This is a genomic window from Shewanella sp. MF05913 (assembly GCF_059758095.1).
On record NZ_JCAYNT010000015.1, the window covers coordinates 57672 to 115342 of the forward strand.

Annotated in this window: 53 protein-coding genes (2 of these 53 cut by a window edge); 30 read left to right on the forward strand and 23 right to left on the reverse strand. The window is 42.5% G+C overall.

What is annotated here, in order from left to right; translation table 11 throughout:
* On the reverse strand, positions 1–29 hold the start of the coding sequence (locus AC19MV_RS16265) for a polysaccharide lyase 6 family protein (RefSeq protein WP_498308826.1). It extends 2260 nt beyond the left edge of the window; 29 of the gene's 2289 nt are visible here — the first part of the coding sequence; it begins with the start codon at positions 27–29; the stop codon falls past the left edge of the window.
* Positions 30–600: 571 nt separating this feature from the next.
* On the opposite strand from AC19MV_RS16265, the gene AC19MV_RS16270 reads away from it, so the two are divergent.
* Positions 601–1341, forward strand: a complete 741-nt coding sequence (locus tag AC19MV_RS16270; RefSeq protein ID WP_432399441.1) for a FadR/GntR family transcriptional regulator — start codon at positions 601–603, stop codon at positions 1339–1341.
* A gap of 469 nt (positions 1342–1810) precedes the next feature.
* On the opposite strand, the gene AC19MV_RS16275 is transcribed toward AC19MV_RS16270, so the two are convergent.
* A complete protein-coding gene (locus tag AC19MV_RS16275; protein ID WP_498308827.1) occupies positions 1811–2956 on the reverse strand; it encodes a methyltransferase in 1146 nt (381 codons plus the stop codon).
* A 196-nt stretch (positions 2957–3152) separates the two neighbouring features.
* Between AC19MV_RS16275 and AC19MV_RS16280 the strand changes: the two genes are divergently transcribed.
* Positions 3153–3563 carry a hypothetical protein gene (locus AC19MV_RS16280; protein ID WP_498308897.1) on the forward strand — a complete coding sequence of 137 codons (411 nt, stop codon included), beginning with the start codon at positions 3153–3155 and terminating at the stop codon, positions 3561–3563.
* Between the two features lie 12 nt (positions 3564–3575).
* Here the strand turns inward: AC19MV_RS16280 and AC19MV_RS16285 are convergent, their stop codons facing one another.
* Entirely contained in the window at positions 3576–4046 is a 471-nt protein-coding gene (locus AC19MV_RS16285; RefSeq protein ID WP_498308829.1) for a type II secretion system protein, read from the reverse strand.
* Positions 4047–4247: 201 nt separating this feature from the next.
* Here AC19MV_RS16285 and AC19MV_RS16290 point away from each other — a divergent pair, with 201 nt between their 5' ends.
* The gene (locus AC19MV_RS16290; RefSeq protein WP_498308899.1) at positions 4248–6008 is read left to right on the forward strand and encodes an ABC transporter transmembrane domain-containing protein; all 1761 of its coding nucleotides are present in this window, start codon (positions 4248–4250) and stop codon (positions 6006–6008) included.
* A 75-nt stretch (positions 6009–6083) separates the two neighbouring features.
* On the opposite strand, the gene AC19MV_RS16295 is transcribed toward AC19MV_RS16290, so the two are convergent.
* Positions 6084–7682: an AMP-binding protein gene (locus AC19MV_RS16295; protein ID WP_498308831.1), complete on the reverse strand. Its 1599-nt coding sequence runs from the start codon at positions 7680–7682 to the stop codon at positions 6084–6086.
* 466 nt (positions 7683–8148) lie between these two features.
* Between AC19MV_RS16295 and AC19MV_RS16300 the strand changes: the two genes are divergently transcribed.
* Positions 8149–10716 carry a TonB-dependent receptor plug domain-containing protein gene (locus AC19MV_RS16300; RefSeq protein ID WP_498308833.1) on the forward strand — a complete coding sequence of 856 codons (2568 nt, stop codon included), beginning with the start codon at positions 8149–8151 and terminating at the stop codon, positions 10714–10716.
* 94 nt (positions 10717–10810) lie between these two features.
* Here AC19MV_RS16300 and AC19MV_RS16305 read toward each other — a convergent pair whose 3' ends face one another.
* On the reverse strand, positions 10811–11332 hold the full coding sequence (locus AC19MV_RS16305) for a thioredoxin family protein (RefSeq protein WP_498308835.1): 522 nt from the start codon (positions 11330–11332) through the stop codon (positions 10811–10813).
* A gap of 109 nt (positions 11333–11441) precedes the next feature.
* Between AC19MV_RS16305 and AC19MV_RS16310 the strand changes: the two genes are divergently transcribed.
* Entirely contained in the window at positions 11442–12059 is a 618-nt protein-coding gene (locus AC19MV_RS16310) for a LysE family translocator (protein WP_498296933.1), read from the forward strand.
* Positions 12060–12101: 42 nt separating this feature from the next.
* Here AC19MV_RS16310 and AC19MV_RS16315 read toward each other — a convergent pair whose 3' ends face one another.
* A complete protein-coding gene (locus tag AC19MV_RS16315) occupies positions 12102–12419 on the reverse strand; it encodes a DUF3144 domain-containing protein (protein ID WP_498308837.1) in 318 nt (105 codons plus the stop codon).
* Between the two features lie 256 nt (positions 12420–12675).
* On the opposite strand from AC19MV_RS16315, the gene ung reads away from it, so the two are divergent.
* Positions 12676–13335 (forward strand): uracil-DNA glycosylase, encoded by a 660-nt coding sequence (ung, locus tag AC19MV_RS16320; protein ID WP_498297251.1) that lies wholly within the window; start codon positions 12676–12678, stop codon positions 13333–13335.
* A gap of 128 nt (positions 13336–13463) precedes the next feature.
* Here the strand turns inward: ung and ispB are convergent, their stop codons facing one another.
* Positions 13464–14435: an octaprenyl diphosphate synthase gene (ispB, locus tag AC19MV_RS16325; RefSeq protein ID WP_498308839.1), complete on the reverse strand. Its 972-nt coding sequence runs from the start codon at positions 14433–14435 to the stop codon at positions 13464–13466.
* Positions 14436–14886: 451 nt separating this feature from the next.
* Here ispB and rplU point away from each other — a divergent pair, with 451 nt between their 5' ends.
* The 7 genes from rplU to AC19MV_RS16360 all read left to right on the forward strand — a co-directional run bounded on the left by rplU (position 14887) and on the right by AC19MV_RS16360 (position 19250).
* Positions 14887–15198 (forward strand): 50S ribosomal protein L21, encoded by a 312-nt coding sequence (gene rplU, locus AC19MV_RS16330; protein WP_432399430.1) that lies wholly within the window; start codon positions 14887–14889, stop codon positions 15196–15198.
* Positions 15199–15214: 16 nt separating this feature from the next.
* Positions 15215–15469, forward strand: a complete 255-nt coding sequence (gene rpmA / locus AC19MV_RS16335) for a 50S ribosomal protein L27 (RefSeq protein ID WP_160054094.1) — start codon at positions 15215–15217, stop codon at positions 15467–15469.
* A gap of 201 nt (positions 15470–15670) precedes the next feature.
* On the forward strand, positions 15671–16837 hold the full coding sequence (gene cgtA, locus AC19MV_RS16340) for an Obg family GTPase CgtA (protein WP_432399429.1): 1167 nt from the start codon (positions 15671–15673) through the stop codon (positions 16835–16837).
* Positions 16838–16857: 20 nt separating this feature from the next.
* The gene (locus AC19MV_RS16345) at positions 16858–17616 is read left to right on the forward strand and encodes a threonine/serine exporter family protein (protein ID WP_432399428.1); all 759 of its coding nucleotides are present in this window, start codon (positions 16858–16860) and stop codon (positions 17614–17616) included.
* The gene (locus AC19MV_RS16350) at positions 17616–18086 is read left to right on the forward strand and encodes a threonine/serine exporter family protein (protein WP_432399427.1); all 471 of its coding nucleotides are present in this window, start codon (positions 17616–17618) and stop codon (positions 18084–18086) included. The genes AC19MV_RS16345 and AC19MV_RS16350 overlap by 1 nt, the downstream gene beginning before the upstream one ends.
* A 179-nt stretch (positions 18087–18265) precedes the next feature.
* The gene (gene folA, locus AC19MV_RS16355) at positions 18266–18748 is read left to right on the forward strand and encodes a type 3 dihydrofolate reductase (RefSeq protein ID WP_498308840.1); all 483 of its coding nucleotides are present in this window, start codon (positions 18266–18268) and stop codon (positions 18746–18748) included.
* 97 nt (positions 18749–18845) lie between these two features.
* Positions 18846–19250: a DUF3718 domain-containing protein gene (locus AC19MV_RS16360; RefSeq protein ID WP_498308842.1), complete on the forward strand. Its 405-nt coding sequence runs from the start codon at positions 18846–18848 to the stop codon at positions 19248–19250.
* 367 nt (positions 19251–19617) lie between these two features.
* On the opposite strand, the gene AC19MV_RS16365 is transcribed toward AC19MV_RS16360, so the two are convergent.
* From AC19MV_RS16365 to lptD, 7 genes are all read right to left on the reverse strand, one after another.
* Positions 19618–21639 (reverse strand): methyl-accepting chemotaxis protein, encoded by a 2022-nt coding sequence (locus tag AC19MV_RS16365; RefSeq protein WP_498308844.1) that lies wholly within the window; start codon positions 21637–21639, stop codon positions 19618–19620.
* 285 nt (positions 21640–21924) lie between these two features.
* A complete protein-coding gene (locus tag AC19MV_RS16370; protein WP_432399423.1) occupies positions 21925–22743 on the reverse strand; it encodes a symmetrical bis(5'-nucleosyl)-tetraphosphatase in 819 nt (272 codons plus the stop codon).
* A gap of 3 nt (positions 22744–22746) precedes the next feature.
* The gene (apaG, locus tag AC19MV_RS16375) at positions 22747–23127 is read right to left on the reverse strand and encodes a Co2+/Mg2+ efflux facilitator ApaG/CorD (protein WP_432399422.1); all 381 of its coding nucleotides are present in this window, start codon (positions 23125–23127) and stop codon (positions 22747–22749) included.
* Positions 23128–23182: 55 nt separating this feature from the next.
* Entirely contained in the window at positions 23183–23989 is an 807-nt protein-coding gene (gene rsmA, locus AC19MV_RS16380; protein ID WP_432399421.1) for a 16S rRNA (adenine(1518)-N(6)/adenine(1519)-N(6))-dimethyltransferase RsmA, read from the reverse strand.
* Positions 23990–23998: 9 nt separating this feature from the next.
* Positions 23999–24982: a 4-hydroxythreonine-4-phosphate dehydrogenase PdxA gene (gene pdxA, locus AC19MV_RS16385; protein WP_498308846.1), complete on the reverse strand. Its 984-nt coding sequence runs from the start codon at positions 24980–24982 to the stop codon at positions 23999–24001.
* 9 nt (positions 24983–24991) lie between these two features.
* Positions 24992–26296: a peptidylprolyl isomerase SurA gene (gene surA, locus AC19MV_RS16390; protein ID WP_498296947.1), complete on the reverse strand. Its 1305-nt coding sequence runs from the start codon at positions 26294–26296 to the stop codon at positions 24992–24994.
* A gap of 143 nt (positions 26297–26439) precedes the next feature.
* Complete coding sequence (gene lptD / locus AC19MV_RS16395; RefSeq protein WP_432399417.1) at positions 26440–28740, reverse strand: LPS assembly protein LptD; 2301 nt, start codon at positions 28738–28740, stop codon at positions 26440–26442.
* 143 nt (positions 28741–28883) lie between these two features.
* On the opposite strand from lptD, the gene AC19MV_RS16400 reads away from it, so the two are divergent.
* From AC19MV_RS16400 to AC19MV_RS16415, 4 genes are all read left to right on the forward strand, one after another.
* Positions 28884–29924, forward strand: coding sequence for an aminoglycoside phosphotransferase family protein (locus AC19MV_RS16400; RefSeq protein WP_498308848.1), 1041 nt, complete (start codon positions 28884–28886; stop codon positions 29922–29924).
* Positions 29921–30601 (forward strand): N-acetylmuramate alpha-1-phosphate uridylyltransferase MurU, encoded by a 681-nt coding sequence (murU, locus tag AC19MV_RS16405; protein WP_498308850.1) that lies wholly within the window; start codon positions 29921–29923, stop codon positions 30599–30601. The genes AC19MV_RS16400 and murU overlap by 4 nt, the downstream gene beginning before the upstream one ends.
* Before the next feature lie 67 nt (positions 30602–30668).
* Complete coding sequence (gene djlA / locus AC19MV_RS16410; protein WP_432399414.1) at positions 30669–31442, forward strand: co-chaperone DjlA; 774 nt, start codon at positions 30669–30671, stop codon at positions 31440–31442.
* Between the two features lie 28 nt (positions 31443–31470).
* Positions 31471–32424, forward strand: a complete 954-nt coding sequence (locus tag AC19MV_RS16415) for a D-2-hydroxyacid dehydrogenase (RefSeq protein WP_498308852.1) — start codon at positions 31471–31473, stop codon at positions 32422–32424.
* Between the two features lie 178 nt (positions 32425–32602).
* Here AC19MV_RS16415 and purT read toward each other — a convergent pair whose 3' ends face one another.
* The 3 genes from purT to AC19MV_RS16430 form a co-directional block, all read right to left on the reverse strand.
* On the reverse strand, positions 32603–33793 hold the full coding sequence (gene purT / locus AC19MV_RS16420; protein WP_498308853.1) for a formate-dependent phosphoribosylglycinamide formyltransferase: 1191 nt from the start codon (positions 33791–33793) through the stop codon (positions 32603–32605).
* A gap of 238 nt (positions 33794–34031) precedes the next feature.
* The gene (locus AC19MV_RS16425) at positions 34032–34679 is read right to left on the reverse strand and encodes a peroxiredoxin-like family protein (protein ID WP_498308855.1); all 648 of its coding nucleotides are present in this window, start codon (positions 34677–34679) and stop codon (positions 34032–34034) included.
* Between the two features lie 177 nt (positions 34680–34856).
* Positions 34857–36158 (reverse strand): DEAD/DEAH box helicase, encoded by a 1302-nt coding sequence (locus AC19MV_RS16430; protein ID WP_432399410.1) that lies wholly within the window; start codon positions 36156–36158, stop codon positions 34857–34859.
* Positions 36159–37009: 851 nt separating this feature from the next.
* Here AC19MV_RS16430 and focA point away from each other — a divergent pair.
* Positions 37010–38635, forward strand: a complete 1626-nt coding sequence (gene focA / locus AC19MV_RS16435) for a formate transporter FocA (RefSeq protein ID WP_498308857.1) — start codon at positions 37010–37012, stop codon at positions 38633–38635.
* Positions 38636–38961: 326 nt separating this feature from the next.
* A complete protein-coding gene (locus tag AC19MV_RS16440; protein WP_498308858.1) occupies positions 38962–39885 on the forward strand; it encodes a hypothetical protein in 924 nt (307 codons plus the stop codon).
* 140 nt (positions 39886–40025) lie between these two features.
* Here the strand turns inward: AC19MV_RS16440 and AC19MV_RS16445 are convergent, their stop codons facing one another.
* Entirely contained in the window at positions 40026–41813 is a 1788-nt protein-coding gene (locus AC19MV_RS16445) for an aminopeptidase P family protein (RefSeq protein WP_498308860.1), read from the reverse strand.
* A gap of 231 nt (positions 41814–42044) precedes the next feature.
* Here AC19MV_RS16445 and AC19MV_RS16450 point away from each other — a divergent pair, with 231 nt between their 5' ends.
* Entirely contained in the window at positions 42045–43259 is a 1215-nt protein-coding gene (locus AC19MV_RS16450; protein ID WP_498308862.1) for a M24 family metallopeptidase, read from the forward strand.
* Positions 43260–43358: 99 nt separating this feature from the next.
* On the opposite strand, the gene bamJ is transcribed toward AC19MV_RS16450, so the two are convergent.
* The 5 genes from bamJ to AC19MV_RS16475 form a co-directional block, all read right to left on the reverse strand.
* Entirely contained in the window at positions 43359–43829 is a 471-nt protein-coding gene (gene bamJ / locus AC19MV_RS16455) for a BamJ family beta-barrel-assembly machinery protein (protein WP_498308864.1), read from the reverse strand.
* 121 nt (positions 43830–43950) lie between these two features.
* Positions 43951–44301, reverse strand: a complete 351-nt coding sequence (locus tag AC19MV_RS16460; RefSeq protein ID WP_432399404.1) for a DUF1294 domain-containing protein — start codon at positions 44299–44301, stop codon at positions 43951–43953.
* Between the two features lie 72 nt (positions 44302–44373).
* A complete protein-coding gene (locus AC19MV_RS16465) occupies positions 44374–45522 on the reverse strand; it encodes a DUF418 domain-containing protein (RefSeq protein WP_498308865.1) in 1149 nt (382 codons plus the stop codon).
* A 161-nt stretch (positions 45523–45683) separates the two neighbouring features.
* On the reverse strand, positions 45684–46568 hold the full coding sequence (locus tag AC19MV_RS16470; protein WP_432399402.1) for a prohibitin family protein: 885 nt from the start codon (positions 46566–46568) through the stop codon (positions 45684–45686).
* A 63-nt stretch (positions 46569–46631) separates the two neighbouring features.
* Entirely contained in the window at positions 46632–47108 is a 477-nt protein-coding gene (locus AC19MV_RS16475) for a hotdog fold domain-containing protein (RefSeq protein ID WP_188954569.1), read from the reverse strand.
* A 154-nt stretch (positions 47109–47262) separates the two neighbouring features.
* On the opposite strand from AC19MV_RS16475, the gene AC19MV_RS16480 reads away from it, so the two are divergent.
* The 10 genes from AC19MV_RS16480 to AC19MV_RS16525 all read left to right on the forward strand — a co-directional run.
* On the forward strand, positions 47263–48198 hold the full coding sequence (locus tag AC19MV_RS16480; RefSeq protein ID WP_498308867.1) for a polyprenyl-phosphate transporter: 936 nt from the start codon (positions 47263–47265) through the stop codon (positions 48196–48198).
* A gap of 202 nt (positions 48199–48400) precedes the next feature.
* On the forward strand, positions 48401–49363 hold the full coding sequence (locus tag AC19MV_RS16485; RefSeq protein WP_498297057.1) for a YbgA family protein: 963 nt from the start codon (positions 48401–48403) through the stop codon (positions 49361–49363).
* An 11-nt stretch (positions 49364–49374) separates the two neighbouring features.
* Positions 49375–50808 (forward strand): deoxyribodipyrimidine photo-lyase, encoded by a 1434-nt coding sequence (gene phrB, locus AC19MV_RS16490; protein WP_498308869.1) that lies wholly within the window; start codon positions 49375–49377, stop codon positions 50806–50808.
* A 224-nt stretch (positions 50809–51032) separates the two neighbouring features.
* On the forward strand, positions 51033–52244 hold the full coding sequence (locus tag AC19MV_RS16495; RefSeq protein ID WP_498297061.1) for an NnrS family protein: 1212 nt from the start codon (positions 51033–51035) through the stop codon (positions 52242–52244).
* A 42-nt stretch (positions 52245–52286) separates the two neighbouring features.
* Positions 52287–53696, forward strand: coding sequence for an ammonia-forming cytochrome c nitrite reductase subunit c552 (locus tag AC19MV_RS16500; RefSeq protein WP_432399398.1), 1410 nt, complete (start codon positions 52287–52289; stop codon positions 53694–53696).
* A 326-nt stretch (positions 53697–54022) separates the two neighbouring features.
* Positions 54023–54421, forward strand: a complete 399-nt coding sequence (locus AC19MV_RS16505; RefSeq protein WP_432399507.1) for a nuclear transport factor 2 family protein — start codon at positions 54023–54025, stop codon at positions 54419–54421.
* Entirely contained in the window at positions 54421–55176 is a 756-nt protein-coding gene (locus tag AC19MV_RS16510) for an SDR family NAD(P)-dependent oxidoreductase (RefSeq protein ID WP_498308871.1), read from the forward strand. The genes AC19MV_RS16505 and AC19MV_RS16510 overlap by 1 nt, the downstream gene beginning before the upstream one ends.
* A gap of 55 nt (positions 55177–55231) precedes the next feature.
* Positions 55232–56500, forward strand: a complete 1269-nt coding sequence (locus tag AC19MV_RS16515; RefSeq protein WP_498308873.1) for an NAD(P)/FAD-dependent oxidoreductase — start codon at positions 55232–55234, stop codon at positions 56498–56500.
* Positions 56497–57321: a DUF1365 domain-containing protein gene (locus AC19MV_RS16520; protein ID WP_498308875.1), complete on the forward strand. Its 825-nt coding sequence runs from the start codon at positions 56497–56499 to the stop codon at positions 57319–57321. Before AC19MV_RS16515 ends, AC19MV_RS16520 begins: the two co-directional genes overlap by 4 nt.
* A gap of 98 nt (positions 57322–57419) precedes the next feature.
* Positions 57420–57671 carry the start of a class I SAM-dependent methyltransferase gene (locus AC19MV_RS16525; protein ID WP_498308877.1) on the forward strand. 984 nt of this gene lie beyond the right edge of the window, so the window shows 252 of its 1236 coding nt (coding positions 1–252); the start codon lies at positions 57420–57422; its stop codon lies off the right edge, out of view.

A 57671-nucleotide genomic window follows, 5' to 3' on the forward strand; every position in this document is an offset into this window, starting at 1 on the left:
AATGGTGTGTGGGAGTTGAATGGGTTCATGTTGTCTCTCTAGTCGAGCCTAATTAATTTTCTACCAATGAATCTATGTAAATAGGTAGAGCTGATAACCTTCACTATGAAAAACACGTTTAGCGTTTGAGTGTCACAATTTGTCATTGTGTTAGCGTGTCTGCATCAAAGGGGGTTTAAGGAATGATTTAAGGCTTAAAGGTGATGAAATGAGGTACACAACATGATTGCATTAGGTTGTTTGTTCGCTTTGAGTCTGTTTGCAATACTATTTATTTTGTTAAATTTCACGTTAATCTCCCCAGATTTGTGCATTCGTTCTGTCAGCGGAACATGCCGCTATTAAGGCATGTTGAACATAACTTTGCGCCTGAATAGAAACTAACCAACAATTAACATCGTGTCAACCAATTTGCTTTACCAATTGACGTGTTTTTATTGCTAATTGTTATTACCAATGCTTTTAAAGCCCGGACAATGTGCTATTATTTTTATTATGTGAGTGGCATGTCATGTTATTAGTTGTTTGCTGTCACGGTTTTAACCGATAATATGTCAGTATTAAACCACTAAATTGGTTTTACTTTTCGAAGGAAGGTATATGAAAAACCGTCGTTTATTTTGGCGAATAGTCGATACGATTGAAGCCTCCATCGCCTGTGGCGAGTATCCGGTAGGCAGTCGTTTACCCCCAGAGCGAGAGCTTGCAGAGAAGTTTGAAGTCAGCAGGCCGACCATTCGTGAAGCGATTATTGCGTTAGAAGTACGTGAAAAAGTGGAAGTGAAAACCGGCTCTGGTGTTTATGTTGTCAATAATCAAAAGCAAAGTGTTAGTGTAAACAGTGTAAACGCTTTTGAGTTGACTCAAGCTCGTGCGCTTGTAGAAGGTGAAATCGCCGCATTAGCCGCTAAGACCATCACAGCAGAAGAGCTTGAAAAGCTCCACGGTACCTTAGTGATGATGAAAGACATGCAAAATGTCGAAGAAGCAGATGAACTGTTTCATCAAATTATCGCTTACTCCACTCGCAATGGTGCGCTAATTAATTTGTTTGAAAATATGTGGTCATTGCGTTCATCAAGTAACGAAATCATTGAAGATTATAATATTGTCTGCAGTACCGACAATAATAAAACCTTGGCCGAGCATACGGCGATTTATGAAGCGTTATCTGCCCATGATGCTGCTGAAGCGCGACTCGCAATGCATAAGCATTTTAATAGATTAATCAATGTGTTATTTGATAAGTTAGAACAACAAGCTTTGGAAGAAGTGCGCCGTAAAAATAGTGCGAACCGGGATTTATACTCGATTGAGAATTTAGTTAAAATCAAAGGCTAAATGGCTTTCCAACATTACATTGATGATCAAACGCGCTAGCATTTTTGTTAGCGCGTTTTTTTATGTTCCATCATAAAAAAAGACCCCAAAGATAACTAAGGGGCCGACTAGTGGTATGAGACAGAGGAGCTCAACCTTAAAATAAGCGACATCCATGTCGAGTGTTGTCATATGTTGATGGGGTAAACCTAAACGTAAACCTGAATTTGGGCCACTATCGACTACAAAATTCGACTATAAAATTTGGTTTAAGTTAAGTTGGTAATACGATTTTAGTCTTTGGTTATGACTTGTGTCAACCAATTTAGTTTATTGGTAAGTCCAATTTTGTGGGTGGTCACAATTACAATTGGGGAGTGTAAATGGACGTAATGCAGTAATGCAGTAATGCAATAATGAAAATGAATTGTTGGCGGTAAATCATCCGATACCCAAGCGCTCGTGCTTAGGTATCGGTTATCTTGTCGGATTATTTTTTAGCTTGTAATATGACGAATTTCCCGTTGGCGGCAATTGTTGTGCAGTTATTAAAAATACGTTTTATTTTAACGTGGTAGGCTAAGTGCCGGTTGCCGACAACATGTAAAATACCGCCTGTTTTTAAGCGCTTGTACGCATCAACAAACATTTGCCATGCAATATGATCGGTAATGGCTTCACCCTGATGAAAAGGGGGATTACACAGTACCAGATCTGGGCTGATCTCATCGGGTAAATTAGTTAAGCAATCATCCCAATAAAAATGTCCGTGTGGCGCGTTATCAGAAGACTCTAATGCATTGTGCTGCCAATTATGCTTTGCCGATGCGATGGCCATATCAGAGTCGTCAACAAAGTGAATTTGCGCTTGTGGGTAACATTGTTTTGCATGAAGCCCCAAAATGCCATTACCACACCCTAAATCAACAACATGTGTAAAGTCTCCCTTAGGCATGTTATCGAGCATTATTCTCGCGCCTATATCTAATTTATTTGCTGCAAACACATTTGCTAAGTTGCTGATAGTCAGTCCTAACTCGTTCACCTTCCAATTAACTGGTGCTGCGATAGTACGGGCATTACCATCACTGATACAGCTAATCACTCGGGTGTTTTTCCAGGCTAAGCTGGCACTTGATTGACCTAAATTTTTGTCAATAAGGCTGAGTAAGGCTGCATTTATCGACTTGGCTTTAGCTGAAATTAATACCGCTGTTCCCGCAGGGAGGATGGTTGATAATCGGGCAAGCTGTTGGCCAAAATAATGGAGGTTTTTAGGTAACTTCATTAATACCAGTTGAGTATTGCGCGGCAGAGCCTCACGGCTATTAATGATTTGCAAAGACTCAGGCGTTAAATGATTGTGCTGTAAATTATACTGGCAACCGAGCAAACTGGTTTTTGCATCGGTTTCGAGGGTGATTGGCCACTGATTGTTAACGGTGGTTAACGCACAGGTTAATGTGCCAAAACTGTCATTCAGTATGGCTGTTGGCACTACAGGCTGCTGACTATCGATTAAGTGTTTAATCAAATGTTCATCAGCGGCGTCCCATGCTTGTAAGTTTGAGGCTTGTTGAGTGGGGTAACGATAGAGCTCAAGTTCAATGCCTGCGCAAGCAAATTGGGTGGTCATGGGTGTATTACCTAAATAAAAAATTGTGATGAATTGCCAAGGAGGCGTTTATTGCGATCAATGCGGCTCAATAAACACTTGGTCATTATCTCAGATATCGCCTAGTAGCGCGAGAAATTGCGATGTCGACAAAGATTGCTATTCGCTAAGCGGTTGAGTAAATTGTCATTATCGTAAAGTATTTCAAGGGATAATGATGAAAGGTGCTGGTGGAACAAGCGGCGGTATAGGTCAATTTTTTATTGGCTTAGCCATGATGTGTGGCGGTTTTTACATGTTACTCAATGCCATCAAAGTGACCAGTTCATTTGGCTTTGGCAGTCATTTGTATCAATTGGGTGGTTTTGGATTAACGAGTGGCATGGTCATGATCCCATTTATGTTTGGGGTCGGGTTAATGTTTTATAACGGTAAAAACCCTCTGGGTTGGCTGCTTACCTTTGGGTCGTTAGTCGCTCTTATATTTGGCGTGATCAGCGCGATTAACTTTCGGTTTTCGTACATGAGCGCATTCGATTTAATTGTCATTTTAGTATTGAGTATTGGTGGCTTAGGGTTATTTTTGCGTTCATTAAAAAACATTGAAGCTCGTTATCCTGACGCTTAACGATAGTTGCGGTTAGCAACCGCTTGTTTCAACATTAATGATTGGCCGTGCAGTGGTTGATGTCGCTTGCCTATAGCGTAAATAACATTGGGCAACGCCAGCATCTTCTGCAATATCCCCATGCCAATAAATCCAAGCGCCAGAGTAAACACTTGCGCGTTTTTTCCAGTCGTCTGTAGGGATATTCATCAATAAATCTATACCCACAGCAGTGCCGTTGGGGTAACCATAAGCTAACACCACGTCTACACCATCAATATTGAGCGTGGTTGATGCAAGCCTTTCAACTCCCGCGATAGCGGCTTTAGAGTAGGTTAATGTCGCGGCAGATTGCATTGCTGCTTCCATTCCCACCATGGTGGAGACAATGGCTTCTTTACGTAAACTGATGAATTTACTGCTCGCAACGATGGCAAGTATTGCCAAAATGACAATCACAACAACGAGTTCGATTAAGGTGAACCCTTTAGGTTTGTTTAACATGTTTTGCATAGCCTATTTATTATTATTTGTTTTTTGTACCTATAGATTTTGGTTTGCCTAGTTTATTGGGTGTATAAGGCATCTACAATCTCACATTTTGTTGTTACTATCGTTTTATCTTAGTTTTATTTGCTGGTTATTACTGTGACGAACTCACCGACACCGCCATCTGATGTTACTGCTACTTCAGACTCGGCCTCAATTGTGACTACACCATACCGCGTCTTACCCTGGATTTTGCATTTTTTATCTCCTTATAAATTAAAGGTCTTTGCTGCCATCATCTTTTTGTTCATCGGTTCGCTTGCGTGGTTATCACTTGGGCAGGGCGTAAAAATGATGGTTGATGAAGGGTTTATTGCCGACAATGCCGCCAGATTAAATGAGATCATGTTGATTATTGTTGGGATTACCGCAATTAGTGGTACGGCGGTTTTTTGTCGATTTTATTTAATGACATGGCTGGGCGAGCGGGTAAGCGCAGACATCCGCTTGCAGGTTTATCAGCATTTGTTGTCGTTATCGCCAGGCTTTTTTGCTACTCAACGCACCGGTGAAGTCATTTCTCGATTTACTGCTGACAGTACGTTAATTCAAAGTGTGGTTGGGTCGAGCTTATCAATGGCATTGAGATCCGGCGTAACAGTCTTAGGCGGTATTGTTATGATGGGTTTTACCAGTGTAAAGCTGACTTTGCTGGTGTTGTTAGCGGTACCTTTAGTGCTGGGACCTGTGAGTTATTTTGGCCGTAAAGTTAGAGTGTTGTCGCGTAAAAGCCAAGATCGTGTCGGTGATTTAGGCGCATATATTGATGAAACCTTACATGAAATCCATACCGTTCAAGCTTATACCCATGAAGCAAAAGATCGCCAACTATTTTCCGATCGCGTAGAGGCGGTAATGGATGTGGCAAAAGGGCGTATTAAGTATCGTGCTTTATTGATTTCTACTGTGATGTTTTTAAGTATTGGTGCCATTGCATTTGTGACCTGGGTCGGCGCAAAAGATGTGATGAGCGGTAACATTAGTGCCGGAGAGCTATCAGCATTTATGTTTTATGCCGTCATGGTGGCCGGCGCAGTCGCGACAATTAGCGAAGTATTTAGTGAAATTCAACGTGCATCTGGTGCGGCAGAACGCTTAATGGAACTGGTTTATACCCCCGTTGATATTCCGCAGCAAGCTGTACCCAATCAATTGAGTTTGCCAGTAAAAGGGTTACTGCATTTCAATAATGTAGTGTTCGCATACCCCTCTGACAGCGGCCAAAATGTCATCCGGCAATTGTCGTTAACCATTCAGCCTGGAGAGCGTGTCGCGCTTGTTGGACCCAGTGGTGCAGGTAAAAGTACTCTGTTTGAGTTAATGATGCGTTTTTACCAACCCAAAGCCGGGCAAATCTTATTAGATGATGTTGATATTGCAACCTTGTCTTTAACTGATTTACGTCAGCAGTATGCATTAGTCCCGCAAGAGTCGGTCATTTTTGCAATGAACGTGCTTGAAAATGTGCGTTACGGTCGTTTATCTGCATCTGACAATGAGGTCATGCAGGCGTGTGTTGCTGCTAAAGCGGATGAGTTTATCCGCGAATTTACTGATGGCTACGCAACGTATCTTGGTGAGCGCGGCGTGAGATTGTCGGGTGGCCAAAAGCAACGAATTGCCATTGCCAGAGCCATTTTAGCTGACAGACCATTGTTGTTACTTGATGAGGCGACCAGTGCCTTAGATGCGGTGAGTGAAGTTAAAGTGAAGCAAGCCCTTGATTCATTAATGGCAAAACGCACCACTGTGATTATTGCTCACCGATTAGCGACGGTGATTAATGTTGATCGGATTTTTGTGATGGATAAAGGTCAGTTAGTTGCGAGCGGCACCCATAATGAATTGATGACTAGCAATGCGTTATATCGGGAATTTGCCAGTCTGCAATTGCTGATGGACAGCGAACCCGCTTAGTGAGTATGGTTTTTAATAAAAAAAGATGCCGAGGCATCTTTTTTTATTGTGCAAACAATTAAAGATATTGTGAGCTTATTTACGCAGTTCCCGGCGTAAAATTTTACCTACGGTACTTTTTGGCAGTTGCTCTGTAAATTCAATAATCCGCGGTACCTTGTAGGCCGTTAATTGGCTGCGACAATAGTCATTAATAACTTGTTTCGTCGCTTCTAGGTCGGCAGAAGGTTGTTTTAATACAATAACGGCTTTTACGGCTTCGCCAGTACGTTCATCATCGACACCCACAACCGCACACTCAAGCACGAGTTCATTGGTTGAAAGTACGTCTTCAACTTCATTTGGGTAAACATTAAAGCCTGAAACGATAATCATGTCTTTTTTACGATCGACAATGGTGTGGTAACCATCTTCGCTAGCAATGCCAATATCACCCGTTTTAAAGAAACCATCTTGGGTCATGACTTTGGCTGTTTCTTCAGGTTTGTTCCAATATCCTTGCATCACTTGCGGTCCACGAACAGCTAACTCACCGGCTTGGCCAGTGGCGACTTCATTGTCATCCATATCCAGCACTTTAACCTCGGTGCCCAATACCGGTTTACCAATTGTGCCAAGGCGTTGATAGCCTGGTGAGTTCAAACTGACAACCGGTGATGTTTCTGACAGACCATATCCTTCAGAAATCATGCAACCAGTGGTTTGTTGCCATAAATTTGCCGCGGCACTGGTTAAGGCGGTACCGCCTGAAATAGTGATGGTCATTTTACTGAAATCTAAGGCTTTAAATTCTGGTTGATGGCATAAGCCCACAAACAAAGTGTTTAACCCCGCAAACCCGGTAAAAGGGTAGGTTTTCATTGTATTGATTAACCCTGCGATATCGCGTGGGTTAGGGATCAACACCGAGCAACTACCCGATTCAAAATACAACACTAAATTCACCATAAACGCATAAATATGATAAATCGGTAGCGGCGCAACAAATACATCATGACCTTGATTCATGGTGCTTGCGACACGTGATTTTACTTGAGCAGAGTTGGCTAAAAGGTTGCCATGATTGAGCATCGCACCCTTTGATAAACCCGTTGTGCCACCAGTATATTGCAAGGCAATTAAGTCATTATGATTGGGCGTTACTACTTGATATTGCTGTTTTGCCCCTTCTGCTAGCACGTCTAAAAACGTCATTGTAGCAAACGGCGCTTCTGGTTGCGGCTGTGCCTCAATCAAGTCCATCGCGTGAGTTGATATGACCAACTCAACCGGAGTGTTATTGACCACATTGGTTAATGTGGGTAATAAATCGGATAACACGACTAAGGCTTTGGCTCCAGAGTCATTAAACTGGTGGGTTAGTTCCCGTTCGGTATACATAGGGTTGGTATTGACTAACACCATACCTGCGCGAATTATGCCATATGCTGCTATAACAAATTGAGTAATATTAGGCAGTTGAAGTGCAACCCTATCGCCTGGTTGTAAATTGGTGCAATGTTGTAAGTAAGCTGCAAAATGGCGTGAATCACGTTCTATTTCACTGAATGTGGTGTCTTTTCCTAAACAGGCATATGCCGTGTTATCAGCAAACTTGTGACAAGATTTCTCAATGAGATCGACGATAGATGTGTATTGCTGTAAATCGAGTGTTGAATCAGCATCATAAGCCATGCTTACCCCCAGTAAATTTTGAGTTGTTATTGTTTTTAAATCAAACGTCCGTTTAGATTATTCCTCTAAGCTACACGGGTCGCGTTTAATTGGCAAAGGTTGTATCAGGATTGCCATTTTTTTGTTATCACCCTCCGAACGCTGTCGAAAAAAGCGTTTATATCTGTGTAAATTTTTGTATACAATCGTGTTTTGTGGTTGTTTTGTCTGCAATGTGCATATTATTGAGAAAAAATCATAATGTGACATATGTCACTTAAAATCATATGTTTACCGTTTATAAAGCCGATGTATTATTTAGATACTGCTTATTAATCTCAGAAAGTGTTAGCAATTGTGTTTATGTTGTTATAAAAATGTAACTGGAATAGGGAGTATTTCGCATTTTAGACAAAACTGGTTTTAGGCATGAATCACCTACGACTTAGTTGAAACACAACAATAATAAGCAGTTGGGAAGATAATAATGATGCAATCAAAAAAAACTAAATTTGGCTTCAGCTCGTTAAGCTTGGCCATCTCTTTTGCACTTGCCGGAACAGTTGTCAGCTCACAAGCTTTCGCTGCAGACGAAGAAGTGGCAAAAAAAGAAAACGTTGAAAAAATTGCTGTCGTGGGTTCTCGCGCAGCACCTCGTTCAATTGGCGACTCGCCTGTCCCTGTTGATATTATTAGCAGTGATGATCTCAAGAAAAATGGTTCAACTGACATGATTGATATGTTGGTAACCTCTGTACCTTCATTTAACTCACGTGCGCAACCTATTAGTGATGCCGCAACGCTTGTTCGTCCTGTTAACCTTCGTGGCCTGCCATCAGACAGCACACTTATTTTAGTTAATGGCAAACGTCGTCACCGTGCTTCAGTTATTGCATTCCAGGGTGGCGGCATTAACGATGGTGCTCAAGGTCCTGATATTTCAGTTATCCCTGGTGTTGCGCTAAAGCAAGTAGAAGTGCTGCGTGATGGCGCAGCCGCTCAGTATGGTTCTGATGCGATTGCTGGTGTGATGAACTTTGTTTTAAAAGATGCCTCTGAAGGTGGTTCAATCACTGTTAGCCAGGGCGAGTATTACGAAGGTGACGGCGCTGCAACGACCATTGACGGTAACATAGGTTTACCTTTAACAGACGATGGCTTTGTTAACATCAGTGCGCAATATAAAACTGCAGATGCAACCAGTCGCAGTGTGCAGCGTCCAGATGCTGCTGCCATTGCTGATGCGGGCAACACCTCAATTCTTAATCCAGCACAAACCTGGGGTAATCCAGAGATCAATGATGATTTTACCGTATTTGTAAACTCTGGTTTTGATATCAATGATAACACTCACTTGTATGCATTTGGTAACGTGTCATCACGTGAAGCTACAGGTGGTTTCTATTATCGTAATCCGCAAGATCGTGATTTAGTTTATTCAAAAGTGAATCCTGATACAGGTGAAAAGGAATTGTTGGTTGGTGCTATAAATGGTGATCAGTCAACTTGTAGTGCTGTACCCGCTAACGTTCCAAACGTGCTAAATACACCTGAATATTTAGCAATGGTTGCCGATCCTAACTGTTTCTCAATGAACCAAATCCGTCCAGGCGGGTATACCCCTCAATTTACCGGTAAAATTGAAGATATGTCTTTCTTTGCAGGTATTAAAGGGACGTCTGGCGAATGGAATTATGATGTCAGTGCTGGCACCGGTAGTAATAAATCCACTTTTGGTTTAAAAAATTCACTTAACCCATCTATGGGTTTAGAGACACCAACTGACTTTGATACTGGCTCATACGAGCAAATAGAAACCACCTTTAACGCTGATATGAATCGTTTTGTGACCATTGGTGGTTTAGAAGATATTAGCTTTGCTACTGGTTTTGAATGGCGCGAAGAGTCATTTGAGATTGGTCAAGGTGAAGAGGCATCGTGGATTGCCGGCCCTTATGCAGACCAAGGCTTTAACATCGGTTCGCACGGTTTTAAAGGGTTTGGACCAGAATCGGCAGGTAAGAACAAGCGTAACAACATCGGTGTATATACCGACGTTGAAGCGTACCTAACAGATGACATCTTACTTGGTGTTGCACTGCGTTATGAAAACTTCTCTACCTTTGGTGACACGTTAAACTATAAGTTAACTGCTCAGTATATCGCTACTGATGAGTTGTCGTTCCGTGCATCTCACAGTACTGGTTTCCGTGCTCCAACGGTGGGTCAAGAAAACGTAGTAAATACCCAAACATCAATTGTTAATGGCGAATTAATTCAGACCTTTATTGCACCGCCTACAAATCCACTAGCCGCATTTTATGGTGGTGAAACGTTAAAGCCGGAAGAGTCTGTCAGTTATGCAGTTGGTTTTGTGTATGAATATGAAAATTTATTCTTAACCGTTGATTACTACAATATTGAAGTGACAGGTCGTATTGCACAATCGAGTCAGATTGATGTGGAAGCTAGTGATTACGATGCGTTAAGAGCGGCTGGGGTTGAGTTCCCGGAGCTAATTTCAGCAGTAACCTACTATTCCAATGACTTTGATACCACCACTCAAGGTGTTGATATTGTAGGCTCTTACAGTATGGACATGTTTTCTGGTGATGCTAAGTTTAGCCTAGCGTATGGCTGGACAGACACCTCAGTTGATAAGTTTGACGAAGCCACAACAGACTTAGGTAAAGTGCGCCGTTTAGAAGATGGTATTCCTGCACACCGTGCTACATTAACGTGGGGCCAGAGCTGGGATGATCTAAGTACGTCTGTTCGTGCGAACTACTTTGGTGAGTACTACGCGACACATGCTGATGACACGTCTGATTGGGGGTCTGAAACCGCTGATGCCGCTGTGACAATTGATGTTGAAGTGAGCTACGCTGTGATGGATAACCTGACTGTTTCAGTCGGCGCGAACAACATATTCGACCAAGAAGCGCAAAAGCTTAAAGATGGCACATTAGGCGCATTAGGTGCGGTGTACTACGAAAGTGGTCCATTTGATTACAACGGTGGCTACTACTACGGCCGTGTAAACTATCGCTTCTAAGCACTGATACAACGCTAATAACACTCACAATAGTGAGCGCTATGAATAAAAAAGACTGCTTCGGCAGTCTTTTTTTATGGTGTTTAGTGGGCGTTTAATGTGCGACTAAAGATAAAGCTTTAGCTATATCGTCGATAATTAACACTTTAGGTAGCTCAATACCGTCCGGATAGGCAGCGCCATATATTTTATTAAATGGTGTACCCGCTACACCTTGTTGCCCCATGTATTGCTCGATAACCGCATCAGCTTCTGTCCAGTTACCTTGCATAAGCACAATGTGTGGTTGGTTTAGTTGATTAACCACTTGTTCTCGATGCAACACATTTGCCTTGTTTGTTTGGCAGGGTATGCACCAATCGGCTGTAATATCGACAAACACAATGTTACCTTGAGACACGTACTCTGCAATTTTATCTGGTTCTAGCGGTTGCCAACGCAAAGCCTGGTAAGCTAAATAATCTTCACCTTTATTGACAAATGCAATGACCCCTGCAAAACATATTCCCATAAATACCAACATCATAATCACAAGTGTTGGGATTGCTTTACCATTGATTTTAGCCCAAATGAGCCCCGCCACGGCAGTAAAAATGACTGCCAGTAATATCATCATTAAAATCGTCATAGGGCCTGTTATTTGTTTATGTAAATGTAAAGTAAGGTAACATTAGCAGGGCACGCTTAACTGGTAGTTAAAATAGTGAATAGAAAATAGAGGTGTTATGACGTTTAGTACTTGGCTGGGGTTGTTAGCCATTTGTTGTTTAGGGGCGATGTCGCCAGGACCGAGTTTAGCCATGGTTGTTCGGCACACATTAAGCGGTGGTCGTTTACATGGCGTAGTTTGCGCATGGGCTCATTCGATTGGAATCGGTATTTATGCGTTAGTGACGTTGCTGGGATTAGCTGTAGTGCTTAAGGCTTCGCCAATAATTTTTAACGCGATAGCCATAATCGGGGCGCTTTATTTAGCCTGGATAGGCATACAATCATTGCAGTCAAAGGGCGGTATGCAACAAAAGTTAGCGGCTGGAAAACCGAGTAGCTTATGGGAAGCTGCACGCGACGGTTTAGCCATTTCATTGTTCAACCCTAAGATTTTATTGTTTTTTTTGGCATTGTTCAGTCAGTTTGTTCTTGCGGCTCAAACACCCGTTGGTCAAGGCTTGATTGTGCTGACTCCGCTAGTCATTGATGGGCTGTGGTATACCATTATCGCGTTTGTATTATCGCATTCTGCCGTATTACCGAAGTTGCGTGAAAAGTCGCAATTGATTGATAGGTTGTCTGGTGTGGTATTAATTTTATTGGCAATTAGAGTGATTTACTCACTTGTTTAACTGACTAAGCCATCGAGTATGATGGCTTAATCATATTAACGTTTAATCTGCTTTAAACATTTTGACTGCATCATCAGCCGGTTGCTGTGCAGGAACTGGTGGGTTAGCAATATGGTCGTCTAGGTTTTCGTTTAACATAGCCTTGAATTCGTTTGAAAACCACTCTAAAGCATTGTCTTTTTCAGCAGCTAAATCAGTTGATTTAATGGCGGCTTCGAAAGCGTTAAAGCGTGCAGAAGCAAATCTCATTGCGGTTCCAACTTTGCCAATATCATTTTCTTGTTGGCTTAATTGATTGGCTAGCGCGATAAATTGATCGGCAATTTGGTACATGGTGAGTTCAGTTTTTTGTTCAGACATCAGATCCACTTTGTCGGTGAGTTAGTTTCAATCGAGTGTAACGATTTCTATATAAAATATCAGGTAAAAAATTGTCTATTGAGATCTTTATCTACGATTTTATTGTTGTTATTCAGCAGTAATGTTTGGCTGAGAACATTTTTCAGTGCAACTGTTATCCATGATAATGATTGATTTTTAGGTGTTGGTTCGTGATTAATGGTTTGTCATGCCATCATATTTTTAGGTACGTATTTTGATAAAAGGAAACATCATGATGGCCAGCTGGGAAACATTTTTAGCGCAGCAATCGTCTCAATTATATTATCAGCAACTGCAACAATTTATTGCTAAGCAGCGATCGCAAGGAAAAGTGATATACCCGCCAGACGACGAAGTGTTTACAGCATTTGATTTAACGCCTCTAAATCAGGTTAGAGTAGTGGTATTAGGGCAAGATCCTTATCATGGCCCTAATCAAGCGCATGGGCTGTCTTTTTCAGTTAAAAAGGGGGTTAAGACGCCACCTTCGTTAGCCAATATGTACAAGGAGCTGAAAAATGATATTGAGGGCTTTAATGTCCCTGTGCATGGTGAGTTGTCCGCATGGGCTAAGCAGGGCGTATTACTATTAAATACTGTGCTCACTGTCGAGCAAGGTGCTGCTCATTCTCATGCAAAATCAGGATGGGAAATATTTACAGATAATGTATTAATCGAGCTGAACCAACAGAATGCTCCCATAATATTTGTTTTTTGGGGAAACCATGCCATTAAGAAAGGTCGCTTGATTACAGCATCACAACATAAGGTGTTAACCGGCCCGCACCCATCGCCCTTGTCTGCTTATCGTGGATTCTTTGGATGTCAGCACTTTTCGAAAATTAATCAAATGTTGGTGGCGCAAGGTGATAAACCAATCGATTGGCAAGTGTAAATGTTGAAAAAGCAGGGCGCATTTAGTTAATGATAAATGCGCCATTGTAGAAAACGATTTTAGATATTCGCTGTGGTTAATAACAGTGGTTAATGACTGTGATTAATGACTGTGATTAATGACTGTGATTAATTGTTGCGGTTCACAGAGAGGTGAGCCAATGAAATTAGAGCTTGCTTATAATCACTTTCAGGTAAAATACTTAAGGCATCAATTGCTTTTTGAGCTTCAACCTGAGCTTTCTCCTGGGTATACAATAATGCGCCAGACTCATGCAGCGCAGTTAAAATCTCATCAATGGCTTTAGTGCCATCGCTTTGTTCAATGGCTTCACGAATGAGCTGTTTAGCTGCATCTGAACCATTTTCCATGGCATAGATTAGCGGAAGCGTTGGTTTACCTTCAGCCAAGTCATCACCAATGTTTTTACCTAACTCATCGGCATTGGCGGTGTAATCGAGTAGATCATCGGTTAGCTGGAATGCGGTGCCTAAAAATTTACCGTAATCACCTAAGGCTTGTTCTTGCTCTGGGCTCACATTGGCTAATACACCGGCTAATTGGGTTGCGGCTTCGAATAACTTTGCCGTTTTGCAATAAATCACCCGCATGTAGTTTTCTTCGCTGGTATTGGCGTCGTTACAGTTCATTAACTGTAATACTTCGCCTTCAGCAAGCACATTCGTTGTATGCGCTAGGACTTTCAGCACTTTCATGCTGTCTAGTTCAGTCATCATTTGGAATGAGCGGGTGTAGAGAAAGTCGCCAACCAATACGCTAGCACTATTGCCAAACAGTGCATTTGCCGTTTCACGACCACGACGCAGTGTAGACTCATCAACAACGTCGTCGTGCAGTAACGATGCGGTGTGGATAAACTCGATAATGGCAGCCAGCTTGAGGTGTTGCTCACCTTTATAATCAACCGCTTTAGCCGCTAATATTGATAATAACGGACGTAAACGCTTACCACCGCCATTGATAATGTAATAACCAAGCTGGTTAATTAGGGCTACATCAGATTCAAGTTGTTTGTATATCAGCTGATTGACTGCTTGCATATCAGTGTCAGCCAGTTGACGAATGGCGTTTAAATCCATAATAGTCTCTGGTTGTTGGGCGACAGGGTTCGCACCCTTTAATTAGTCATATCGAATTTGAGCGCATATCTTACAGGATATCAACGCTGTTTTTCAAAGTAAGTATTGTATCAAATATGTGTTACATAATGCTGTTCTAGTATAACTTTACTTGTTTACTGCCCATTTAGTTCAAAAAGACGCTATTTAATGACAGCATGTCAGTGTTTTATCGCTTAATAGAGAACGTTGTTCTCGAAGGATAATATGTTAGCTAATTTTTATCACTCGCACATTAGCTAATGATGAATAGTGTGCAGTTATGTGCCCTTTTTTATTTGAATGTGAATTAGGGCTTGCCTGATGATAATTCTTCGCGTAGAATCCGCGCCCATTGTCATTAAAAGTTTTTTAGCACCTAGTCTCGTCAATTATATGAGTTAGTGTGTTAGTCATTTGGAGTGAAATAGCTATGTACGCTGTTTTTCAAAGTGGCGGAAAGCAACACCGTGTTGCTGAAGGTCATACAGTTCGTTTAGAGAAATTAGAAGTTGCTACTGGTGAAACCATTGAATTCGATCAAGTTTTATTGATCGCTGATGGTGAAACAGTGCATGTTGGTGCTCCTTTAGTTGCTGGCGGTAAAGTCGTAGCTGAAGTAGTTGGCCACGGTCGCGGCGAAAAGGTAACTATCGTTAAGTTCCGTCGTCGTAAGCATCACGACAAGAAGATGGGCCACCGTCAGTGGTTCACTGAAGTTAAAATCACTGCGATTAACGCATAATTTAGGAGTCTAACTCATGGCACATAAAAAAGCTGGCGGTTCTACTCGTAACGGCCGCGATTCAGAAAGTAAACGTCTTGGTGTTAAGCGCTTTGGCGGTGAATCAGTTCTAGCTGGTAACATTATCGTTCGTCAACGTGGTACTAAATTCCACGCTGGTATTAATGTAGGTGTTGGTCGTGACCACACACTATTCGCATTAACAGACGGTAAAGTAAAGTTTGAAGTTAAAGGTCCTAATAACCGTAAGTTTATTAGCATCGAAGCTTAATTCTCTACTAAGCTAGATCTCGAAAGCCCTGCCTATGGTGGGGCTTTTGTGTTTTTTATATCATTAAACTTCATTTGATAGTTTAATGATTTTGTTTATATGCAGTAGGCGATATCGTGATGAATGCTATCTTCAGCGCTTTCCTGCAAATCCCAGTGATTTGGGGTTATAATTACAGATTAAGTGGCGTCAGGAGTCAGTATGAAGTTTGTTGATGAAGCGAATATTCGCGTAGAAGCGGGTGACGGCGGAAGCGGTTGCGTCAGTTTTAGACGCGAAAAGTATGTTCCAGATGGTGGTCCTGATGGCGGTGACGGTGGTGATGGCGGTAGTGTATTCCTACAAGCTAACGAAAACCTAAACACGCTAATCGATTACCGTTTTACTCGTTTCCATATGGCTGAACGAGGAACTAATGGTCGTGGTCGTGATTGTACTGGTCATGGCGGCACTGATTTGGTTCTTCAAGTACCTGTTGGTACACGCGCTATCGATCAAGAAACCGAAGAATCATTGGGTGATTTAACTGCACATGGACAAAAGCTACTTGTTGCTAAAGGTGGTTTCCACGGTTTAGGCAATGCCCGCTTTAAAAGCAGTACCAACCGTGCGCCACGTCAAAAGACATTGGGTACGCCTGGTGAAGTACGTTCAATCAAACTTGAATTATTATTGCTTGCGGATGTGGGTTTGTTAGGTATGCCAAATGCCGGCAAGTCTACTTTTATTCGCTCAGTTTCTCGTGCTACACCTAAAGTTGCCGATTATCCCTTTACCACGTTAGTGCCAAATTTGGGTGTTGTTAATCCACGCCCTGGTCAAAGCTTCGTGATTGCCGATATTCCTGGTCTTATTGAAGGTGCTGCAGAAGGTGCTGGTTTAGGTATTCGTTTCTTAAAGCATCTTGAACGCTGTCGTATGTTGTTACACATCATCGATATTAAACCTATTGATGGTAGCGATCCTGTGCACTCAGCACGTGCAATTGTTGGCGAACTTGAAAAATACTCGCCAAAATTAGCGGCGAAGCCACGTTGGTTAGTCTTTAACAAAACTGACTTGTTACTTGAAGAAGAGTTACAAGAGAAAATGGATGCGATTGTCAAAGAGTTAGATTGGCAAGGCGATGTATACACTATGTCTGCTTATAATCGTACCGGTACTGAAGCATTGAGCATCAAGATGCTTGATTACATTCGAAGTATCCCAGTGGTTAAAGAAGAAATTACTGCTGATGCTGATGTTGAGTTCAAGTGGGATAACTATCATCAGGGTACTGAAGAATCCGTCAACGAAGATTATGATGATGATTTTGATGATGATTTCGATGATGATGATTATGATGTCGAAGTTATTTACCAACGTTAATTTGCTCATTTGAGGATATCGTGTACGCAGATAGCCAAAATGATATAACCCGTCTTGTAGTGCGCTGCGCGCAATTGCTGTTGGCCTATGGTGCTGAGTCTGATCTTGTTGAAGAGATCAGTCAGCGCCTTGGTAAAGCACTTGGGCTTGCCAGTATTGAGCTGTCTATTTCGTCTAATGCATTAGTGCTCACGAGCCTAGTGCATGGGCGTTGTATTACTACAACTCGGCGCATTCGAGCCCACGGCATTAATATGATGGTCATTTGCGAGCTTCAGCGCATATGCATCTTAGCTGAAAAAGGCATTTATGGTGCAAACGAAGTTAGACGTCGTTTAGCGCACATCAAACCTAAGTCTTACCCCGCAATAGCTGTTGTCCCCATGATCGGTTTATCTTGCGCCAGTTTTTGTCATTTGTTTGATGGTGACCTGATCGCGTGCATCATTACTTTTTTTGCCTCTTCTATCGGCATGATGGTGCGGTTATTTTTTGCCTCTAAGCACTTCAATCTTTTAGTTAACTTTTCAATTACAGCTTTTGTGATTACTGGCATTGCCCAAATTGGTTATCTTTGGCCGATAACTACCACTCCGCAAGCGACGATGGCTGCCAGCGTATTGATGTTAGTGCCCGGTTTTCCATTGATAAATGCGATTTCCGATATGGTGAAAGGCCACATGAATGTGGGCATTTCTCGTTGGGGTCATGCTACCTTGCTCACCCTCGCGTCGGTGATTGGCATTACTATTGCGATGCAGATGGGCGGAATTTTCTAATGCTATCTTTGTTAAGCATCTTATTACATGACGCTTTTTTCTCTGCAATACCTGCTGTGGGTTTTGCTATGGTGTTTAATGTACCTAAACGTTACTTGATTTACTGTGCGATTGCTGGCGCCATAGGTCATAGTTTTAGAACGCTACTATTGCAGTTCTCTATGCCGATAGAATGGGCAACGTTTGTTGCCGCAGCTGTTGTTGGGGTTATCACTATCCAGTTTGCTAAACGCCATTTAGCGCCACCGTTAATGTACGCTGTTGCGGCCATTATTCCTATGGTTCCCGGTACGTATGCTTTTAATACGGTAATCGCGCTCATTCAGTTAACCGCACAAAGCCAAGTGAGCCCAGAGTTAACTGCCCAAGTCATTCTAAATGGTTTAAAAACCGTCTTTATCCTAGGTGCGTTAGCCGTTGGATTAGCGTTACCAAGTTTGTTGTATTATCGCACTCGACCCATTATTTAATGTAATTGATGTTATAAACAGCTTCTAATCATACTAAATCAAACATTGAAATCGAGCCTCAAATTTAGGTGTAGAGTTGATGTTCGAATTTCTGCTAAGTACGATTCAATATCGTGGTTTTTCAACTAAGCATCTGGCTAAAATAAGTCTAAGCCATTATAGAAAAGGATTCTTTTACAATGCGTATCGCAATGATTGCCGCTATGGCAAATAATAGAGTGATTGGTAAAGACAATAAAATGCCTTGGCATTTACCTGAAGATTTACGCCATTTTAAAGCGATGACATTATCAAAACCTATCATTATGGGCCGTAAAACATATGAGTCTATTGGCCGGCCATTACCAGGGCGTCATAACATTGTGATTAGTCGTAATAGTCAGCTCGTTATAGACGGTGTCACTTGCGTCGTAAATTTTGAGCAAGCCTTGGCTGCCGCAGGTGATTGTGAAGAAGTGGTGGTTATTGGTGGTGGTCAACTTTACGAACAATTAATACCCCAAGCTGACATATTATATCTGACTATGATTGATTTAGACGTCGAGGGTGACACGCATTTTCCTGCTTGGGATGATGGTTCGTGGCATATTGAAAATTCAGAAACTTTAACAAACGACAAAGGATTGCAATATAGCTTTAACACTTTAGTGAAAAAGTGTTAAATTAATCACGTTTATACCCTGAAATTAAGATACATCAGCGAGCTTTACTGTCGACTGTATGTATAGCTATATAACTATAATGATAAAGGAGTGTCGGATGCGTCTATTGCCTGTGGCTATTGCAGCCCTGATTGCAGCATCTTTTGTGTCAACCCCTGCTGTTGCCAATACGGAACAATTAGTAGCAAACATTTGTGATTATGTTAAATCAGACGACAAAAATCGTTTACGTAAAAAAATGAAAGAAACTCGTGTCAAATTACGTAACGTGTATTCAAGCATTTCTTGTGATGGCAGCAGTTTATTGCGTACTGCCTACAGTTCAAATGCGAATGATGTCGGTGAGTTTATCGCAAAACGTATGCCATCGTCTGATCTAGCAGCCCCTGAAGCAGATGGCAAAACCATCTTAGATTGGGCTTCGGCTAATGGTCATGATGGTGGCCCTATCACTGCAGCGATTAAAGATCGTGTTGGTGGTGGTGCGGGTGATGAAGACTAAATAACCTGATATCAGGTTAAATAACCTCAACTCGGGATAATAAATGCCTTTCAAACAGTCCTTTGCCCCGCTAACTGCGTTGAATCGACTTACAATAGGCTAGCTATTGACGCTTCAATTCGCCTTGTTTGCGGAACAAATGACAAGCTTGAAAGTGAGATGGATTAACGTGTTGATTTTAAATAGCATAAGTTCATCCCTTATACCGAGTTCAGGTTAAATACGTAATGTAATACGTTCCAATAAAAAATACCGATAAGAAATTATCGGTATTTTTTTTATGTTTTTGCGGGCGAGAACGAAATAAAATTAGGCACAAAAAAGGCCCCTGGGGGCCTTTTATCCATATGTGACAATATGCTAGTAGTTATACTTTAAACTCTCGTACAGAGGCTTGTAACTCTTCTGCAAGCATTGCCACCTGATGACTTGATTGCGCTGTTTGATCTGCACCAGTGGCCGTTTCTTCAGATATAGATGCAATGTGTTCTAGTTTTTCTGATACTTGCTGGCTAACAATATTTTGCTCTTGTGCAGCATGGGCAATATGGTTACCCGAATCATAAGCTCTATGAACCGATTTACTGATGGTTTCTAGGGCAATGTTAGCTTGTTCATTTTTATCTACACAGCTGTTTGCTTGTGCGCGTCCAAGCTCCATCACCGCAACAGCTTCTTGGGTGCCGACTTGAAGGACTTCAATCATCTGCTGAATTTCACTGGTAGAATGTTGGGTGCGAGACGCAAGATTACGAACCTCGTCAGCCACCACAGCAAAACCGCGACCTTGTTCGCCCGCTCTGGCGGCTTCGATGGCCGCGTTTAAAGCCAGTAGGTTAGTTTGATCTGCAATGCCTCTGATGACATCTAAAATTGAACCAATTGAGGCACTGTCTGAGTGAACTTTGTTAATCACGATGCCTGCTTTAGCCACTTCTTCAGCCAATGCGAGGATGGTGTTTTTGCTTTCTTCGGCAAGCGAGCGCATGTGCTGGGCTTCTTGATCTGCTTGCTTGATTTCATTTAAAGCTTGATCGGCACTCATCGAAACCTGTTGTGCGCTAGAGCTTAGCTCTGTGGTAGCGGTCGCAACTTGATCAACCTGACTTTTTTGCTCTTGAATACCAATCGTGGTTTGCGAGGTAATGGCTGAAGTTTGCTCTGCTGCTGCCGCAAGCTGATTAGCGCGGTCAACAATACCTACAATTAAGCTTCTTAAGCTGTCGACTAAGCGGTTACAGTTTTTAGCCAGTTCGGCAAACTCATCATGGCCTGAATCATCTAACTTGTGAGTTAAGTCGCCAGACGCTAATACGTTTAAGGCCTGGTTAACTTTTTCTAAAGACTTGGTTAATGGGGTAATAACGGCAATACTGACCACAATGGCCACTACAATTGCAAACAGTACTACACCAAGCGTTTTATAAAAAGCTGAATCAATAATACTCAGTGCATCATTACTGATATCACTGGCAAAGTTATCAATCGATTTAGCTAATACAGTCATCATCGCATTGACATTTTTGGCGGCGATTTGTGTGTCATTTAACTGCTTTGTCGCGGCAAACTCGTGATTGAGCTGTTGCTGCTTTAGTGCAATGATTGAGTCATTACCATTAAGTAATTTAAAGACTTTTGCGCTTTCGACAGTCAAGTCTTCTAAAATTGAGCTGCTGATAACACCAGTACCTTGGCGGTTAATGTAGTCGATTTTAGTTGTTGCTTCGCTGACCATATAATCAAGTTCTTTAATGATAAGGTCATATTTGCTTTGCTCAGTTGTGGCAACTAAATCGTAAATAGTCGTAATAATATTAATTAATGTGCCATCAACTAAACTTGCAGACGCTGCTAAACTGCGCTCAGTTTCATCTTCACTGGTTTCTAAATCAATCACGTCGAGTAAAATGGACGATGAGTCATCGGCGGCATTCTCTAAATTACTGCGCATTGTTAATAATTTTTCTTGCAAGCTAAGTGCGCTTTCCCTTTCATTAAGCATGGTGTTTGCGCTAGCTTCGTACAGGTTATAGCTTTTATTCAATTCGTTTAATGGCTGTGCAAGTTGAGATTGTTGGCTGACTAAATTACCTAAACGAGTCATATCGCTTTTAAAGCGGTTGTCGAGGTCGATAAGCTTTTTCTCGATATCCGGAATTTTAGATGAGTGATTACTGTAGTAAGCCAGCACTGCTTCAATCTGTTGAGTGCTAAGGTTTTCACTTAAAATACTGGTCGCTTCTAACGCAGGTAGGCTGACCGTTTTAAGGATGGTTGTGCCGTCTTTGATACTGTTGTTACTGAGTAGAGTCACAACCCCGAGGACCACAAGTAACAGTGTTACAACGGTAAAACCGCCAATAACCCTGGTTGCTACATTAATTTTCATACAATACTCCGACTATTATTATTTGATCCTGGTTTTTATTATTAAGTGATTTTGATATTGAGTTGATTAACAAACACATGTTTCTCAGGCAAATTTTGTCAATGCTCAAATTTAATATCGGTCACTTTTCTGTGTAACAGTCTTTTAAGAGACTTTGTTGATTTACACGAATGGTATGTATTAAAACTTCACTTTTAGTTATAGGGTAGTTTGAGCTTTTACAGCATGCGCAGATAATCAATACGATTGTTATTGTTATCGGCAAATTGCTACTTTAGTTTAACGTTAAATTAACCTGTTTTGGGTAATTTTTTCATTCTTTTCAAGATGCCATAACGTGAGGTGTTCGCCCCAGCAACAGCCTGTGTCTAATGCCATAAAATGTGGCTGAGGAGTTTGACCCATCAAGGCGGCCCAATGACCAAACACGATAGTATTTTGCGGGGCACAGCGTGATGGAAATTCAAACCAGGGTGCGAGCTCAGCTGATGTTTGCTGTTGTGGTGGTGTTTTACACTTAAACTCAAGGCGGCCATCAGAATGCAAAAAACGCATTCGGGTCAATGCATTGATACAATAACGTAAACGATCAATACCGTGTAACTCACTTGACCACTGTTCTGAATCTTCAGTGTACATTTGTGCGATTAACGCCGTTAAATAATCATCTTGTTGTAGCGCAACGCTGACTTGCTTTGCTTCTTGTATCAGGGTGTCGATATCCCATTGTGGTGGGACGCCTGCATGCGTCATGATGATATTGTGTTCGGGCAATGTGCGAACTAACGGTTGTTGTCTTAGCCAATCGGTTAGTTGATTGATATCGGGTGCGTTAAGCAACTCACTAAGATGATCTTGCGGGTGAGGGCGTTTTAATTTGCCATGAAGTGCCAGTAAATGCAGATCATGATTGCCGAGTACCACTTTTGCGGAATTTTGCAGTGACTTAAAAAACCTTAATGTTGCCAAGGATTCAGTTCCTCGTGCGACTAAATCACCGACCGCCCACAACTCATCTTTAGATGGGGTAAAGTCTACTTTTTGTAACAGTAAGGTTAGCTCTGCAAAGCACCCTTGAATATCACCAACAAAATAGTGTGCCATGATTTACTGCAAAATGCCTGGAACGGCTAATCTAAACGCGGGAATAGCCGCTAAAAAACGTTTGCCTTGAGCATCTTCCATGCCATAAGACCCATGCATAAAGCCTACAGGTGTCTCCATGACTGTGCCACTCGAATACTGATATGCGGTATTAGGTGAAATCGTTGGGGTTTCACCCACCACGCCAGGGCCTTTGACTTCACTTTCTTTGCCATTAGCGTCGGTAATAATCCAATGACGATCTTTGAGTGTGACCTTGCTATCACCTAAATTGATGATGGTAATGGTATAACTAAAAAGGAATTTGTTGTCGGCAACATCAGATTGTTGTTCTAGATATTGGGTGTCGACTTTTATTTTTATCGGTGATTCGCCTTGGCTCATTCTACATCCTGTCTTTAAAACAAAAGGGCATGCTCGTATTGGCATGCCCTTATTATTACTTTTTGTTGTCACACAGTAAATTAGCCATCTCAACATACTGCGGAACACTGATTTGTTCTGGCCGCATACTGGAGTCGATGTTTAATGACGCAAAATCATCATCAGACAATAGGGCTTTTAGATTATTGCGCAATGTTTTGCGGCGCATACTAAACGCTGTAGAACATAAGTGACGTAGTACATTCACATCTTTACATGGCCAAGGTTTAACTTCGTATGGCAATAAACGCACTACTGCTGAGTCAACTTTAGGTGCCGGTGTAAAGCAGTGTGGTGGCACTTCAAGTACCGGAACTACCTGACAGAAGTACTGTGCCATAACGGTTAAACGACCGTAGGCTTTAGTGCCGGGGCTGGCTGATAAACGCAACACCACTTCTTTTTGTAGCATGAAGTGCATCGTTTCAATTTGTTCCGCAAACTCAAACAAATGGAACATCAATGGCGTTGAAATATTATAAGGCAAATTACCAAATACTTTCATCTTTTTGCCAGGCTGTTGTAATTTCGAAAAATCAAACTGCAGCGCGTCACCTTGATGAATGGTTAGCTTGTCTTTAAGTATGGGATGCTTTTGTAAACGTTCTACTAAATCACGGTCTAATTCAACAACGGTTAGGTTATCGATGGTGTCTGCAACCGGTTCGGTTAATGCACCAAGACCAGGACCAATTTCAATCATCACATGATCGTTGTCAGGTGCAATAGCACCAACGATACTGCTGATCACACCTTGATCGGTAAGAAAGTTTTGTCCAAAACGTTTTCTGGCCGTGTGGCCTAAATGTACTTTATTGCTCATTAAAATGGGTTACTTACTTTTTGAGGCCAATTCGATGGCTTTGTTTAATGCACAGGTAAAACTGCCGCTATCCGCTTTTCCGGTACCCGCTAGTTCAAGCGCTGTACCATGGTCGACTGAGGTGCGAATATAAGGTAAACCTAGAGTGATATTGACCGACTTGCCAAATCCTAAAGATTTAAGCACAGGTAATCCTTGGTCATGATACATGGCGAGTACCACGTCAGCTTGTTCAAGATACTTTGGCTGGAATAGAGTATCTGCTGGCAACGGGCCAACAATATCCATACCTTGCGCACGTAACTCGTTTAGCGCGGGGATCATGGTATCAATTTCTTCACGACCTAAATGGCCGTCTTCTCCTGCATGCGGGTTTAAACCACAGACATAAATTTTGGGTGAGCCTAAACCAAATTTACTCACCAGTTCGCGGTGCAAAATGCTAATGATGTGGTGCAATCTGTCACGTGTTATCGCTTTAGCCACATACGCTAATGGGATATGCGTAGTCATTAAGGCAACTTGTAACCCCGGCGTGGCTAACATCATAACCACATCTGCACAGTTGGCTTGCAACGCAAAAAACTCGGTATGACCACTAAATGGGATGCCGGCTTGATTGATTATGCCTTTGTGCACGGGACCCGTAACGACAGCATCAAATTCATTAGACATGTTTTTTTCGCCAGCGTAACGCAAGGTATCAACAACATAAGCGCTGTTGGCTTCGTTTAATACCCCACATTCACAAGGCTCAGCTAATGCAAAAGGCACTATGGTTAAGGTGCCTGCTGCTTGAGGTTGTGGCGGTTGTGACGGTTGATAAGGTTTGAGTTGCAAAGGGAGTCCAAGTAATTTGGCTCTGCTCATCAATAAATCTGGATCGGCACAAACAACTAACTCAGCAGGCCAAGCCTGCTGAGCGAGTTTGATGACTAAGTCGGGGCCAATGCTTGCTGGTTCACCGGGAGTAATAGCAATACGTTTAGTCATTGATCTTGCTTAACCTCGTTTTGTTTCAGGCTCAATAATTTCAATATAAGCTTCAGAGCGCATTTCATCTAACCAGTTTTGTAATTCTTCGTTAAATTTACGACGGAAAATTAACTGATGTGCTCGGTTACTGTTAAATTGATCCGTTGCATCAGTTGTGCGACGAGATTCAAGTTGCACAATATGCCAGCCGTGTGTAGTACGGAATGGCTCACTGATTTGACCTTCGCTTAAACTGGCTAATGTTTGAGAGAATTCAGGCACGTACATACCTGGATCTGCCCAACCTAATTCACCGCCTTTTGCCCCTGAACCTGGATCTTCAGAATACTGTTTAGCTAACTTAGCAAAGTCGGCTTCACCACTACGTACTTGGACTAAAAAGTTGTCTAGCATCGCTTTAGCACGGTCTTCCGATAAAATCGGTGATGGCTTTAGTAGAATGTGGCGTGATTTAACTTCAGACACTTCTTGAGTTTGCAGTCCGCGGGTGTCGATGACTTTAATAATGTGGAAACCAGAACCCGATTTGATTGGACCAATAATATCGCCTTTCTTAGCGCTATTGACCACTTCAGCAAACAAGGTTGGCATTTCATTGATGTTCATGAAATCCCAAATACCGCCTTCAAGGGCTTTAGGGCCTGAAGATGATGCAATAGCAGTGCTGCGGAAATCATCACCTTCATTTAGGCGTTTTAGGACGATTTCAGCACGGCGACTTGAACTTTCTAGTTGCTCACTGCTTGGGTTACTTGGTACTTCAATTAAGATGTGACCGATTTGAAATTCAACATCCTTTAAGCCTTGTTCTTCAATGAGTTTGACTAGGCCACTGATTTCTTGAGGCGATACTTGAATACGACGTTGCACTTGAATACGTTGAATTTCACCTAAAGTGACTTCTTGACGCAACTGTTCACGATATTGGCTAAAGCTAGTGCCTTCGCTTTCAATGGATTGTTGCATCTGCGCCACAGACATTTTTTGTTCTTTGGCGATATTTTCGATGGTTTGGTCTAATTGGAGATCACCAATTTGTAAACCAATACGCTCAGCCATTTGCATTTGCAAGTGGGTTAAAATGAGACGTTCAATAACCTGAGTACGCAATGCTTCATCTGATGGCAGGGTTTGATTCGCTGCTTTTGCGTTAGCTCGAACAGTGGTAATCATATTCTTGATTTCACTTTCGAGAACAATACCATCGTTAATTTGAACTGATACGCGGTCTAATGTTACTGGTGCTGCAACACTGGTTTGGCTCATTGCCAGTGCGAGTAATGCAAAAATCATTTTTTTACTGTGTTTCATCCACAAAATCCTTGGCACATTCGATTCAATAAAACTGGCAATACATCGCCAAAATAAGGTTACTACTTCATACTCAACAGCATGTTTGTTGTTATTGGACTATGAGTTTATCGCTAGGTTCAGCAATCTATCACAAAAGATTACTAATTCCTCAAGTAAAGTGGCTTACGGTAGTTAAATAAGCCTTCGTTTAGCATGTCTGCGACGCCTAACGGACCAGCCCCCCCCAAGCCTTTAATGACAAAGTTTAGGTATACGCCACTTTCAAACTCTTCACGTCCGTCAATGGTTTCTGATAAGTCATCATCGTAATTAGTATTGATACGATAATGGTAACTTAAGCGGACTGCCCAGCAACATGATTCGTATTGTACACCCGTGTAGGTTTCAATATTACGAGATTCGTTGAGGTCGTAATAGTAGTTACCCACAAAATATAAGCTGTCTGTTAATGGCCAAGAAGTACGAACACCCGCCTGTGAAATATCCACCTGGTCATTGGTGTTGGTATTTAATAGGTCTGGCACAAAGCGATAGCTTAACTGCAATAGTTTATCTTCACTTGGTCGATAATCTAAGGTGACCTCATTCTTTTTGTTATCGCCTGTTTCAGTATCATGCTGCACTGAACCGCTAATAAACCAATCATTATACAGTTGCGCATCTAATTCAGCGGCTAAAACAGATGTTGAGGGCGAGGTTTCTTCATAAGTATTATCCAGACTGACTTTAGATGATTCCAAATACATAATCTGGCCTACACTGAACTTCAATTTTTCGCGGTTACTTTGGTCAAACAAGCGTGTGGTAAAACCAAGTGTGAATTGGTTAGCGTCGGCAACGCGGTCTAAACCTGAGTATTGACGATCACGGAACAAACCATAGTAATCTTCTTGTAGTTCTGCGGTGTCGTAAATACCAATATTTGATTGATCTTCATAACCCACATAAAGATATTGGATTTGCGGTTCCAGCGTTTGACGGTATTGCTCATCAAACCATTGCGTGGCACGTTCAAAATTAACCTGGCCATGCAAGCGTGCCTGTGGAATGGTGCGGCTTACCGAATCATCTAAGGTTGAATCCTGGTCGAGGTTTTGCTGCCAATATTGGGTTTGCAGCATTTTTACTTCGCTGGTAAATGAACCCGCAGGCCCCTGAATTGGCCAAATTAAACTCGGTACTAGGTGTAAACGCGTGGCGGTATTATATTCGCTTTGCTGATGGCTAAAGTTGGTGAGTTCGGAATTAAACTTAAAATCGATAGCATCAAATATGTCGGCAGTACGATAGTTAAAGTTGAGCTGTGGCATCACTTGATAAGGTTTTTCATCTTCGCCAAGCACTTTAATGTCTTGTACTCGCATGTTGAAATCCCAATTGCGTTCAAAATAACTGGCTTCGCCAATACGCGATATTTGGTTGTCGGTTGACTGATTAACATCTGAGTTTAAATCGTTAAAGTAATTGTTATCTGATACATCGGTATAGTCTGATCTGACGCGCCAATTTTTGTTTATCGCGCCTTGATGACTCCAATGATACAAATAACGATCTTCATTTGAGGCTAATTTGTCATCGCTGCCTAAATACTCAACATTAAATTGTCCGTTTTGTTGCTCACCGGCAAGATAACGAAATTCAGTTTTGGTAAACAATCCACGTGATGACATCAAGTCTGGGGTAAACGTTAAGTCGTATTCTGGTGCAATGTTCCAGTAATAAGGTGTGCTAATTTCGACACCGTTAGTGGTACTGGTGCTAAAGCTTGGAAATAAAAAGCCGGTTTTACGTTTATCAGATACAGGCACAGTCATATAAGGAATATACAGTACCGGCACATCGGCAATTCTTAACTTGGCATTCCAAATCTCGCCCCATTCTTCTTTACTGTCAATTTTGATCATGTCTGCTTCAAGTAGCCACGATTCATCGCCAGGTGGGCAAGTGGTAAAGTTAGTTTTGGTTAGCAATAAATTGTTATCTGAAGTGATTTGTAACTTACTTGCTTCGCCGTGCACTTGCTGACCATGAAGCCAGTATTGTGCTTTTTGCAGCGTTGCGCTGTTCGTGCTCATTTGGGCTTCTAACGAATCCGCGGTAACGGTAAATAATTCATCTTTAAAGATTAAGTTACCGTTGGCGTTTAAGCGTTGATTTTTTTGATCCAAAATAGCACTGTCGGCAGCAATATGACGTTGGCCCTGACTGAAACTCACATCGCCAGTAAATTGCGCTTGGTTATTAAATGCTGCAGTAGAATAGTCGCTGATAATAACGATTTGATCGTCATCAATACCGGTTAACGCCGCTCTGTCTTCAAATGAACGAGAAACCGGAGGCGCAACAAAGCATTGCGTTATCGGCTCTTCAGTCGTTTCAACTTCTTCAGCTAAAACAATATTGGGGAGTAGGCATAGTGCCAGAAAGTAACGGATCTGCATTGTTGTCAATAATTTATGAATTCTAATGTCGGAAAGTTTTGGAGAGAAAAAGATACTCAGCTAAATAAAACATTCCATTCTTTAGCTGTTTCCAAATGTTATGCTGGCTATAATAAAGCAATTTTTCGTGAAGAGCCATTGAGATGAGTTTAACTGACCCAAGATTTGTCGCCTTAAGCCACTGGTTAAACCAATATTTTGCCGACCAAGTTACTGCTAGCCTAATTTGCGGAGATGCCAGTTTTCGTCGTTATTTTCGCATTGAGCATTTAGGCAAACATTACATTGTCGCGGATTCGCCAATCGATTTAGTGCCCATAGCCCCCTTCGTCGCGATGGCAAAAGCGTATCAAACAGCAGGGTTATTAGTGCCCCAAGTGTTGGCAACCTGCAATGAGCAAGGGTTTGTGTTACAAACTGACGTTGGTGAACAGCAGTTGTTATCTGTGCTTAATCAACACAATGTGACCGACTATTACCAGCAAGCGCTCAATTTATTGCCGACCATTGCCAGTGTGACTCACACAGAGCTTGGCCCCTTAACTGATTATAATGCAGAGTTTGTTCAACGCGAGTTGATGATATTTGTTGATTGGTTAGTTAATACGCACATAGATTACACATTAACAGACAATGAACAGCAAATGATTGCCAATACCTTTGAAGCATTGACACAAAGTGCGATGTCACAACCTAAGGTGGGCATGCATCGCGACTATCACAGCCGTAATTTATTGCTCAATGAAAATGCACTTGCGGTGATTGATTTTCAAGATGCGGTACTTGGACCTATTACTTACGATGCGGTGTCATTATTGCGTGATTGCTATGTACGTTGGCCTGCAAAACAAGTGGATGAATTAATGCAGTACCATTTTCAGTTGATTAAGTCGCATCAACTTATCGACGATACAGTCGACTTTGCAACTTATCAGCAATGGTTTGATTTAATGGGAATACAACGTCATATAAAAGCGGCCGGCATTTTTGCACGCTTGTATCATCGTGATGGCAAACCCGGTTACTTGGCTGATATTCCGTTAACCTTGCAATATATTGTCGATATTGGTTCGCAATACCCAAAAATTGCAGAATTTAGTGCCTGGGTGAATAGTGTTATCGTGCCAAGATTGTCGCAGTGTTCAGCGATTAACCTTGAAAATCAAGTTGAGCATAACGCATGAAAGCGATGATTTTGGCTGCGGGGCGAGGCGAACGATTACGCCCATTAACAGATACATTGCCAAAACCCTTGGTGAGTGTGGCGGGCAAGCCCTTAATTGAGTATCACCTTGAAAAGCTTGCACTGTTAGGTGTGAAACAGGTGGTGATAAACCATGCATGGTTAGGCCATAAGTTGCCCGAAATGCTTGGTGATGGCCAGCGCTGGGGTTTAGAAATTAGCTATAGTGCTGAAACCGAAGCATTAGAAACAGCTGGCGGGATTAAACAGGCGCTTACCTTGCTCGGAAATGATCCATTTTTAGTGATTAATGGTGATGTGTTTATTGATTGCTTACCGGATTTTAGTGCGGCATATGAGCAAGTCTCGCAAGGACATGTGGCAGCATTTTTGTGGCTAGTTGATAACCCGGAACATCATCCACAAGGCGATTTTGCGATTGAAGCGAATGCCAAGCTCAGCTTAACTGAAACAGGCAAACTGACTTTTTCAGGATTAGGCATTTATCATCCGCAGTTTTTTGAGGCTTTACCTGCGGGTAAACAGGCATTAGGCCCATTGCTTAAACAGGCGATTGCTCAGCAAACGATTGCAGGTGAATATTTTAATAGCTATTGGTGCGATGTCGGCACGTTAGCAAGGCTTGAGCAGCTGCAAAACAGATTACAGACTCAATAGAAGAGTGACTGATAACGTCAAAATACATGGCGTGTAGATTTAACTATTAAATACAGCGGAAGGTAAAATGCGCATTTGGGGTAAAGTTTTTGGGTTTATTATCGGCTTTATGTTCGGTCGTTTTTTTGGTGCATTTTTAGGACTGTGGCTTGGGCATGCATACGATAAACGCCAAGGTCTGTCGTCATTAATGCGCAAAGGCAGCGAACGTCAGGCGATGTTTTTTAATGCGACGTTTGCGGTCATGGGGCATGTGGCCAAAGCGTCTGGTCGCGTGACCGAAAATGATATTCGTATTGCGACCATGCTTATGGACCAGCTGAAATTATCTGGTCAATCACGTATTGATGCCCAAGAAGCGTTTAGGCAAGGGCGACAAGCGGACTTTGATTTACCTAAGCAGTTAGAACAATTTCGTCATGTGATTCAGGGACGCGCCGAATTAGCGCAAATGTTTTTGGAGATCCAAATCCAAACGGCATTGTCTGACGGTGAATTGCACACAAACGAGAAACAAATACTATCGGTTATCGCCAATAAGTTGGGTATGGCATCGCAACTAGATGCGATGCTGGCACGTTGGCAAGCTGAGTTTAGCCATCATCAATCGCCACAGGGCAATAAAATGCCACTGACCGACGCTTATGTCATGTTAGGTATATCTGAGTCGGCAAGCGACCAAGAGATTAAACGCTCTTATCGTAAATTAATGAACGAGCATCACCCAGATAAGCTTGTGGCCAAAGGCTTACCAGAAGAAATGATGGCCTTAGCCAAAACCAAAGCGCAAGATATTCAAGCCGCTTATGAGCGCATTAAAACATCGCGTTCAATGCGTTAATATTTTACCTAAAGGATTGAGGTTGTTCATGAAAATAGTGGTACTCGACGGTTATACGCTTAACCCTGGTGATCTAGATTGGCAAGCATTACACACTTTGGGTGAGTGTGACATTTACGATCATACCCTAGCTGATGAGGTTGTTAACCGCTGTCAGGGTGCACAGATTGTATTAACCAACAAAACCGTACTTAATGCGCAAACGCTCAGCCAATTAGGGCAACTGCGTTATATTGGTGTATTGGCAACAGGCACGAATGTTGTTGATATTCATAGTGCAAGTCAGCATCAAATTACCGTAACCAATATTCCCGCCTACGGCCCTGATGCCGTAGCACAAATGGTGTTTGCCCATATTCTGCATCATCACCAACAAGTGGCATTACATGACCAAGCTGTAAAAGCGGGGCAGTGGAGTGCCAGTCGAGATTTTTGTTTTACCTTAAGTCCATTAACCTCATTGAAAGGGTTAACGTTAGGTGTGGTCGGTTATGGCGATATTGGCCAACAAGTGGCTAACTTGGGTGTCGCTTTTGGAATGAAGGTGTTGATCACCAGTGCCAAGCCTAAAACGGGCCTACCTGAGACGATTCAATGGTGTGAACGCGATACCTTACTAGCACAAGCTGACATTATTTCGCTTCATTGCCCGCTAAGTGCTGCCACCCAATACATGATAAACAGAGATAGTTTAGGGCTACTTAAGCCGGGGTGCTTGTTAGTCAATACCGCCCGCGGCGATTTAATTAATGAAACCGATTTAGCGCAGTGGCTTAATCAAAATAACGGCTTTGCCGCGGTTGATGTGTTATCCACTGAGCCGCCAAGCCCAGAGAATCCGTTGTTAAGTGCTGCCAATATTACCATTACGCCGCACATCGCCTGGGCAACCTTGCAAGCAAGGCAAAACCTACTCAATATTGCGGTTAATAATGTGAAGCAGTTTCAGCTAGGTAAAACCGTTAACTGCGTTAACAGCTAACGTTGTATTCGGTCGTTGTTGGATGGCGAAAATCATTTACGGCTGAGCTATAGTTGAACGATACAAAAGAAAGCCGCAATGATTTGCGGCTTTCATGTTTTTATACTCAAGGTTGCTAACTATGCTCAAGGCGACCCACTACAGCTCAAGGCTTTTCATTCGCTCAACGCTGTGCAAATTAAAACAATACCTTGATGTGGCTGGCGACTGTTTTGGCTTTCTCTATGGCGCTTTCTACCGAGGTGTCACGCGCTAATGCAACGCCTAGGCGACGACGGCCATCGATATCCGGTTTACCAAATAAACGTAATTGAGTATCGGCTGGCGCTAACGCTTGTGCCATGCCTTGATAGCGAATATTGGTCGAGGTTCCTTCGGCTAAAATCACCGCCGAGGCGCTTGGCCCATGCTGAACGATATTGCTGATAGGCAGGCCTAAGATGGCGCGGACGTGCAAAGCAAATTCAGACAAGTCCTGGCTAATGAGTGTCACTAAACCGGTATCATGAGGTCTTGGCGATACTTCTGAAAAATACACCTCATCACCTTTTACAAACAACTCAACGCCAAATAAGCCATAGCCGCCTAATGCTTCGACCACTTTTTTGCTGACGGCTTGAGCTTTTTGCAAAACAACATTCGCCATCACTTGCGGCTGCCATGATTCACGGTAGTCACCATCTTCTTGTCTGTGACCAATCGGGTCGCAAAAATGAATGCCATTGACTGCGCTAATAGTGAGTAAGGTGATTTCATAATCAAAGGGAATAAAGGCTTCTACAATCACTCGTCCTTGACCTGCTCGGCCACCTTCTTGTGCATAAGCCCAGGCTTTGGCGATAGTGTCGCTAGACTTAATCACACTCTGACCTTTGCCCGATGAGCTCATGACCGGCTTTACAACACAGGGAATGCCTATCTTTGCTATCGCTTGTTCAAACTCAGCCTGGGTATCGCAAAAGAAATACTCTGATGTAGGCAGTGCTAAGGTTTCAGCGGCTAATCGGCGAATACCTTCACGGTCCATGGTTAATTTGGCTGCGTTAGCTGTTGGCACCACATGTAAACCTTGTTGTTCTAACTCAACCAGCGTTTGGGTTGCGATAGCTTCAATCTCAGGAATAACCAAATCTGGCTTTTCTAAATCGATAATGGCTTTGAGCGCCTGAGCATCAAGCATATTAATGACATGAAAACGATGTGCAATTTGCATCGCTGGGGCGTTCGGATAGCGATCAACACCAATCACTTCAATACCGTAACGTTGCAATTCAATCGCGACTTCTTTACCAAGCTCACCGCAACCTAACAGCATGGCTTTAATGGTACCTGGGGTGTTTGCTGTACCGAATGTAGTAGGAATGGACATGATGATTTACAGCCTTTGTAGAGTGATATTTTTATATGGCGAACAGTGTAACGAGATGCACGATTAAAAATCCAATACAAAAATCAAAAAATCGCTATTTTATTGCTCTTTTGGTCACATTTTGTGATGGAAGATTGTGTTTTATAGGGATAAATCATCAGTTTTGGTTAAGGTTTAATGATGATTGAAATAGCTAAATAAGAGAGCCAGCAACATAATGTCGCTGGCTCAAGCTGTGCTAAATTGAGAGTGATGACTTAACGAGTAATTCTGCGGCCGTTAAGATTAACTCAGGAGCAGGGCGCACTTTGTAGTTTGGGTTAACATATTGAAAATGAATTAAGCCATTCTTATCCGCCAGATAAACTGCAGGTACAGGAAGCACCAGGCGTTTTTCACCCTCTGGTGTGGTGAATAAATCGTTGGTTACCGCAAGGCTCGCAGTATACTTTTTAGTAATATCGGCACTGGTGTAATAGGCTAATCCAAATGCTTGTGATGCCGCCATAGACGTGTCTGATAACAATAAGTAATCGAGTTTTTGATCGGTTAATGACGCGCGCATTTTTTCAGGGGTGTCGGGCGAAATCCCCACTAACTGAAATCCCATCTCAATCAGTTTAGGTTCAATGGCTTTTAATTGGCCCATTTGTGAATTACAAAATGGACACCAACCGCCACGATAAAAGAAGAATATAGTCGGCTTTTGTGCCACCAGCTTATTGAGTTCAACCGCTTTACCATCAACATCTTGTAGCGTTATGGCGGGGATCTGGTGGCCATTAAGAAGTGGCATCACATTGTTTTCGTCACTGGCAATCGGTTTCGCGATACTGGCAAAACTGGTTATCACTAACGTTGAAGCAATTAGCAGGGTTTTTAACATGATAAGTCCTTGTGTGTTGTTGTCCTGAAGTACTCAAAATCACAGCAGTACATATAAGTTACAAAAGCAGACCTGCAAATAACAGTAATAATTTCATTCAAAAGCAAAAAAGACGCCGAAGCGTCTTTTTGTTTGCCGACCCTTAACTGCGGGTTGGTCAAATATATTGAGTCGAGGTTACTTAATCTTTTTGTATTTTACTGCGCTGCTGGTTTTGCCCACTTTAACACGACGACCGTCCATGTTTTTCTCAGCAATCATCTGTGCGCCAACGTTGTCGCTACGTTGTTGCTTTTTGGCAAAGCTACGACGCTTTTCAATTTGCTTAAGCAACATTTCACGGCTGCCCACTTCATATCCTGGCACTGTTACGCGGCGAATAGATTGACCGATTAATTTTTCAATATCAGCTAACGTGCGTTCTTCTTCGCGGCTGACAAACGAGATAGCCACACCGGTTTTACCTGCACGGCCAGTACGGCCAATACGGTGAACATAATCTTCGGCCAAGAAAGGTAAGTCATAGTTAACCACGTATTCAAGGTTTTGAATATCAAGACCACGAGCAGCAACTTCAGTGGCAACTAAGACACGAATTTTACCTTCAACAAACTCACGTAATGCACGGCGACGGCTACCTTGGGCTTTTTCGCCGTGCACTACACCAGACGGAATACCGTCTAGGTTTAATTCTTTTACTAACTTGTCTGCGGCGTCACGCGTGGCAGTAAAGACTAACACTTGGCGCCAGTTTTTAGTGCCAATCAGCTCAGACAATAATTCACGCTTACGACGTTGCTCAACCGGATAAATGACCTGGCTAACCGTTGCTGCAGTGGTGTTTTGCTTATCAACGGTAATCACTTTAGGCTTATCTAGCATGTCGTTCGCAAGCTTTTTCACTTCAGTTGAGAAGGTGGCCGAGAACAACATATTTTGGCGTTTTTTGTTTACCGCTTGCAGAATTTTTTTAATATCGGCGCTAAAGCCCATATCTAACATACGGTCTGCTTCATCAAGCACTAAAAAGTCAACATTCGACAGACTTAAGTTACAGGCTGTGATGTGCTCAAGTAATCGGCCTGGTGTCGCAACAATCACGTCAGCGCCACGTTTAAGCTTTTGTGCTTGCGTGTCGACTTTAACGCCACCATAAATAGTCAATACGGTTAAATTTAGGTGTTTACTGTAGGCGCTAATATTGTCAGCTACCTGAGCGGCAAGCTCGCGAGTCGGCGTCAGAATTAACGTACGCGTATTCGACGGCATTGTCTCTCTTGGGTTTTCGCACATTCTTTGCAATATGGGTAATGCAAATGCTGCGGTTTTACCGGTTCCTGTTTGCGCGCTGGCTAATACATCTTCACCACGACGAATAGCCGGGATCGCTTGTTGTTGAACTGGCGTCATAGATTGATAACCGCACTCAGCGATCGCGCGTAATATTTCTGGGGCGAAGCTAAAAGATTCGAATTTCATGGTGCGGTTCCTGTATGTACATCAAAACAAAGCGATTTAGTTGTATTAAGCGTATCTGCTACACAAGTTCAATCTAGATAATTTGGGCCGTTAGCCTTACTAAATGGCTAAATTCATGCTTAACAGTGTTGTTAACTTCTTAGGATAGTTGAAAAACGTTAAGCTTGAGTGGGATACCCAATTTGGGCGCCATCGATAAGCGGCCGCGGAGTATAACAAACTTTTGTTTAAATCCTGAACTTTATCTGTGTTTAAGCTTAAGATTTTTTGTTTGTTATCGTGGTTATCAAACGGCTCAAGCATTTGGTTGTATTCCTATTGTGCAGCGCGCATTTATTCGCACCTTCTGCCATTTTTTTGTGTGGTATCACGTGCTGATGAAATCGTTTTTACTAGCCAACTGCGTTTGTTAGCCCCATCTCGTTTTAACGATACCCATGAAAACTTATCGGGTTAACTTTGTTGATATTTTTTACCTGAAAAATTGATACTCGGTATCAAGTTTACTTTTTGGCGTGCAGCCTGAGTTTCTATGGTGCTTTGATTTCAAACTTGCGCAGTTTACGGCATCAATATTGACCGACTTTGTTCAATCGAGCTCAGCTTATATTGGCTGCTTGGTCGTTAACAACACCCACCAAACCCTCATCACATCAGGTGTAAATGCCCTTTTTCTAATATTTATGAGTATCAATATTATTGATAGCTAACCTAAAAAAGACTCAATATTATTTTAAATTTTCTGAGGTATTCTTGATGTGTACTTAAAACAAATTCAAGGAGTTACCCATGTATATTGCCTATGTTAATTCATCTCTCAATGGAATCCGTATTACCTTGCGGAAGACATTATGAGAGGGCTTCATTCCCAAGAGGTTGTTCATCAGCAACGTCATGGTCGGCAGATAAATCATCTTGCTGTGGTTGAAAAGCCTGCACCAATGAGCCCTTTTGAAAAAGCGGCAGATTACGGACACGCTAAAGTGATTAAAGACGTTGCACAATCATTTGGTTTGTCGGTATTTGCAGGGGCATTCATCGCACTCGCATTTGTGTTTTATCTCACTGTCACTACTGGTTCGGCTCAAAGTTCGTGGGGCTTAGTTCGGTTCAGTGGCGGAGTCGCGTTTAGTTTAGGGTTAATTCTTGTGGTGGTGCTTGGCGGCGAACTCTTTACCAGTACGGTATTAAGCGCAATAGCCTGGGCGCAAAAACGAGTGACGACTAAGCAGTTGCTCAATTGCTGGATGCGGGTTTATCTCGGCAATTTATGTGGCGCCATGTTGATACTGCTATTGGTGATGATGTCGAAAATGTACGGCTTAGATGGTAATGAGTGGGGCCTAAATGCACTGCATGTTGCTCAACATAAAATTCATCATGATTGGAGCCAGGCTTTTGCCTTGGGCACCTTGTGTAACTTACTTGTTTGCTTGGGTGTTTGGATGACCTTTAGCTCCAAAGATGCGCTGGCTAAATCGCTATTGCTGATATTGCCGGTGGCGATGTTTGTTTCTAGTGGCTTTGAACACAGTATTGCCAACTTGTTTATGGTGCCACTGGGTATTGCCATTCAACACTTTGCTGGCAATGAATATTTCATCGCTTTAGGTGTTGCCCCACAACTATTTGCAGACTTAACCATCAGTAACTTTGTGCTTCATAACCTGATCCCTGTGACATTAGGCAACATTTTGGGTGGCGCGGTATTTGTCGGTCTGGGTTATTACTGGATAGATAACAAAGGCGTTAAAACCCTTAACAATGCGCCATCGTTACACATTAGCCCTTTTAGCGACACTCATGTTGACACTCATCAACATATTCACACACCCGAACTCCAGCAAAATTTGTCGGTGTCAGAATCGATTCAACAAAACGACGTTTCTGCACACATTCAACATCAACCTAATAAAGAGTATTTAGCCATGAAAAATAAAATCCAAAAACTTATCGTGAGTGAACTAATGGACAGCAAACCCACTACGCTTTCAGTCGATATGACTCTTTATCAGGCGCTTATATTACTCGCGAATGATAATGTGCGTAGCGCTCCTGTAGTAGACAGTGAGCAGCAACTATTAGGCTTTGTGTCTGAGCAAGATCTTATGCGCTCACTGTGGTCTGAAGAGTTTTCTGCAACATTACCTATTTCAGTCAAAGGCATTATGCAAACCAAGATGCTGACGGTTTCACCTACTGAGAATGTCGCGCAGTTATTAGAGTTTATGGTGGTAGACAAGAAGAAATTATTCCCAGTAACCGATTCTGGTATGTACATTAGTGGCGGATATCAGAGTTATGAAGAGCGTTTACGTGATGCTTCAGCGGCAGTGCCAAGTGTGTATCCCGTGGTTGAAAATGGCCGATTATGTGGCGTCATTCGTCGTGAAGCGCTGTTAACCATGTTTGCTAAATATTATTGTCCAAAGTATGACGGTAAAAGTCATCCCGTAGAGCAGCAAGCAGTCGCGTAATGTGCTATTAAACATACGCTGAGCTTAATAAACCTCAACTCGGATTTTTCTGAGTTGAGGTTTATTGTTATCGCACGACAAATATTCGTTAACTATGATCTGTTACTGGGCATTGCTTTACATTAATAGGTGCTCTATAAGATTAAGCGTGCATTGTCTGTGCATTCCTTCACAGCTTCCGTTATCATTGATTGATATTTATACAGCGCCAGCCTATGCTTAAAAATATAAGCTCAAGGTGTCTGATTTTTATTAACTTATTTTGTTTTTTTTCAGGTTCAATGAACTGACATCCTTTCGATTTTTCACCTTCCACGAGTTAATCTATGAATGTTGTTTTGCGATTTAACATAGTATTAAGCTTGCTATTATTAGCGGGCATCGTGGTGAGTCCAACCTGCCAATCTAATGACCAATTTATGATTAATCGTTCTGAATCCGAATTGGATAGTCGATATCAGTACACTTATGAATTGTTAGCCCTGGTAATACAAGCCACTACAGCCGATTTTGGTGAGGGCAGCTTGCTGGTGACCGATATGCACATGAGCCGAAATCGTATTTTTAGGTCATTGAAAGAAGGTGACGGCATTAATGTGATTGCTGAAGCATCCAAAGAGAACTGGAATGAAGAACTTATTCCGATAAAAATCCCTATTCGGAAAGGTATTCAAGGTTTCAGGGTGTTTATTATTAAGCAAGAAAATGCCTCTCTGCTGGCTAATATCACCACCTTAGCTCAGCTAACTTCTCTTAAAACAGGCTCTGGCAGTCAATGGTCTACTAAAGTGGCTATGCAACAAGCAGGCTTTGAGGTAGTTGAAAGTACGCTTTACGAAAATTTGTTTAACATGTTATCTAAAGGACGTTTTGTCACATTTGGACGTGGTGTTAATGAGGTTTTTCAGGAAGTTTCACTGTTTAGCCAACAGTATCCCGAGTTGATTGTCGATGAACACCTTATGCTGCATATCCCATTAGTGACTTACTACTACGTTTCACCCAATCAACCACGACTCGCGAAACGAATTGAAGTTGGCTTGCAACGAATCATCGAAAATGGTCAATTTGATCAATTCTTTTATCAACGTCATTGTGAGTATTTACTTAAGGCCAAATTGAATAATAGGGTGATTTTTAAAATCGAGAATCCCTATATTGCAGAAACTGAAATCATCTCTTTAGTAGGTAAACACTTTTTACTTAACCCCAAAGATGATTTTGATACCTTGTGCCAACAATATCGTTAAATCCGATTTGTAATCGGTAGCCCATTTCCCTCTGTAAACTGATTTGTGCTCAAATAAAAATTAAACAATAGAGTTTACAAAAAAAGGCTTAGTGTGATCTTCTCACCTAAGCCTTTTTTACGTTTATTGAGTGCTAGCGCTTAAATAGCCATTGTCACTTTGTTTAACCATGCCAATTCATCGCCTTGCATTAATGGTGCAAGGGTTTGACGCACTTTTTGTTGGTATTGATTAAACCAATTGACTTCAAAATCGGTTAATAATGATTTGTCGATTAAGCGGGCATCCATTGGTATGTGAGTTAATGCATCAAACTCATACATTTCACGTTCAGCGCCTTGCAGTGCCTGGCAATGCTGCACAGTGACTAAGTTTTCGATACGAATACCAAAACCGTCGGCGCGATAATAACCTGGCTCATTCGACAACACCATGCCAGGCAATAAGGCGACGCCATTGACGTTTTTACCAATACGCTGCGGGCCTTCATGTACACTCAAAAAGTGGCCAACGCCATGACCGGTTCCGTGGTCATAATCGAAACCGTGTTGCCATAAATATTGACGAGCAAATGCATCGAGCTGCACACCAGAAGTGCCTTTAGGAAAGCGTGCAGTATCTAACGCAATATGACCTTTTAATACTAGCGTCACCATTTTTTTCTGCTCGTCAGTCACTTTGCCAATGGCGATAGTGCGGGTCACATCGGTCGTGCCATCGATATACTGTGCGCCAGAGTCAACCAAATAAATACTGTCCATGGTCATGGTGCTTGGGGTGCCATTATTGTGATTGTAATGACACATGGCAGCGTTGGCACCTGTGGCTGAGATAGTGTCAAAACTTGGCTCGCGATACAGTGGGTCTTGCAGTCTAAAACTCTCTAATTTGTCTGCCAGTTGCGCTTCATCGTGCATGATTTTCTGCTCAACCTGACTGTCTAACCAGGCTAAAAAGCGGCTAACTGCAACACCATCACGAATATGACAGGCGCGCATACCCGCGAGTTCTGCGCTATTTTTTTGCGCTTTAGGTAAGGCAACTGGGTCGGTACCAACAATCAGCTTAGCACCACTTTTTTGTGCCAGTAATTGTGAGTATGCATTGGCTGAATGCGGGTCGGCTAATAACTTAACGCCTTCCATTTGGGTTAACACAGTGGCTAATTCAGCTTCATCTTTAAAGCTCACACCAGCGCCTACATGCTCAGTTACGTTTTGCGGAACTTTGGCTAAATCGGTAAAAAAAGTCATGTCGCCATTGGTCGATAATAAACCGCAGCCCAGTATGACGGGGAAGCGTGGCACATCGTTTCCGCGGATATTCAATAACCAGCAGCACGAATCTAATGCCGCGATAAGTGCCACGTCAGCACCTTGCTTTTTAACTAAGGCCCCAATTTGTTGGCGTTTCTCAATGCTATTACGCCCAGCACCCTCATGGCTAAATAAGGTCATCGTGGATGCCGACAGTGCTGGGCGGTCTAACCAACTCACATCAATCGGATTGTCATTTACTTCAACCAGATTAATTTGGGCTTTATCAAACTGCGCTTTAGCCTGTTGATACCATGCAAGAGTGTGCAAGCGGCTGTCGATACCGACGCTAGCGCCAGTCGGCAATGTATCAATTAGCCAGTCAATTTGCGGGTCGTCATACAGGCTTAAATATTCAAATAAACTGCCATCGACTTGTTGGCGAACCTGCACAGTGTAACGCCCGTCGGTAAAAATGGCGGCGCGATCTTTGAGTACAATCGCCATACCTGCTGAACCGGTAAAGCCGGTGGCCCAATGTAAACGCTCATTACGCGCAGGCACGTATTCACCTAAGTATTCATCGGCACGGGGAATGATAAAGGCATCGATGTGGTTCACTTCAAGTTGTTGGCGAATGGCATTGAGGCGCGTAGCAATAATATTGGACATGGTTTCTCCGTTGGAGGCGACTGATGGACTCAGCTCTGTAAATGAAGTGCAATTATCGCAAGGGCAGCACAAGCCTTGCAAGCGAAGTCGCTAAGATTAGGCAAGCTAAAATTGTAAACTTATATTGTAAACAGATATTGTATGCATGGTAACAATGACAAACAGACGGTATTCTAGCCCAGAGTAAATGCTTTATTTGAACGTAATAATAACAATAATAAAGGAAATGTTATGACAATCGGTGTTGGTGGCGTAAACCCACAGCAAGCGTTAGCTAAATTAACCCACATGGCTGACGGCGTGGCAGCAATAAGTGATGATGAATTTATGCTGCGTATTTCGCGCGCACAACAGTTAATGGCGCAACATGGTTTAGATGCCATTTATGTTAATGCGGGCACGAACTTGTACTATTTTAGTGGCACGCGTTGGTTTTCAAGTGAGCGCATGGTGGGCGCGATTATTCCTGCCGTGGGTCATATTGAATATATTGCCCCAGCATTTGAACTTGATACCTTGCAAGGGTATATGGCCATTAAAGGCCAAGTAAACACCTGGCACGAAGACCAAAGCCCTTATCAATTATTTGCCGATGTTGTTGATAAAATGGGCCTTAAGCAAGCCAAGATTGGCATTGATGAATCGACACCCTTTTTTATTAGCGACGGCATCACTCAAGCTGCACCTCAACATCGGTTTGTGAGTGCAACAACCGTGACCGCGGGTTGTCGTATGATTAAATCCACTGCCGAAATCGCCTTAATGCAACGCGCTAAAGACATGACGCTTGAAGTGCATAAAGCCGCTGCGAGTATATTGCGTGAAGGCATCACCACGGCAGAGGTCGAAAGCTTTATCGACCAGGCGCATTACGCAGTTGGCGCAGCTAAAGGCTCGTATTTTTGTATTGTACTGTTTGGCGAAGATACCGCCTATCCGCATGGGGTTAAGTCGCCAAAATCATTAACACTTAACGACACTGTGTTGATTGATACAGGCTGTCAGCTACACGGTTATAACTCAGATATTACCCGTACCTATGTATTTGGTAAACCTAACGAGCGTCAACGCCAGTTATGGCAATTAGAGCAAAATGCACAAATTGCAGCATTTGATGCCGCGCAAATAGGCACGCCATGCTGTGATGTTGATGTTGCAGCGCGCAAGGTATTAGAAGCAGCAGGCTTTGGCCCAGGTTACCAGGTACCAGGCTTACCGCATCGCACAGGTCATGGTATAGGGTTAGACATCCATGAATGGCCGTATTTAGTCGGTAATGACTCAACGTTACTTGCCAGTGGTATGTGTTTTAGTAATGAGCCTATGTTGTGCGTTCCGGGTGAGTTTGGTATTCGTCATGAAGATCATTTCTACATGACGACTCAAGGGCCTAAATGGTTTACCCAACCAGCCAAATCGATTGATGATCCGTTTTACTTAGGTTAAAGCTGATTACTTGAAACGCGCATGCGTTAAAAAAACAAAGCCTCCGCGATTGGAGGCTTTATTTTGATCTTAAATAGTTTCAGTGGCCTTGAGTTGAGGCTAGTTAATCGCAAACAACTCAACATCAAAAATCAATACCGAACCACCGACGATTTTACCGGTTGAGCGGTTACCGTAAGCAAGTTGGCTTGGGATATAAAAACGGAATTTATCGCCTACAGTCATTAATTGCACGCCTTCAGTCCAGCCTTTAATGACTTGATTTAAGCCAAAGCTGATGGTTTCGCCACGTTCAACCGAGCTGTCAAATACGCTGCCATCCACGAGTGTGCCATGGTAATGCACGGTCACTTTGCTGTTGGCTTTAGGATGTTCGGTGTTGTCGCCTTTGGTGAGGATTTCATATTGCAGCCCAGATAAGGTTTGCACTACGCCTTCGCGCTTGACGTTTTCAGCTAAAAACAACTTACCTTTTTCGATATTTTCTTTTGCTTCTTTTGAGTTATTCATTTGGCTGAAAAAGTAAAATATCACTCCAGCAATGACCACCACGGCCAAAATCATACGCATAATAGTTCTCAATAAAATAGGTTTAGTAGCATGAGTTTACCGCAAAACGATTGGCGCTATCAAATGAACAAAATCTATTTAGTCAGCGGGTTATTGTTTCGCGGTAGATGTTTTTAATGCCTTATGACATTTGCACTGTGGTCCAATCTAAATAGACATAACCCGCCGCGCTAATCACGGCAATATTAACCACTATGCAGCACCACAATATCCTAATAAAAGGTTTCTTTTGGGTCTTATGGCGAAAATGAAATTGACCTAACAGCGCTGCGGGCCAACCGCCAAATAACGCACAAAGGTGAAGTGTTTTTTCACTGATGCGGCGCGAGCTTTTAATCGCTGCGCGTTTATCGAGGTAATACAAACTGATGGTCAGTAAGTTAAGCGATAAAAAAACGGCGGTTAGCCAGGGTTGAATCAATGCGCTCACCATGGTGAGCACGGTTAACATTAGCCAAGCAAATTTGTTCATATGTGCGTTTTTCACTTTCAGATGATGTGATTACAGGTGACGAGGTGTTGTTGCTCTCAATGGCTACAGCGATTAGCCACATCTTAGCACTAAATAGCGCCACAGCTTTTCCAGTGGACCTTGTTTGAAATAACGTAAATACCAATGCGCTAGCAATAGTTGCACCATTGTGTAAATGACAGCGATAGACATATAGCCCGTTCTATCTAGCTGTTTCTGCCATTCAGGGGCAAGGTAGCGGAGCAGTATAATCCCAACAATGGACTGTAGAATATACAAACTGAATGCCAGTTTACCGACGTTTTGCAGCGCGCTTAAACGCTGTGAGCTGTTTTTACACAACAAACAAATGATATGGATATACACCAAAGCACAGGCGATGGCGCTTAACAGTAAAATCACGTCAGAGAGTGCCACTAATAGGGTATTACCGCTAAAGCTCAATACTGAATCGATTAATGATAACGTCACAGCCCAAAAGAGACTTTGTTTGAGTGTCTTGGCGTCTAATCCCTTGCTAAATACTTCGCGTTTATACAGTGCCATGCCGATTAACATCAGCCCAGCAATAAACCACATCAGTGTCAGTGGGATGACCATCACCATGTAACCAAACATCATTAGGTGCAGCACTAATTGCTCTGAATAGCTGCCCGTCCATGCTGATAATTGTTCAATAAAGAGTGAGGAGTCACGCAGGTATACCTGGTCGTCTGGCGTGAGCGATATCAAGGTGATTGGAATAAGCGACATAAAAATAAACCATTTTGCCTGCCTGATTAATGCATCTGCATCGAGGTAGCGATACTTAAAAGCCAATAAGCCACTAATGCCATAAGACAATAAAATATCGCCTGGGAAAATAAAAATCCCGTGAAGAATCCCAAATATAATCAGCCAATATAAGCGCCACTTTTGTTGCTTGAGAAAGGTTTGTGATGAACCAAGAGTTAACTCAGATTGGTATTTTTGAAATTGAATTAACATACCCGCGCCAAACAACATTGCGAATAAGCTAAAGAAACGGCCTTCCAGGAAAAAGTTACTCAACAGCTCAATCGTAATGTCGCTAACCGGCTGCACAGCATGCGGCGCATAGCCAAAAAAGCTATTGCCCATAAAGTAGATATTTAAAAAGAAAATACCCAGTACGCCGACACCACGAATGGTATCAAGGTTGGCTAGGCGTTGTGGTTGAGTCGAAGCAGATTGCTCGTCCATGTGAGTTACACTGTTAATCGCAGAAGTCCTTTTGGATGATTAAAGCTTTAGCTAATTTACGCGTGAGGCAATAAAAAAACCAAGCATTGTGCTTGGTTTTTTAAGATGTTAATCGTTATTGAGGATTAAACGCATCCACAACGCTGACTTAAGGTTATGGATTACTTTTTCTGTACTTCTAAAAACGGGATCGTGCCAGTCGGTAGCATGGTGGTTGGCAGCTTACCGTCCCAACGCTCAGCTTTGGTTAGCTCAACCAGGTTTTGATTTTGTGCTAAAGCTTCGGCACGGATTTTAATTGCTGACGCTTCAGCATTACCTTTAATCCGAATACTTTCGGCTTCTGCAATGGCACGCGCTAACTGAGAGTCAGCTTCTGCTTGTGCTTGAGTAACGGCAATTTGCGCGCTAACACGTTCTTTTTCAAGATTTTGCAATTGGGTTTGCACTTCAACTTCGGCGCGCATTCTGTCTTCTACCGATTTTTCATAAGCATTAGAAAAATCGATGTTTTCTATCTGTACCGAGGTAATCGTTACTGGGCCTTTGATTGACTTGGTAATGGCATCTGTCACGTCAATACCAAACTTAATACGTTCCTGAACCGCCGAGATGGCGGTGTACTTACCAAAAATGTTCTCAACTTGAGTCGGCACCTGGCGATCGAGCAAGCGTGAAACCATTGAGTCGATGCCTTTAAACTTGGCATACACTTCTTCAACGCGATCAGGCGGCACACTAAACGTCACTGACGCACGTAAGGTAGCAGGTTGCTGATCGCGGCTATAGGCCTGCAGCGCTTGATAACTTGCGGTGTGAGTTTGAGTTGAGATTTTTACCACAGTGTCCATTAATGGAATTTTAAACCCAAGCCCAGGTTCTGCGGTATCGATAATTTTACCGTTACGCAATAATACGCCGCGTTCGCCTTGGTCAATCGTATACCAGCTGCCATATAAGCTGATAAGCATGATTAACAATATCGATACTGGAATAATTTTACCCAGGTGATTATTACTTACACTTGCGAGATCGTTTTTTAACATTATGCTTCCCTAGCAAAAAATATAATAAATTTGATTATCTTATGATTGTTTATGATTTTATAACTATTTTTTCGGTTTTTCAGAAATCCACAGCTTAATGTGGCCTTGTACGACGACCACACCATTAGTGTCATAGGCTTTTACGTCCACTAACATATCACCCACTTGCCACTGCTCTGGTGTTACCTCTGCGACACACAGAATATCAGTCCCTGCTTTAGCGGTATAGTCAACCGACATTCCTTTAGGTATCCAACGTAAATGCGCAGGAATAGAAGCTTCGGCCATGGTACCCATTGCCATTTCTAAGCCATTACAAATCGCAATAACATGTACGGTACCAATATGGTTTTGCACTTTTTTACGTTTTTTAATTAAACATTCGCAACGATTAACCTTTAGTTCGTTAATGTACGGATGAACCGTGCCAAAATAGGGCGCCATGCGGGCGACCATTTTAGAAAAAATATGTTTGCCAAAAGGGTATGAGGTCACTTTTTTGTACAGTGACATGACTTTATTAGGTTTAGTTGGTGTCATATTAAAAACTCGGATTATTGAATAAAGATGTTGCCTGGTCGGATGAGATTAACATTGTTGTAACCTTGGGTGAAGCGTTAGGCACTCTTTTTCATCGCTCATTTGCTTGGCGACAGGTATAATTTTGCCAGTGCTCAATAGTTAAGGATAAATTTTGAAATCGAACTTGTTGTTGAATTATATCAAAGGTATGGCCATGGGGGCTGCCGATGTGGTGCCGGGCGTTTCTGGTGGAACCATTGCATTTATTACCGGGATATTAGATCCATTGTTAGACGGTATCCGCAAAATCAATTTATCTTTGTTTGGCATTATTAAGCAGCAGGGGATTAAAGCGGCCTTTATGCACATTAACGGGCCATTTTTGCTGTGTGTGTTTGGCGGTATCTTAACCAGTATTTTTACCTTAGCTAAGTTGATTTCGTGGCTATTGGCCACCCATCCCATTCCGGTATGGTCGTTCTTTTTTGGATTAATTATTTACTCTGTTGTGCACATGTTAAAGCAGGTAGAAAGGTACACGGCGCTGCGTATTGTCATGTTTGCCCTTGGGGTGGCCTTTGCGTGGGCCATTACGGTATTGCACCCCATTGAATTGCAGATTACTTATCTTAACTTTTTCTTTTGCGGCGCCATTGCAATATGCGCGATGATTTTACCGGGGATTTCTGGCAGCTTTATTTTGCTGTTATTAGGCATGTATCCTGCGGTACTCGCAGCAGCTAAAGGGTTCGATATTATTTATCTAGCGTGTTTTGCTGCAGGCGCTGCCATTGGTTTACTCAGTTTTAGCCATGTGCTATCGGCCTTGCTGCGTAAGTTTCACGATGCCACTGTGCTGTTTTTAACCGGGTTGATGCTTGGTACATTAGGTAAAATTTGGCCGTGGAAAGAAGTGATTAGCTGGCGCGAAAATAGTAAAGGTGAACAAGTGCCTTTACTGGAGCAAAACTTATCGCCGTTTCAGTTTGAACAAGTCACTGGTGAGTCATCACAAATTGTCATGGCCATAGTGTGTGCGCTGGTCGGTATTGTCTTGGTGTGGGGCCTTGAATACGTAGGTCATAAAGCGAAGGCGCAGGTTGGTTAAGTACAACGACCTCACTATTTAACTAAATAGACAAGCAGAATCTCGGTTCTGCTTTTTTATGCTTCAAATTTAGCTGAAAACGTTCTATAAATAATGAACTTAATTCATTTTCATTTCGTACTATGAAACATTAAACCCACAATAAGTGGGTATGATTTGCTTGAAAACAGGCAAAATCAATTCGGTCTCAGGAGTATTATAAATGCCAGATACAGTCACATTTGTGCCAGAAAAAATCCAAATTGGGATCAGCAGCTGCTTATTGGGCAATCAAGTTCGTTTTGATGGCGGCCATAAAAACTCTTATTACTGTAAACAAGAAATTGAACCGTTTTTTGAATACACCACTGTTTGCCCTGAAATGGCGATTGGCATGGGTGCACCACGCAAAAGTATTCGTCAAATTCGCGACGGCGACATTGTGCACATTAGAAGTGCTGATGGCTCGTTAGACGTGACTGATAAGCTTAATGAATATTCTCGAAGCAAAGTAGAAGAGCTCGACTATCTAGGCGGTTATATTTTATGTGCAAAGTCGCCAACCTGCGGAATGGAGCGCGTAACCGAATATAAAATTGGCACTAATAACGGCAGTAAGACAGGCGTTGGTGTTTTTGCAAAAATATTAATGGAACGTTACCCGTTTTTGCCAGTAGAAGAAGAAGGGCGTTTACACGATCTACCAATCCGAGAAAACTTTTTTACTCGCGTATTTGCTTACAACGATTGGAAAAAAATGAACCAGTCTGGGCTAACTAAACACAAACTAATGCAGTTTCATTCGCGTTATAAATACTTGCTCATGGCTCATAGCCCTAAATGGTATCGCGAGTTAGGTCCAATATTAGCCGACATCCAAGATCTTGAACAAACGGCGCAGCAGTATTTCGAAGGCTTTATGACGGCGTTAAAAATTATTGCGACGCGTAAAAATCACACCAGCACATTGCAACATATTCAAGGTTATTTTAAGAAGCAATTAAGTGCAGATCAAAAAGAAGAATTGAGTGAATCGATTTTAAAATACCGCCAGGGATTATTGCCTTTATTAGTACCTATTACCTTAATTAACCACTATGTACGTGAATTTCATACACCGTATATTCAAGAGCAAGTGTATTTAAATCCGCATCCTGAAGCGCTTAAGCTTCGTTATGCCTACTAGGTCGAGTATTAATGAGTAATATGAATAGCCTGATGTGGTTTAGGCAAGATTTGCGAGTTGCAGATAACCCTGCGTTAGTGGCTGCTTGTGAGTTTGCCAAACAACATCAAGGTCAGGTGAGAGCGTTATACATTGTGACGCCGTCGCAATGGGCGCAGCATGATGTTGCGCCAATACAAATTGATTTTATAGAGCGTCACGTTAATTTGTTAGCTCAGTCGCTTGCCGCTTTAGGTATTGCTTTAGATGTCATTCATTTGCAATTGTTTAGTGATACTCACGCCGCGTTAAATGACTATTTACAGCAGCACAATATTGATGCTGTGTTTGCTGGCAGCGAACCTGAAATTAATGAGCGTCGCCGTGATGCGCAATTAATTGAACATGGTGTGCCGCTGACATTAATCAATCAAGATTGTGTATTTGCTGCCGGAGAGGTGCTTAACTTGTCTGGCGACATGTACAAGGTGTTTACGCCATTTGCTAAAAAGTGGAAAAGTATTGCCAGCCAAAAAGCCATATTTCCTGTTGCAGCACCTGCTCCCGTCGCAGCGTCATTAGCATTGCCTGCCAATATTGAATTTAATTGTGCTAAACGTAGCAGCGAACAATGGACTGCAGGCGAGGGCGCAGCCAAACGAATATTAGATCAGTTTTTAGTAAACCAAGTGGCTGACTATCAGGCAGAAAGAGACTTCCCTGCGCTTGACGGCACCAGTCGTTTGTCGCCTTTTTTAGCGCTTGGTATTATTAGCTCACGCCAGTGTGTCGCGGCAATTCTAGCGCGTTATCCAGAGGCGTTAGTTGACGATACCAGCCCTGCTAAAACCTGGCTGAACGAATTGATATGGCGTGAGTTTTATCGTCATTTGCTGGTGGCTTTTCCACGGTTGTCGATGGAGCATAACTTTAACGAGTTGGGTGATGGTATTGTGTGGCGCAATGATCCACAAGAGTTTAAGGCCTGGTGTGATGGCCAAACCGGTTACCCGATAGTGGACGCCGCGATGCGTCAATTAAATCAAACCGGTTGGATGCACAATCGTTTACGCATGGTGGTAGCGAGCTTTTTAACCAAGCATTTATTGGTCGATTGGCGTTGGGGCGAACGCTACTTTAGGCAACAACTGATTGACGGTGATTTAGCGTCTAATAATGGTGGTTGGCAATGGTCTGCCGGAACCGGTTGCGATGCTCAGCCCTACTTTAGGGTGTTTAACCCGATGATGCAAAGCAGTAAATTTGACCCCGACACCAGCTTTATTAAGCGTTATATTCCTGAAATTGCCCGGTGGTCTATTAAAGATATCCATGAGCCTAAATCGGTTAACGTGAATGATTTATTTGCTCAACCGGACAACCAGGGTTATCCCAAGCCAATTGTGGAACACAAAATGGCACGCTTAAGAGCCATTGAAGTATTGAGTGCACTCAAGCGCGGTTAACTAGCGTTTTCTTTAATTTTTTTAGCACGATAAATAAAAGCCAACACCGAAATCGGTGTTGGCTTTTTTGCGTTAGATCACAGTATGGCCAGCTTAGTTTGCATTAGCTAAGGGGAATGATTGAAGTAATGTATTGGGCAGCATACAATGGCCTCAATTAAAGATTTATATGTTATGCATGTTTAAGTCTTATGCTTTTAACTCATTAAACGAGTGTGCTGCTTATGCTAAATATTGATGATCCTGCTGAAATTGATAACACCCCTGCGATCTGGCGTTTAGGCTTTAGGCCATTTTTCCTTGGCGGTGCTGTTTTGGCTGCGTTGTACATTCCGCTATGGTTAATGGGCTGGTTTACGCCGCAATACAGTTTATTTAACAGTGAGTTTTGGGCCAATGTGGTGCCGTTATGGTGGCACCCGCATGAAATGCTGTTTGGTTTTGCCATGGCCATCGTGTGTGGTTTTTTACTGACCGCAGTGCAGGCATGGACTAATCAACCGACGATTAAAGGCCGCAGTTTGATGCTGACATTTGCATGCTGGCTCATTGCTCGATTAATGCTGCTTCTGCCAATGAATATTCCATTAGTGCTTCCTGCCTTATTCGACAGCTTATTTTTAGGCTTGAGTGCGTTGGCATTGTGGCGCTGTATTTACCCAGTAAAACAATGGCGTAATATCGGTTTTCCATTGCTGCTAGTGGTGGCTCTTGTGGTTAATCTCGTCAGTTATTATGCGCTGTATCAACGCGATTTTTCACTTTCAACTCAGCTATGGCAGGGAATGATTTGGTGGGTCGCCATGATCATCACCATTGTGGGTGGCCGAGTCATTCCATTTTTTACTGCAATGCGTATTCAACAACCGAAGCCAGATCCCATTAGTATATTAGAAAACACGTTATTATTGACGATGGGAATATTGTTTATACAAGCTGTAAGTCACTGGCTTCCGAAGGGGATTGAGCAGATATTACTGGCAGTTGCTGGTGGATTACACCTTATTCGTTTTGCTCGTTGGCAAGCGCATAAAACGCTAAAAGAACCCATGCTCTGGTCTTTGCATTTAGCGTATTTATCTTTGCCTATCACGCTTATTTTGATGGCAATCAATATTAATAACGAATATGCCTATCGCACGCTATTACATCTTTTTGCAGTGGGCGGTATTGCAGCATTGTGTTTATCGATGATCTCGCGCGTATCACTGGGCCACACTAGCCGTAATATTTATCAAGGCCCTAATATGACATTAGCCTTTTTGAGCATCGCGTTAGCCGCCGTGTTTAGGGCAATAATGCCGTTATTCATGCCAGAGCACACCCAAATGTGGTTATGGATTGCTGGGATGTTTTGGTTTATCGGCTTTGGGATGTTTGTGTGGTTTTATGCGCCTATTTTAATGCGTCCTCGACTCGATGGTCGTCCTGGGTAATGTTCAATTTATATCGATGATTTCTGGTGAAAGGCAAACTGTATGATTAATTTACTAGTAGAAGTAATGATGAAAGCTTCTCGTCCACTACGCAGTAAGCTTGGGCTGATAGTGCTTGCTGCTGGGTTGGCATTATTAACCCTGACATCTTGGTCTTTGCAAAGCGCAGAGGTCGATCCAAACCAAATCAAGTTTCCTAATCAGTTTGACTCTTGGCAGGCAACGGTTGAGCAAGAAGAGCGTGAAGACATGTTGGCGCAATACCCTGCCAGCATTATTTTGTGGGCCGGTTCATCTTTTGCTAAAGAGTATCATAGCCCGCGTGGCCACCAGTTTGCAGTAGCCGATGTGACTCATACCCTACGTACCGGTGTGGCAATTGCTGAAGGTGATAAAGGCTTATCGGCCAGTTGCTGGACCTGTAAAACCCCAGATGCACCCAGATTAATGAAAGAAATGGGGATCGAAGGGTATTCAGGGGCTAACTTTGTTGATTTAGGCCGCGAGATAAAATCTGTGGTGTATTGCAGTGATTGCCATGTTGACGGCAGTGAAAAACTGGCATTACCGCGCCCACATGCACAAGATGCGATGGCAAAAATTAAACTGCCATTTGATAAACAAGACACCACCATGCAAGGTGCACAGGTATGCGGTCAATGTCATGTGACGTATTACTTCCAACCCGAGAAAAGTAACAAGGTTAATATCCCTTGGATTTTCGGTAGTACCGCTGATGACATTGAAAAATATTACGATACTCGTCGTTTTTATGAATGGATCCACCCGATTTCAAAAACACCAATTTTAAAAGCTCGTCATCCTGAATTTGAGCATTGGAGCCGTTCTACTCATGCTAAAAAAGGCGTAACGTGTATTACTTGCCATATGCCAGCAACAAAAGATGCCCAGGGTAATACGTTTACCGATCATAAAGTGGCTGGTGCCATGGATAACTTTGAGCAAACCTGTGCCAGTTGTCACAGCAGTAAAGCAGCCATGGTGAAAAAGCTCGATAAAACCAAAGCCAATATTGAAGCCAAAGCACGTAACGTAGAGTCTTTATTAGTTCAGGCACATTATGAAGCGAAAGCGGCATGGGATGCCGGGGCAACATGGCCACAAATGAACGATTCGATTATGGCGATTCGTCATGCACAGTGGCGCTGGGACTTTGCTATGGCATCGCACGGTTTATATGCTCATAACCCTAAAGAAGGTGTTGCATTACTTGACATGGCAACCGAGCAGATTACGTATGGCCGTGAAGCACTAGCAAGAGTGTTGAATCAACTTTCAGTTGAAAAAGTGGAGTATCCAGATTACAGCACCAAAGAAAAAGCCCACGCAGCCATCGGATTTATTGAAGCTGACGCCATTAAAGCGAAACAAGCCTTTATTAAAGAAGAGGTCGATAAACATTGGCAACCGGTAGCAAAAACCGGCTATTAATTTGTTTTGTTGAGCCATTGAATGACAAACGCCCAAGCTTAGCTTGGGCGTTTTGCTTTTTACCTACCATAGTGATCTGCATTTTGCCTTATTTCGTATCAACATGTAATTGAATTAGTATTGCTTTAGCTGCATGAAACACTTTTATCTTATTGTGATATAAGGCATTGTTGTATATGTGTTTGCTTAAGGTACCGTAATGGCGTAATAGGAGTCTGTTAATGCAAAGCGCACAGTCGATAGTTGATATTTCATCAAAACCGTTAAAGGGCGAAAATACCAACCCTAGTAATGGTCATCCTGCTATTGTTGATGCCTTTATTGATATGTATCAGCAGCTTAATAAAGATAATTTGTTTTTACTGCGCCAAGTGTATCGAGACGACATTATGTTTCGCGACCCCATGCATCAAGTCAGTGGTATTAACGATCTCACTCAATATTTTGCCAATATGTACCTTAATGTCACTCACATCGAGTTTGATATTAACGAGGTAGTTGTGAGCCATAACAACAGCCAGGCAGCATTATATTGGACTATGGCTTATTCGCATCCCAAGCTTAATAAAGGTCAAACAATCCACGTTGAAGGCATGTCGCAGCTTAAATTTGATGACAAAATTTACGCTCACCGAGACTACTTTGATTTAGGTCAAATGCTTTATGAGCAAGTGCCTTTTTTAGGCGGTTTAATCGGATTGCTAAAAAACAGAGCAGCAAAATAATGGTCATGACAACCGCAAAATCACCTGCTGTATTAATTACTGGCGCCAGCTCCGGCATTGGTTTGGCGTTAGCTGAACACTATATCAGCAAAGGTATGGCGGTTATTGCCTGTGGTCGTAACCGCGATGCACTGCAAAAAATCAACGGTGCTACCGCGCTTGAGTTTGATATTACCGACAATGCCCAAGTGCAAGCTGCAGCGACTGAGCTTAAGCAGTTGCTGCTTGATAACCACTGGCAGCTACAGCACGTGATACTCAATGCCGGCAGTTGCGAGTACATCGACGATGCATTGCATTTTGACTCAGCATTGTTTGCGCGGGTAATAAACACCAACGTGGTTGCCATGGGCTATTGTCTGGAGCATTTCTTACCGTTACTCAGCAGTGGCGCACAGCTTGGATTAATGAGTTCAAGCGCAACCTATTTACCGTTTCCTCGCGCTGAAGCGTATGGCGCATCAAAAGCCGCGATTAGTTATTTAGGCCGCAGTTTACGGGTTGACTTAGCCGAGCACGATATTGGCGTTAGCGTGATTTGCCCAGGATTTGTTAAAACGCCACTCACCGATAAAAACGATTTTGCGATGCCAATGCAAATTACAGCCCAGCAAGCCGCAGTGGCGATTTTTAATGGCATGAACAATCAGCGAAAAGAAATTCACTTTCCAGGTAAATTTACCTGGTTACTTAAATTAGCGTCACTGTTACCCGAGTCATTATTAGTGTCTTTATTGGCAAAAAAGTCTAATTAATCAGTTAATAAATTACTCTGAAAATGATTTGATAGCGTACTCCAAGGATTATTAAATGAAAAACATCGCCGTGATTGGTACAGGCATTTCAGGCTTAACTTGCGCACACTTATTGAGCCGTCAACATAAGGTGACTGTTTTTGAGGCTAACGATTACATTGGTGGCCATACCGCCACTGTAGATGTTGAAGTTGCTGGTAAGCAATATGCGATTGATACCGGTTTTATTGTCTTTAATGACCGCACTTACCCTCGTTTTGAAAAACTCATGGCGCAACTCAATGTTAAGTCTATGCCGACCGAGATGAGTTTTAGCGTTAATAATGCCATTACTGGACTTGAATATAACGGCCATAATTTATGGAGTTTGTTTGCCCAGCGTCGTAATTTATTTCGCCCCAGTTTTTACAAATTCCTTGGCGAAATAGTGCGTTTTAACAATGGCTGTAAAGCGATTTACGAAGCCGACAAATACCCAAGCACTACGTTGGGTGAATACCTTGATCAAAATGATTTTTCTGCCTTTTTTTGTGAGCATTACATCTTGCCAATGGGCGCCGCGATTTGGTCGGCCAGCATTGAAGATATGCGCGGTTTTTCATTGAGGTTTTTTATTCGATTTTTTCAACACCACGGTTTGCTCAACATTAACGACCGCCCACAATGGTATGTGCTTGAAGGCGGCTCACGCAGTTATATTCCGGCATTAACCGCGCCGTTTAAAGAGCGTATACACCTTAATTCGCCGGTGACAGGAATTAAGCGCAATGACGAAGGCGTGCAAATTCAAGTCTTAAATGGTGAGTGGCAACAGTTTGATGATGTGGTGTTGACGTGCCATAGCGATCAAGCACTCGCCATGCTGACCGACCCAAGCCAGGATGAAACAGAAATATTAGCGCCGATGGCCTATCAAAATAATGAAGTGGTGTTACACACCGACATTAACGTATTACCTAAACGCAAAGCGGCCTGGGCCAGTTGGAACTATCGCCTCGATGGTGAAAATGAGTTAGATATCGCTCAGCGTCCAGCAAGTGTGACCTACAACATGAATATCTTGCAGTGCCTACCCAAAGACGCACCTACATTTTGTGTGACACTCAATCAAACTGATTTGATTGACGAATCAAAAATTTTGCGTAAATTTAATTATGCGCACCCGGTGTTTAATGATGCCAGCATGAAATCACAAGCTAAAAAATCGCTAATTAATGGTAAACGTCATACTTATTATGCGGGTGCCTATTGGCACAATGGTTTTCATGAAGATGGCGTGCGCAGTGCTGTCGACGTGTGCAATTTATTTGGGATCGCTTTATGACGCTAACTTCATCGCCACAGAGCTTACATAGCGGTATTTATACTGGCACTGTCAGCCATCGTCGCCATGTGCCTAAAGTGCACAGTTTTGGCTACAAGTTGGCGATGATGGCGATTGATTTAGACGAAGTGGATGCCATATGCGCGACCAGTAAACTTTTTTCGACTGATCGATTTACGCCATTAAAATTTAAGCCTAGCGATTATTTAAATGAATTGGATAAGCAATTTTCTGACGCGTTAGTCTTGACTCCTGCTTGTCATGGCGATGATGCTCGGGCATTAAAGCAACGGGTATTAGCCACAATTAAACATTTAGGCGCGAGCCAGCAATGTGACAGAGTGATTTTTTCGGGACAAATTCGCCATTGTGGTCTTTATTTTAGTCCCGTTAATTTTTACTTTTGTTATCACCATGACGAAATGGTTTATATGTTGGCAGAAGTGAGCAACACACCCTGGAATGAACGCCATTGTTATCTTGTCGACATCGCTAATACCACTCACACCGACAAGGTGTTCCATGTGTCACCATTTATGAATTTAGACATGCACTATTTATGGCGAATTACCGCGCCCGCTAAGTTTTTAAAAGTGACTATTGAAAATCGCAACGCCAACAACGATAAATTATTTGATGCCGGTGTGGTACTTAAACGCCAAGACATAAGCGCGAAAAGTGTGCGGCAGTTTATGCTGCATTTTCCGCTTATGACAGCCAGCATTATGTTGGGTATTTACTGGCAAGCACTCAAGCTGTTTGTTAAACGTATTCCCTTCGTGAGTAAACAGCCGACCAAGCCATCTAATCAACATGGTTAACAAGTCAGCAAAACAATTGTAAACCAAATGGACTGACGCAACGTATTGACTGTGAATAAGGCGATATAGCCTACGCAGTGATGAACTGGAGACAAAAAATGGAAAATACAGCCACAGAAAGTAGCATGGCTCAAGCTGGTTTATCAGACAGTCTGGCAAGAAAAATTTTATTACGTGCACTCGCACATCTTGCAGAAGGTCATTTAACGATTGTTGACTGCAACCAGACGGCAGAGTTTGGCGATATTAAAAGTGATATCCATGCAACGATGCAAGTCATGCACCCTAATTTTTACCGTCAGGTGGTGTTTGGTGGCTCAATTGGTGCCGGTGAAGCCTATATACAAGGT

Coding starts and splice junctions, on each gene's coding strand:
- AC19MV_RS16270 (WP_432399441.1), top strand. CDS start 601: ATGAAAAACCGTCGTTTATTTTGGCGAATAGTCGATACGATTGAAGCC.
- AC19MV_RS16275 (WP_498308827.1), bottom strand. CDS start 2,956: ATGACCACCCAATTTGCTTGCGCAGGCATTGAACTTGAGCTCTATCGT.
- AC19MV_RS16280 (WP_498308897.1), top strand. CDS start 3,153: ATGAAAGGTGCTGGTGGAACAAGCGGCGGTATAGGTCAATTTTTTATT.
- AC19MV_RS16285 (WP_498308829.1), bottom strand. CDS start 4,046: ATGTTAAACAAACCTAAAGGGTTCACCTTAATCGAACTCGTTGTTGTG.
- AC19MV_RS16295 (WP_498308831.1), bottom strand. CDS start 7,682: ATGGCTTATGATGCTGATTCAACACTCGATTTACAGCAATACACATCT.
- AC19MV_RS16300 (WP_498308833.1), top strand. CDS start 8,149: ATGATGCAATCAAAAAAAACTAAATTTGGCTTCAGCTCGTTAAGCTTG.
- AC19MV_RS16305 (WP_498308835.1), bottom strand. CDS start 11,332: ATGATGATATTACTGGCAGTCATTTTTACTGCCGTGGCGGGGCTCATT.
- AC19MV_RS16310 (WP_498296933.1), top strand. CDS start 11,442: ATGACGTTTAGTACTTGGCTGGGGTTGTTAGCCATTTGTTGTTTAGGG.
- AC19MV_RS16315 (WP_498308837.1), bottom strand. CDS start 12,419: ATGTCTGAACAAAAAACTGAACTCACCATGTACCAAATTGCCGATCAA.
- ung (WP_498297251.1), top strand. CDS start 12,676: ATGGCCAGCTGGGAAACATTTTTAGCGCAGCAATCGTCTCAATTATAT.
- ispB (WP_498308839.1), bottom strand. CDS start 14,435: ATGGATTTAAACGCCATTCGTCAACTGGCTGACACTGATATGCAAGCA.
- rplU (WP_432399430.1), top strand. CDS start 14,887: ATGTACGCTGTTTTTCAAAGTGGCGGAAAGCAACACCGTGTTGCTGAA.
- rpmA (WP_160054094.1), top strand. CDS start 15,215: ATGGCACATAAAAAAGCTGGCGGTTCTACTCGTAACGGCCGCGATTCA.
- cgtA (WP_432399429.1), top strand. CDS start 15,671: ATGAAGTTTGTTGATGAAGCGAATATTCGCGTAGAAGCGGGTGACGGC.
- AC19MV_RS16350 (WP_432399427.1), top strand. CDS start 17,616: ATGCTATCTTTGTTAAGCATCTTATTACATGACGCTTTTTTCTCTGCA.
- folA (WP_498308840.1), top strand. CDS start 18,266: ATGCGTATCGCAATGATTGCCGCTATGGCAAATAATAGAGTGATTGGT.
- AC19MV_RS16360 (WP_498308842.1), top strand. CDS start 18,846: ATGCGTCTATTGCCTGTGGCTATTGCAGCCCTGATTGCAGCATCTTTT.
- AC19MV_RS16365 (WP_498308844.1), bottom strand. CDS start 21,639: ATGAAAATTAATGTAGCAACCAGGGTTATTGGCGGTTTTACCGTTGTA.
- AC19MV_RS16370 (WP_432399423.1), bottom strand. CDS start 22,743: ATGGCACACTATTTTGTTGGTGATATTCAAGGGTGCTTTGCAGAGCTA.
- apaG (WP_432399422.1), bottom strand. CDS start 23,127: ATGAGCCAAGGCGAATCACCGATAAAAATAAAAGTCGACACCCAATAT.
- rsmA (WP_432399421.1), bottom strand. CDS start 23,989: ATGAGCAATAAAGTACATTTAGGCCACACGGCCAGAAAACGTTTTGGA.
- pdxA (WP_498308846.1), bottom strand. CDS start 24,982: ATGACTAAACGTATTGCTATTACTCCCGGTGAACCAGCAAGCATTGGC.
- surA (WP_498296947.1), bottom strand. CDS start 26,296: ATGAAACACAGTAAAAAAATGATTTTTGCATTACTCGCACTGGCAATG.
- lptD (WP_432399417.1), bottom strand. CDS start 28,740: ATGCAGATCCGTTACTTTCTGGCACTATGCCTACTCCCCAATATTGTT.
- AC19MV_RS16400 (WP_498308848.1), top strand. CDS start 28,884: ATGAGTTTAACTGACCCAAGATTTGTCGCCTTAAGCCACTGGTTAAAC.
- murU (WP_498308850.1), top strand. CDS start 29,921: ATGAAAGCGATGATTTTGGCTGCGGGGCGAGGCGAACGATTACGCCCA.
- djlA (WP_432399414.1), top strand. CDS start 30,669: ATGCGCATTTGGGGTAAAGTTTTTGGGTTTATTATCGGCTTTATGTTC.
- AC19MV_RS16415 (WP_498308852.1), top strand. CDS start 31,471: ATGAAAATAGTGGTACTCGACGGTTATACGCTTAACCCTGGTGATCTA.
- purT (WP_498308853.1), bottom strand. CDS start 33,793: ATGTCCATTCCTACTACATTCGGTACAGCAAACACCCCAGGTACCATT.
- AC19MV_RS16425 (WP_498308855.1), bottom strand. CDS start 34,679: ATGTTAAAAACCCTGCTAATTGCTTCAACGTTAGTGATAACCAGTTTT.
- AC19MV_RS16430 (WP_432399410.1), bottom strand. CDS start 36,158: ATGAAATTCGAATCTTTTAGCTTCGCCCCAGAAATATTACGCGCGATC.
- focA (WP_498308857.1), top strand. CDS start 37,010: ATGAGAGGGCTTCATTCCCAAGAGGTTGTTCATCAGCAACGTCATGGT.
- AC19MV_RS16440 (WP_498308858.1), top strand. CDS start 38,962: ATGAATGTTGTTTTGCGATTTAACATAGTATTAAGCTTGCTATTATTA.
- AC19MV_RS16445 (WP_498308860.1), bottom strand. CDS start 41,813: ATGTCCAATATTATTGCTACGCGCCTCAATGCCATTCGCCAACAACTT.
- AC19MV_RS16450 (WP_498308862.1), top strand. CDS start 42,045: ATGACAATCGGTGTTGGTGGCGTAAACCCACAGCAAGCGTTAGCTAAA.
- bamJ (WP_498308864.1), bottom strand. CDS start 43,829: ATGCGTATGATTTTGGCCGTGGTGGTCATTGCTGGAGTGATATTTTAC.
- AC19MV_RS16460 (WP_432399404.1), bottom strand. CDS start 44,301: ATGAACAAATTTGCTTGGCTAATGTTAACCGTGCTCACCATGGTGAGC.
- AC19MV_RS16465 (WP_498308865.1), bottom strand. CDS start 45,522: ATGGACGAGCAATCTGCTTCGACTCAACCACAACGCCTAGCCAACCTT.
- AC19MV_RS16470 (WP_432399402.1), bottom strand. CDS start 46,568: ATGTTAAAAAACGATCTCGCAAGTGTAAGTAATAATCACCTGGGTAAA.
- AC19MV_RS16475 (WP_188954569.1), bottom strand. CDS start 47,108: ATGACACCAACTAAACCTAATAAAGTCATGTCACTGTACAAAAAAGTG.
- AC19MV_RS16485 (WP_498297057.1), top strand. CDS start 48,401: ATGCCAGATACAGTCACATTTGTGCCAGAAAAAATCCAAATTGGGATC.
- phrB (WP_498308869.1), top strand. CDS start 49,375: ATGAGTAATATGAATAGCCTGATGTGGTTTAGGCAAGATTTGCGAGTT.
- AC19MV_RS16495 (WP_498297061.1), top strand. CDS start 51,033: ATGCTAAATATTGATGATCCTGCTGAAATTGATAACACCCCTGCGATC.
- AC19MV_RS16500 (WP_432399398.1), top strand. CDS start 52,287: ATGATTAATTTACTAGTAGAAGTAATGATGAAAGCTTCTCGTCCACTA.
- AC19MV_RS16505 (WP_432399507.1), top strand. CDS start 54,023: ATGTATCAGCAGCTTAATAAAGATAATTTGTTTTTACTGCGCCAAGTG.
- AC19MV_RS16510 (WP_498308871.1), top strand. CDS start 54,421: ATGGTCATGACAACCGCAAAATCACCTGCTGTATTAATTACTGGCGCC.
- AC19MV_RS16515 (WP_498308873.1), top strand. CDS start 55,232: ATGAAAAACATCGCCGTGATTGGTACAGGCATTTCAGGCTTAACTTGC.
- AC19MV_RS16520 (WP_498308875.1), top strand. CDS start 56,497: ATGACGCTAACTTCATCGCCACAGAGCTTACATAGCGGTATTTATACT.